This is a genomic window from Microbacterium sp. NPDC055903 (genome assembly GCF_053615555.1).
Genome location: NZ_JBSHCA010000002.1, coordinates 618,142 through 672,929 on the forward strand (window position 1 = coordinate 618,142; position 54,788 = coordinate 672,929).

A 54,788-nucleotide genomic window follows, 5' to 3' on the forward strand; every position below is an offset into this window, starting at 1 on the left:
CTCGCAGGCCAGCTCGACGAGCGTCACGGCGCCGTCCTGCTCGCGTGCGGCGACGAGGCCCTCGCTGGTGGAACGGTCAGCGCGCTTCGCGTTGCCCTTCGCACCCTTCAGGCGAAGGATCTCGACGGCCTTCTCGACGTTGCCGTCGGCCTCTTCGAGCGCCTTCTTCGTGTCGACCATTCCCGTGCCGAGCTGCTCACGCAGCGCCTTGATGTCGGCGATGGTGAAGTTGGCCATGTGTGGTGGCTCCTTGCTTCGTGATGTGTGTGTTCGCGGGATTTACTTGGCGTCAGCAGCCTCGGCGCCCTCGGCCGGAGCCTCGGTCGCTTCAGCAGCAGGAGCCTCGGCGGCGTCGGCAGCGGGAGCCTCGGCGGCGTCGGCAGCGGGAGCCTCGGGCACCTCAGCGGCGGGCGCCTCCTCGGCCGGGGTCTCGAGGAGCTCGCGCTCCCACTCGGCCAGGGGCTCGACCTCGCCGGACTCCGGGTTGTGCTTCTGCTGCAGGCCCTCGGCCGCTGCGTCGGCGATGATGCGCGTGAGCAGCGAGACGGAGCGGATCGCGTCGTCGTTGCCGGGGATCGGGTACTGGAAGTCGTCCGGGTCCGCGTTGGTGTCGAGGATGCCGATCACGGGGATGCCGAGCTTCTTGGCCTCGTCGATGGCGAGGTGCTCGCGCTTGGCGTCGACGACCCACAGCGCCGACGGCGTCTTCGTGAGGTTGCGGATACCGCCGAGCGACTTGTGCAGCTTGTCGAGCTCGCGCTTCTTGAGAAGGAGCTCCTTCTTGGTGAAGCCGGAGGCGGACGGGTTCTCGTAGTCGAGCTCCTCGAGCTCCTTCATGCGGGCGAGGCGCTTCGCGATGGTAGAGAAGTTGGTGAGCAGACCGCCGAGCCAGCGCTGGTTCACGAAGGGCTGGCCGACACGGGTGGCCTGCTCTGCGAGCACTTCCTGCGCCTGCTTCTTGGTGCCGACGAAGAGGATGGTGCCGCCGTGGGCGACCGTCTCCTTGACGAAGTCGTAGGCCTTATCGATGTACGACAGGGACTGCTGCAGGTCGATGATGTGGATGCCGCTGCGCTCCGTGAGGATGAAGCGCTTGACCTTCGGGTTCCACCGGCGGGTCTGGTGTCCGAAGTGAACGCCGCTGTCGAGCAGCTGGCGGATGGTGACCACAGCCATGGTCGTCTCCTTGTTCTGGCGCGGGGCGCCGTTGAGGTTGATCCCGCCGATCCGATGATCGGCGATCCTGATGCCCGGCACGCACCCGCCGCTCTGATGAGGGGACCTGTGGGTGCGGATGCCGCGACGCGAGTCGCTCTGGGCATGCGTAGTCACCCCGAAACCGAGGTGCCCGTCCAGTGTACAGGATCACGCGCGCGTGACTCGTCCTGCACACGTGCGCGCCTGACCGCTATCCGTCTCGTCGGCGTCCCGCATCGGCCGATGCGCGCACGATGGGTGTCATGTTCCATACCGCCCCGCTTGTGCACCGCATTCTCGCAGGACTCGCCCTCGCCATCCTGCTGCTCGCAGGCCAGGTCTCGGCGCATGCTGCAACGGACGAGGACGCTGCGCACGGCGAGGCGGCCGGAACGTGGCTGTGGCCCGTCGGCGGCCGGTGCACCGTGATCGAGCCGTTCCGTGCACCGTCGCACCACTACGGTCCCGGCCATCGCGGCATCGACATCGCCGTTGGGCAGACCGGCGTCGTGCGCTCCCCCGCCCCGGGCGTCGTGGCCTTCCGCGGCACCGTGGTCGACAGGCCGCTCCTCACGATCGATCACGGCGGCGGTCTCGTCTCGACGTTCGAGCCGTTGACGAGCGAGCTCTCCCCCGGTGACGTTGTCGAGGCCGGTGACGTCATCGGCATCCTGTCCTCGGGCGGACATGCGGCGGTCGGCTCGCTCCACATCGGCGTGCGACGCGATGGCATTTACGTCGATCCGCTGCTGCTGTTCGGCAGGCCTGCGCGAGCGGTCCTGCTGCCGTGCTGCGGGTGAGCGGGTCAGGCTCGCGGATGGGCGAGCTTGTACGTCGCGGTGAGGCGCTCGGCCGAGACATGCGTGTAGATCTGCGTGGTGCCGAGGCTCGCGTGACCGAGGATTTCCTGCACGGCGCGGAGGTCGGCGCCGCCGTCGAGCAGATGCGTGGCCGCGGAGTGGCGAAGCGCATGAGGCCCGATGTTCTCGGCGCCCACGATCGGACCGACGGCATCCGACACCAGCGCATAGACCGTCCGCGGTCCGATGCGTCCGCCACGGATCCCGAGGAAGACCGCGGCTCCCCCGCTCTCGGAGCGCGCGCGCAGGACGCCTCGCCCCCGGGAGAGATACGCAGCCATCGCGTCGCGCGCCGGCGCCCCGAAGGGCACGACGCGTTCCTTCGCACCCTTTCCCAGGACGCGCGCGGTCGCACGGTCCAGATCGAGATCGTCGATATCGAGACCGCAGAGCTCGGAGACGCGGATCCCCGATCCGTACAGCAGTTCGAGGAGGGCGTGATCGCGCAGCGCGACGGGATCGCCCTGCTGGGCAGCAGCCCGGAGGCCATCGAGCAGTCGCGCCATCGATTCCTGCGAAGCGATCCTCGGCAGGGTCTTGCCGCGCTTGGGAGCGACGAGACGCAGACTCGGATCCGCCGCGATGAGCTCAGCGTCCTTCGCCCAGGAGAAGAAGGAGCGCGCGGCCGCGGCCCGCCGTGCCAGCGTGCTTCGTGCCTCACCCCGCTGGGTGGCCGCCCAGAGCCAATCCCGAAGCGCATCCAGGTCGATGTCTGACAGGGACGCCGCCCCGGATGCCGCAGCGAGATCGGCGAGGTCGGCACGATAGCCGCGCACCGTCGATGCGGAGAGCCGGCGCACCGTCGACAGATGCGTCGTGAACGCGTCGACCGCTGCCCCGAATTCCATGTGATCCATCGTGGCCCTCCTCGTCGACGCAGACGAGACGCCTCGCCGGACACGACGATGCCTCCCGCTGCGAGGCAACGGGAGGCATCGTCGTGCGGAGGTCAGGACGAGGGCGCGGACGCCACGGAGGCGGGGGACGCGGGTGTCGCGGGGCTCGGCGGCGTCACGGGGCTCGGCGGGGTCACGGGGGACGGTGCGGTGACCGGTGACGGCGCGGATGCCGGCGTCGGGGCCGTGACGACCGTGGCCGCGGACGGCGCCGTGACGACGGTCACCGACGAGTTCGTCTGCTGCAGGCGCACCGTCGCGGTGTCGAGCACGGCACCGCGGTTGGTCACCGCTCCACCGGGGACGACGGTGCCTTCCGTGGTGTTCAGGTCCATCGTGCTCGCCGTCGCGGCCGCTCCGCCGGCGATGACTCCGAGACCGACCAGACCGGTCACCCCGTATACGATCCATTTCTTCGTGTTCATGTCGATCTCCAGATCTTCCGTTCTGATCGACGTACCGCCGATCTGATGTTTCAAGCTTCCCGCCGCGCTCTAAGCGCTCCCGAAAAGCATCGTGAGAGCGTTCTTAGCCGGGGCCGGCCTCGGCGTCGCCGCCATCGAGGATTCGCGCGGCGATCGAGAGGAAGTCGGCTTCGCCTTCAGGATCCGAATCGAGACGAGCGCTGAGCGCGTGGCCGATGAGGTGGATGCCGATGAACGGCCGCAGACCGGAGTGCCCGCCCCATCGGTCGATCGCCATGTCGGCGAGGCGCCAGACGCGTGGCGCGTTCTCGGGTGCGGTCCGTCGTGCGCTCGCGATCGCGTGCGCGATGAACGCTGCGGAATCCTCCGCGGCTGTGCCGACGCCGAGAGTGTCCACGTCGATGAATCCCGATACGCGATCCTCCGAGAGGAACAGCTGACCGAAGTGCAGGTCGCCGTGCACGACTTCTCGTTCCGCGCCTTCGGCCGCGGCGGCTCCCATCGCCACGCGCTCGAGCAGTGCGCGCGCAGCAGGGGCTTCCCCGATGCGTCGCCGGTACCAGTCGAGGCGATCGGTGAGCGGGCGCGACGGCTCGGACCACGGCAAGGCGCGGATGCTCTCGCGCAACCGGTCTGTCTCCTGGAGCAGCCGCGACGGCTCCCAGGCGACGTCCGCGGCCGGCTCGCCCTCGGCCGGGTCGAGGACGATCAGACCCTCCGCTGACCAGCCGCGAAGCAGCGGAATCGGAAGACCCGCGTCGGCGCATGCCTGATGGGCACGGACGACTCTGTCGATGCGGGAGGGGCGGACGGCCTTCAGCCACACGGTTCCCGTGTCGGTCGTGACCCTGAGCACGGCGCGACGCCCCGGCCGATACCCGATGAGCTCGGCGTCGCCGGTCGGTGCGATACCCAGGCGCTCGAGCACGAGCTCCAGCGCATGGGGGAAGGCGATCGTGGCGAGCGTCGGGAGATGCGGATCGGCGGGATGCAGCCAGATGCGTGCCGTCACGCTCCCCTCGTCGTCGGCGAGCACGAGGCCCGTCTCCGTCGTGACAGCGAGACCGGAGGTGTCGACGTAGTAGATCTGTGCGGGCTGCTCGGCGCCGACGGCGAATCCGGCGACGGCGCCGTCTCCGAGCGGCTCTGAGCCGATCGCCCGCGCCCCGTCGATGTCGAGGGCGTCCCGAAGCAGCGCGAGTTCCCCGTCGACGACGTGCTGGGACGCGTCGGCGGCCTCGGCGTGGATGCTGCGCATCCCTCGATTCGATCATGTTCCGCGCCGACGCGGGGTGAGATCTCTCTTAGATTCGCTTCGCCGGGGCGGCGCTCTCGCGATACTTGACACATGACCGAGAACGCTCCTGAGCCGCCGCGCCGCGCGCGATGGGCCGTCTCGGTACGCACGCGGATCGTCGCGGCGATCACGGCGGTGACCGCGCTCGGGCTGCTCGCGGTGGGCGCTGCGGTGTTTCTCGTCGAACGTCAGGCGAATCTCGAGCAGGTCGACGCCCGCTTGCACGCGAACCTCGACTCGGCCCGATTCATCGTGGCCGAGGGGGACGCGACCGTCGCCGGAAGCGCTCAGCGCCAGCCGTGGGCATCCTCGACGGATGCCCTGCGCGCCGTCGTCGAGCGGATGAGCCCCGATGACAACACCGGTGCGATGGGCATGCTGGACGGCCGGATCAGCATGGTGCCGGGGGTCCATCTGGACCTCGATCTCAGTCAGGCGGTGGATTTCGCCGACCACGTCCACGCCCAGATGAGCGCCGGCGAGCCGATCATCGGAACCTGGGCCGAGCAGGGCGTCGCGTGGCGCTATCTGGCCGCTCCCATCGAGGTGGCGCAGTCCTCGGCTCCGACGGATGCCGTGTTCGTCCTCGTGTACGACCTCGATGCCGAACTCAGTGAGTTCGACGGCGCCGCGCGCGTGTTCGCGCTGGCGTCCGTGCTCGTGCTGCTCGTCGTCGCGGCGACCGGCATCATCGTCGCGAGCCGGCTGTTGCGGCCATTGCGTCACATGAGGGAGACGGCGCTTCGCGTCTCCGCGCAGTCCTTGGATGAGAGGATCCCGATCGTCGGCAACGACGACGTCGCCGAGCTCGCATCCACGATGAACGACATGCTCGACCGGCTCGATGACGCCGTGGAGTCTCAGCGCAGGCTGCTCAGCGATGTCGGGCACGAGCTGAAGACCCCGATCACGATCGTTCGCGGGCACATCGAGGTCATGGACCCGGACGATGCCGACGACACCCGGTCGACGAGCGCTCTCGTCCTGGATGAGCTCGACAGGATGGGCCGGCTCGTGCAGGACCTCGCCAATGCTGCCGCCCTCCACGGCCCGAGCCCGGTGCGCCCCGCACCGGTCGATCTCGAGGATCTCGTCGCGCAGATCGCCAGGAAGGCGCAGGGCATCGTCGGCGCGGAGGTCACCGTCGTCGCCGCTGCGCCGACGGTCGCCCTGTTGGATTCCTCCCGGATCACCCAGGCGATGCTGCAGCTCGCGCAGAACGCGACCACCCACGGCGGTGGAAGATTCGAGATCGGCGGACGCGCCGATGCGTCGCACGTCCACCTCTGGGTGCGGGACTTCGGGCCCGGCGTCCCCGACGAGATGAAGGAGCGCGTCTTCGATCGCTTCCACCGCGGCCCAGGGGCGGAGACCAGCGTCGGCAGCGGGCTCGGACTCAACATCGTCCAGGTGATCGCCAAGGCCCACCATGGGATCGCCTCCGTCGCAGATGCCGAAGGCGGTGGAGCGGTGTTCACGCTCCACCTCCCCCGCGGTGTCGTGGACGTCCCCGATCGCACCGATGTCCTCATCGTCCCTCCCCGCCCACCGCTTCCCGACGAGAGGAGCTGACGGATGGCCTCCATCCTCATCGCCGACGACGAGACCAGGATCTCCGGATTCATCGAGAAGGGTCTGCGCGCAGCGGGCTTCGCCACCCGCGTCGCCGGCACCGGTCCCGAGGCGCTGGCCCTGGCGCTGAGCGATGAGTTCGATCTCATGGTGCTCGACGTGAATCTGCCAGGGTTCGATGGTTTCCACGTTCTCGACCAGCTCCGCGGATCGGGATCGAGGCTCCCCGTGATCATGCTCACGGCCCGTGTGGAGCTGCACGACACGATCGCCGGCCTGGAGGGCGGGGCGGATGACTACCTGGGCAAGCCGTTCCGCTTCGACGAACTGCTCGCACGCATCCGTCTTCGGATGCGCAGGGACGAGCCGGGCGCGAGCAACGACCTCGTCCACGGCGACCTGCACCTGGACATCCGGAGCAGGCGCGCGCGGATCGGCGAGCACGCCGTGGAGCTCTCGGCCAGGGAGTTCGCCCTCGCCGAGGAGCTCGTGCGGCATGCCGGGCAGGTCCTCAGCCGAGAGCAGCTGCTGAGCCGGGTCTGGGGATACGACTTCGATCCCGGTTCGAACGTCGCGGACGTGTACATCGGCTACCTCCGCCAGAAGCTGGGCTCGGGCCGCATCGAGACCGTGCGCGGCGTGGGCTACCGTCTGGTCTGAGCGCACCGCACCCACCCGCTTTGCATCCGACGGACGGCCTCGTCGAGTTCGAGCATCCCGAGCACCGAACGCACCTCCGCCTGCGACATCCCCGCGCGACGCGCGATCTCGTGCACGTCGAGGCCCGTTCGAGAGCTCAGGGCGTCGAGCACGCGGATCGATGCCGCGTCCCGCGGCGGCGCGCTGCGCACGTCGACGCCGGAGGAATCGCCCCAGAGCTCGCGCACCTCGGACGCCGAGGTCACACAACGGGCGTCGTACTCCCTGAGCAGTCGATGACAGCCCGCTGAAGCCGGCGATGAGACAGGGCCGGGCACCGCGCCGAGCGGTCGTCCGATCGCAGCGGCATGACCTGCCGTGTTCAGGGAGCCGCTTCTGATGCCGGCCTCGACGACAACCGTGGCATCTCCGAGCGCGGCGATCAGGCGGTTGCGCGAGAGGAACCGCCATTTCGTCGGGGCTGTTCCGCAGGGGACCTCGGCGACGACCGCCCCGGAGACGGCGATCCGCTCGAACAGCTGGTGATGGCCCATCGGATACGGCCGATCCACGCCTCCCGCCAGAACCGCGACGGTTCCGCCCCCCGCGCTCAACGCAGCGCGATGCGCTGCTCCGTCGATGCCGTACGCGCCGCCGGAGACGATGACCACGCCGCCTCCCGCGAGATCACCGGCGATCTCCCCCGTCGTCTGGTCGCCGTAGCTGCTGGACGCCCTCGCCCCGACGATCGATGCCAGCTTCGCGCCGCGCAGCCGTCCGGGATCGCCGCGTACCCAGAGGACGGTCGGCGCATGGGCGCCGAGGTCATCGAGCGGGGTCGGCCATTCGGGGTCTCCGGGGAGCAGGAGACGCACGCCGGCCTCCGAGGCGGTCGCGAGGGCAGACCGCACCGCCGTCGCATCGGCCCTCGGCTGCCAGCGGGCACGCGCCTCGCGCAGCATCCGTTCTCCGCCGGCTCCCCCCAGCGCCGAGACGGCTTCTTCGATCTCGCGGGGAGCAGGCGCTTGCGCCATCCCCACGAACAGCGCGCGTCTGGCCCCCAGCCCGGCGACCAGCCCGCCCGCCACTCCGTCGCCCGGCTCCGCGACGACCGACCACGCTGCTCGCGCGACGACCTCATCGGGGTCGCCGTCCGGATGCACGCGCGCTGCCAGCCGCTCGAGGCCTGGATCACGCAACAGGTCCTTGATCATGCGCTCGCTCCCTTCTTCAAGAACAGGGCTCTGCCCAGCTCACCGTGCCCGGGCGCATCTCTTCCCGCGAGATCCGCGAGCGTCCAGGCCAATCGCAGCGTGCGGTCGTAGCCGCGGAGGGTGAGCGCACCACGCTCCAGCGCCCGGTCCAGGGGCGCCCTCACATCAGACGCGAGCCGAAGATCGCCTTGCCTCAGCCAAGTGCCCGAGACCTCGGCGTTGACCCTCCATGGCGTCTCGCGCAGCCTGTGCGCGGCTCTCGCCCGCGCCTCCTCGACGCGTGCCTTGGCCTGGGCGGAACTCACGGACCCGCCCTCCATGGATGTCGCCCTGGCGGCAGACACTCTGGCGATCCTGAGCTCGACGTCCACCCGGTCCCGCAGCGGTCCCGAGAGACGCATGGCGTATCGACGGATCGCGATCGACGGGCATGCGCACTCGGCACCACGGACTCCGTAGTTGCCGCAGGGGCACGGGTTCATCGCCAGGACGAGCTGGAAACGCGCAGGGAATCGTGCGGTGAAGCCCGCCCTGTGGATGTCGATCACCCCGGATTCGAGCGGTTGCCTCAGGGCATCCAGCGCGCTGCGCGCGAACTCCGTCGCCTCGTCGAGGAACAGCAGGCCCCTGTGCGCACGGACGATCGCCCCGGGGCGGACTGCCCGCGATCCGCCCCCGACCAGCGCCGCGGCGGAGGCGGTGTGGTGCGGCGCCTCGATCGGCGGCACCGTGTTCAGCGCGGAGACGGGCATCCCGGACAGCGATCGGATCGACGCGACCTCGAGCGCCTCCTGCTCGGTCAACTCGGGAAGGATCCCTGGAATCCGCTGGGCGAGCATCGTCTTGCCTGCTCCCGGAGGTCCGCTCATGAGCACATGGTGTCCGCCTGCCGCCGCCGTGATGAGAGCCTCCACCGAGTCCTCCTGACCGATCACCTCGGACAGATCGAGCACCGGCCGTTCCGGCTCCGGGCGCTCCGAGGAGGCGAACGGCTCGACGTCCGGCACGTCCACATCGGCGCCGTGCCACGCGGCCACCTGCGCCAGGGAGACGGCCGGGCGCACGTCGATACCGCTCACGAGACGCCCCTCGGCGAGATTGGCGTGCGGCACCACGACGCGGGAGAAGCCCGCTCGCCGGGCGGCGAAGACCGCCGGAAGGATGCCGGGAACCGGACGGACTCGTCCGTCGAGGCCCAGCTCCCCGATGTGCACGGTGTCGGCGATCGATGCCGCGTTGAGGGCGCCGCTCGTCGCGAGCGCCGCCGTCGCAACGCCGAGGTCGAAACCCGAGCCCTGTTTCGGGAGGCTCGCCGGGGAGAGGTTGACCGTCAGTCGACGAGCGGGCAGCTCGAGGCCGGCGTTCTTGCACGCGTTGTGCACGCGCTGGGTCGCCTCCCCCAACGACTTGTCCGGCAGGCCGATGATGTGGAAGTCCGGCCTCTGATTCGAGAGATCCGCCTCCACCTCGACGAGGTGTCCCTCCACACCTGTCAGGGCGACCGCCCAGGTCCGCACGGCGCTCATCGCAGATCGACCAGGTGCTCGAGCGCGGCCGAGGAGACATCGGCGCCGATGATCCCGATCGCCTCCAACCGAAGGCGGGTGTAGCGCGTCTGCACGGGGTGCGCCAGCACCCACGAATGACCGAGCCGCCACAGGCGGCGGAGCTTGCGGTCGTCGAGCGCCTCGAAGGGATGCCCGTAGCGGGTGCTGGTCCTCGTCTTCACCTCGACGATGCAGAGGCATCCGCCTTCGCGGGCCACGATGTCGATCTCGCCATCGGGGCACCGCCAGTTGCGATCGAGGATCTCGTATCCGATCGATTCGAGATGCCGGACCGCTCGTCGCTCACCCGCTCTGCCGAGGTCGTCTTTCGCTGCCATGAGCACAGCATGCGATCACGACGAGAAACGTCACCCCGGGCGATCCGCCGGATCTACGGCACGCGGGAAGAACAGGCCGCGCGGAATCGTCTGTGCAGAGCGGGTCACTTGCCGTCGAGCGAGAGTTCCTCAGGCAGTTCGAACTCCCGGCGCTGCAGCTCCTCGACGTTGACGTCCTTGAACGTCAGGACGCGCACGGCCTTCACGAAGCGGTCGGCACGGTAGATATCCCACACCCAGACGTCGCTCATGGAGATCTCGAAATAGAAATCGTGCTCCGTGTCGCGACGCACGACGTTGACCTCGTTGGCCAGATAGAAGCGGCGTTCCGTCTCGACGACGTACTGGAACTGCTGTACGACATCGCGGTACTCGCGGAACAGCGCGAGCTCGAGTTCGCGGTCGTAGTCGTCGAAGGCTTCCTCATCCATGATTCCTCCATCCTACGAGGCGCACCGCACCTCGTACGCCGCCGAGATCAGAACAGCGTCGGCGCCGCATCGCCGATCGCCCAGGACGCCCGGTGGAACGGCGAGAGGCCGGACGCGCGGATGGCGGCCCGATGCTCAGCGCTCGCGTATCCCTTGTTCCGATTCCACTGGTACGGGGGATGCTCCTCATGCAGCCGGGTCATCAGATCGTCCCTGGCCACCTTGGCGATCACCGAGGCCACCGACACCGATGCGCAGTCGCGGTCGGCCTTGATGATCGGCCGCACACGCAGCGGATCGGGGTGCACGGCCGAGACGTAGTCGTGGTTGCCGTCGAGGAGCACGAGCGCGCCTTCCAGAGCCACTCCTTGGGCCGCGACGGCGAGCACGGCTCGCGATGCTGCGAGCCCCAGCGCGCGCATGATCCCGACCTCGTCGACCTCGGAGGCGCTCGCCCAGCCGACGGCGGACGCCGGGACCCAGGCCGCCGCACGGGATGCCACATCGGGCCGGCGCTTCTCGCTGACGAGCTTCGAGTCCCGCAATCCCTCCGGAACCCGTCTGCGGGCCCCCGCGGCATCCATCACCGCAGCGCCGACGGCGACCGGTCCGGCAAGCGCTCCCCTGCCCACCTCATCGAGCCCGATGACGAGCGCATGGTCCTTCAGCAGCGACCGCTCCAGGCGCAGCGTGGGGACGGCGACGGACATCACGGCTCGGGCACCCCGTTGAAGACGTCGTGATGACCGTCGATCGCACCGAGTCTGTTCAGCGGCCACGTGGTCACGAATGCCTTGCCCACGACGTTCTCCAGCGGCACGAACCCCCCGCCGGGGAGATCCTGGTGGGCGCGCGCGTCCTGGGAGCGGTTGCGGTTGTCGCCGAGGAGCCAGAGCATCCCCTCCGGCACCGTGACGTCGAACGGCTGCTCGGAGGCCAGTGTGCTCCCCTCCGGAAGGTTCAGATAGGAGGACTCGTCGATCGGAGCCCCGTTGATCGTGACCTGGCCGAGCTCGTTGCAGCAGACGACATGGTCGCCGGGCAGACCGATGATCCGCTTGACGAGATGATCCTGGGAGTCGGAGGCGGAGAGGCCGATGAAGGTCAGCACGGCGTCGACGGCGGCGATCAGCGGGGGCTGAGCCGGCTCCTGCACCGCGGCGGGCAGCCATCCGCCCGGATCCTGGAAGACGACCACATCGCCGCGCTCGTATCCCGTCCATCGGGGAGTCAGCTCGTCCACGAGGATCCGGTCGTTCACGAGCAGAGTGCGCTCCATCGAACCGGACGGGATGTAGAACGAGCGGACCACGAAGGTCTTGACCAGGAACGACACCAGAGCCGCGATCAGCACGATGACGAGGATGTCGCGCAGGAAGATCAGGAAGCCACGCCGCTTCTTCAGCACCGGTGCGGGGGTGGGCTCAGACGTCATCGCATTCCTTCACGGGGATACACGCCGCACGGGCGGCACACTCAAGGTTCGCATACTCGGGCTGAAAGAAAGCACCCCGGGACGAGGACGTCCCGGGGTGCTTCGAGGAAGCGGCGCTGATCAGCGGTCGCGCTTCTCCTTGATCTTCGCCTTCTTGCCGCGCAGCTGACGCAGGTAGTAGAGCTTCGCACGGCGGACGTCACCGCGGGTGACGACCTCGATGTGGTCGATCACCGGCGAGTGCACGGGGAAGGTGCGCTCCACGCCGACCTGGAAGCTGATCTTGCGGACGGTGAACGTCTCGCGCACGCCGTCGCCGGAGCGGCCGATGACGACGCCCTGGAAGACCTGGATACGGGAGCGGTTGCCCTCGGTGATGTTCACGTGCACCTTGACGGTGTCACCGGGGAAGAACTCGGGGATGTCCGAGCGGAGCGAAGCCGCGTCGACGGCATCGAGGATCTGCATGATCGTCTACTCTCTGCATCCGCCACAGGTCGGGTGCAAGCTGGAAGGAATACGTTGGTGGTGTGCCGTACGGCGCTGGATGCGTCCGCGGGCTCCCCTGAGGCAGAGCCGGTCACGGCACAAGGAACTATTCTGCCATGGATCCCACGGCCCACCAAACGCGGCTCAGCGTTCGGAGGACGGCTTCTCCTGGATGATGAAGACCTCGCTGGCACCGCTGCGCTCCGGCTGAGCCTCCTCATCGATACGGGTGTTCCACGCCGCGGTCTCGACACGGATGCCGCCGGCGCCCCGCGCCTCGCTCCACAGCTGCCAGAGCGAGAGCCAGAACAGGGCGAGCGCTGCGATGATCGCGCCGGTGAGGGCGAGGCCGAACCATGCCTGGGGATAGAAGCCGACCGTGATCGTCAGAGCATGCCAGAGGCCGAAGCCGGCGACGTCCCACCAGGAAACCGCCCTGCTCACGCGCACGGACGGCCGCGAGCGGACGAGGAGGGTGAGCACGAGCTGACCGAGGAAGACAGAGGGGATCGCGATGAAGATGGTGCCGAGGAACGCCCAGCCGCCGGCGTTGAAGACGCCCCAGCCGATCAGCAGCCACAGCGGCAGCACGAATGCGGCCGGGAAGAGCCACCGGAAGAACGCCTGTCGCACCCACATGCTCCGATCGTACGTCGCCGTACGCTCGCGTATCGAGGTGTTCGCTGAGAGCGGGCGGAGGAGCACACCGGATGATCGGGGAGAATGGAGAGGACGAGAGGAACACCATGATCGAACTGCGCACTCCAGCCGAGATCGATGAGATGCGCGCAGCAGGGCGATTCGTCGCCGAGACGCTCGCAGCGCTGAGGAACGACACGAAGGTCGGGACGAACCTGTTGTCGATCGACCGGCGCGCGCACGAGCTGATCCGCAAGGCGGGCGCGGAATCCTGCTACATCGACTACGCGCCCTCCTTCGGTCGTGGCCCCTTCGGCAAGGTCATCTGCACCTCCGTCAACGACGCCGTGCTCCATGGGCTGCCTTTCGACTACACGCTGCGCGACGGCGACCTCGTCACCCTCGACTTCGCGGTCTCCGTGGACGGGTGGGTCGCCGACTCCGCGGTCTCCTTCGTCGTCGGCACGGCCCGCGAGGAGGATCTCCGACTCATCGAGACGACCGAGCGCGCTCTCGATGCCGCGATCTCCGCCGCCGTGGTCGGCAACCGCATCGGCGACATCTCGGCATCCATCGCCCAGATCGCGCACGGCGAGGGCTACTCGATCAACACGGACTTCGGCGGTCACGGCGTCGGCCGCACGATGCACGGCGACCCTCACGTCGCGAACGACGGCAGGGCCGGTCGCGGTTTCCCCCTGCGCGACGGTCTCGTCCTGGCCCTCGAGCCCTGGTTCCTCGCGACGACGGACGAACTGATCACGGACCCGGACGGCTGGACACTGCGCAGCGCCGATGGATCCCGCGGAGCGCATTCCGAGCACACGGTCGCGATCACCGCGGACGGGCCGATCATCCTCACCGACCGCTCGTTCCTCGGCGTCGACTGACACGACCACGCGGCGGGCCGGCGGCGGAACAGCGTGCGCGCGGCGACGGCAACCCGCACATCGCCGTCGATCACGCGTCGCGGACGCCGGTCCGATCGTCCTCGGCGAGCAGATCGGGACGCCGCGATCGGGTGCGCTCGATCTGCTGTTCGCGTCGCCAGGTCGCAATCGCCCCGTGGTTCCCGCTCAACAGGATCTCGGGCACGCCTCTGTCCCGCCAGATCGAGGGCTTGGTGTACGAGGGGTACTCGAGCAGGCCGTCCTCATGCGATTCCTCGACGAGGCTCTCAGGGTTGCCGACCACACCGGGGATGAGCCTGCCGATGGCCTCGATCATCGCCATCACCGCCACCTCTCCCCCGTTCAGGACGTAATCGCCGAGGCTGACCAGTCGCACCTCGCCGAGGTCGGCCGCGTACTCGAAGACGCGCTCATCGATGCCCTCGTAGCGGCCGCAGCCGAAGACGAGGTGCTCGCGCGTGGCGAGATCGCGTGCGGTCGCCTGCGTGAAGACCTCCCCGGCCGGCGAAGGGAAGATGATGGTCGGCGGCGAATCGGAGGCGCCCGCGAGCTCGTCCAGCGCGAGCCCCCAGGGCTCGGGCTTCATCACCATGCCGGCGCCGCCCCCGTAGGGGGTGTCGTCGACGGTGCGATGCCGATCGCTCGTCCAGTCGCGCAGGTCGCGCACGTTCAGCTCGATGATTCCGGCATCCTGTGCCTTGCCGAGCAGCGAGAGGGTCAGCGCATCGAAATACGACGGGAAGATCGAGACGACGTCGAAGCGCACGGGTTCAGGATAGCCGGGTCAGGACTCGACGGCAGGCTGCTCGTCGACGTCGGGAAGCTCTTCGAAGAGCCCGGCAGGAGGCGTGACGACGACACGTCCGGCCGCGATGTCGACGGTGGGGACGATGGCCTCCACGAAAGGCACCATGATCTCCGCATCACCGTCGGATGCCGAGACAGGTCGCACGATGAGGAGATCCTGCGCGGGGAGATGCTCGACGCGCACGACGCGGCCCACGATCTGCTCGTCACGGACGACGTCGAGTCCCGTGAGCTGGTGGTCGTACCAGGCGTTCTCCTCGGGCTCCGCGTCCTCGTGGTCGATCCAGAGGATCGCCCTGACGAGGCCCTCGGCTGCCGTGCGGTCGTCGATGTCCTCGAAGAACACGACCGAGTTGCCGTTCATCACCCGGTACTCGCGGACCGTGATGGTCTTGCCGTGCCACGGAGATGCCTCTGGCACCTGCAACGTGAACTCCGCCCCCGGGACGAAGCGTCCTTCGGGATCGTCGGTGTACAGTTCGAGCTTGAGGGCGCCCTTCAGACCATGCGCCTTGACCAGGCGACCGACGCGCAGCTGGTTCTTGCCCTGGTTCCGGTCCTTCGCCACCACGTCAGTCGTCCGCGACGTCGACGCGGACGCGACGCCCGTCGGCGAGGGCCGTGATGAGTGCGCGAAGGGCCTTCGCGGTGCGACCGCCGCGCCCGATCACGCGTCCACGATCGTCGGGGTGCACACGCACCTCGAGGAGATCGCCTCGCGGCGACGTGGATTCGGTGATGCGGACGTCGTCAGGATGATCGACGATCCCCTTGACGACGTGCTCGAGCGCGGCGGCCAGCACGACGGATTACTCTGCGTCCGCGGCGGGAGCCTCAGCGGCCTCCGCGTCGGCGGCGGGAGCCTCCTCAGCGGGAGCCTCCTCCTTCTTCTCCGCCTTGGGCTTGATGACCGACTTCTTGGCGGAGTCCGCCTCGAAGGCGACCTTGTCGTCGGCGACCTTGAGGGTGGACTTCGCGTCCTTGTCGCCCTTGAACCGACCCCAGTCGCCGGTGATCTTGAGGATCGCCGCGACCTGCTCGGTCGGCTGCGCGCCGACGGACAGCCAGTACTGCGCGCGCTCGGAGTCGACCTCGATGAACGAGGGCTCCTCGGTGGGGTGGTACTTGCCGATCTCCTCGATCACGCGACCATCGCGCTTGGTGCGCGAGTCGGCGACGACGATGCGGTAGTAGGGCGCACGGATCTTGCCCAGGCGCTTGAGACGAATCTTGACAGCCACGATTCTCCTGAATGGTGTGGAAGGAAGTATGAACCGATCGCCTGGAGAGTGGGGTGCACTCCCGGCGGAAGCTCTGCGGGAGGACATGCGCGCTGGATAGAGGGTCGAGCGAGCCGTCCGACCCTCTATTCTGCCAGATGGGACGGCGGTGCGCGAAACGCGGTGTGTCCCTGCGCGTCGGCCTGCGCCCGCGTGCGTGCGAGACTTTGGTCGTGACCATCGAGTTCGCCGATTCCGCCCGCTCCACGGTGGGCATCGAGTGGGAGATCATGCTCGCCGATCCGCAGACCGGCGACCTCGTCGGCCGTGCGCCGGAGATGCTCGCCGACCTGGAGGAGGCGAGCGCCCCCGAGCGCCACACCGTCACCGGTGAACTGCTCACGAACACCATCGAGGTGACGAGTGGCATCGGGGAGACGGTCGCGCACGCGATCGGCGACATCTCGGCGGCCATCGCCGCGGTTCGATCGGCGACAGATCCGGCGGGGATCGCATTGCTCTCCGCCGGGAGCCATCCCTTCGCGCAGTGGTTCGACCAGCAGATCACAGACAAGACGCGCTACCACAAGCTCATCGAGCGCACCCAGTGGTGGGGCCGCAACATGATGATCTGGGGCATCCATGTGCACGTCGGCGTGGAGGATCGCGAGAAGGTCCTCCCGCTCATCGCCGCGCTGTCCTGCTATCTCCCCCATCTCCAGGCGCTGTCGGCGTCGAGCCCGTTCTGGGCCGGCGAGCGGACCGGATACGCGTCGAACCGCGCGCTCGTCTTCCAGCAGCTGCCGACGGCCGGCCTGCCGTGGCCGCTGCCCGATTGGGCGTCCTTCGAGCGCTATCTCGACGACATGATCCGCACCGGTGTGATGGCCGACGCCTCCGAAGTCCGCTGGGACATCAGGCCCGCCCCCCGGTGGGGGACGATCGAGGTGCGCGCCTGCGACGGGATGTCGACGCTCCGCGAGCTCGCCTCGGTCGCGGCGCTCGTGCAGGTGCTCGTCGAGGACTTCTCGCGCCGGCTCGACGCCGGCGAAGCATTGCCGACGATGCCGCCCTGGTTCCATCGCGAGAACAAGTGGAGAGCCGCCCGCTACGGCATGGATGCGCGACTCATCGTGGATGGCACCGGCGCCCAGGCGCCGGTGCGCGAGCATCTGGCCGAGCTGGTGTCGCGGCTCGCGCCGGTGGCGCGCGATCTGGGATGCGACGCGGAGCTCGCGAGCATCGGAAGCATCCTGGCATCCGGGGCGAGCTATGAGCGCCAGCTCGCCGTGGCCGATGCCGCCGGTGGAGACCTGCGCGGCATCGTCCACCATCTGATCCGCGAGTTCCGATCGGGGCCCTCCGCCCCGACGACGCCGTGACGGAGGCTCTCAGCCGTCGTGATCCTCCACGAGGCGCCGCGCGAGGCCCTCGTCCAGAACGACGTCCGTGACCAGTCCGGCGCGCAGCGCGGCCGTCAGCCCTGAGAGCTTCGCCGGATCCGACACGACGCACAGCCGGCGGGGAACCCGGCGCAACCTGTCCAGGCCAGGACCGGTAGCCCTGGCATTGAGCCTGATGTCCTCCCAGGAGCCGTCTGCGCGGTAGAAGACAGTGGCGATGTCGCCCACCGCCCGATCCTCGCGAAGACTCCGATAGTCCTCACGTCCGAGATAGCCGCCGACATACACACGGCTCGGCACGGATGCGGTGGGCGAGCCGAGCCCGAACACGGCGACGTCCATCTTGGACTGCAGGTTCAGGACGCGCCGCGTGCTGCGCTCGCGCCACATGGCCTCCTTCGTGAGCGGGTCGTCGAAGAATGCCGGTACCGGGAACTGATGGACCTGTGCGCCGAAGGCGGAGCCGAACCGCTGCAGGATGTCGCTGGCGTACTCGACGCCGCTCGTCTGCGTGTTCCCCGCGCCGTTGAGCTGCACGAAGTGCGTGTTCCCGGTCTCCTTCTGAGTGAGCGCCCTGCTGACGGCGCTGATCGTCGACCCCCATGCGACGCCGATGATCATGTTCGACTCGACGAGCTGCGAGAGCACGTGGCCTGCGGTGCGTGCGACCCTGTCCAGCCGCTCCACCTCGCTGACGATGTCGGCCATCGGCACGATGTGGGCCACCACCTTGAACCGTTCCCGCACCCGGTGCTCGAGGCTGCCGAGACGTTCGAACGGCGAGACGATCCTGATGTCGACGAGACCCGCTTCGCGGGCGAGATCGAGCAGGCGGGAGACCGTCGACCTGGACGTGCCGAGTTCCGCGGCGATGACCTCCATCGTCTTGTCCTGCATGTAGTACAGCTGCGCAGCCGTGAGCGCGGCGTGCAGCCGCGCGTCACCGGACCGTGCGGAATCCTGGCTCATGGGCGTCCTCCTCCGGAATTCTTGCACATACGTGCAATCGGCTTGCGCCTCCTGTTCATCGGGTCGAGGCTGGAGCAGAATCGCAGGAAGCAGGGGAAGGACCGGGATGACCGAGGCGGCAGACGACGCACCTGAGCGCGCAGAAGTCCGAAGCGTCAGGACGGCTGGTCGCACGACCGTGCTGCTGATCGGTGGAGGCATCAACGGGATCTCCGCCTTCCGCGACCTCGCGCTGCAGGGCGTCGACGTGCTCCTGGTCGAGCGCGGCGATTTCGCCTCTGGCGCGTCCGCGGCGTCCAGCCACATGATCCACGGAGGCATCCGCTACCTCGAGAACGGCGAGTTCCGCCTCGTGCGCGAGTCCGTCCAGGAGCGCAACGGGCTGCTACGGATCGCTCCGCACTACGTGAAGCCCCTGCAGACGACCATCCCGATCTACTCGACGTTCTCCGGAATCCTCGCCGCTCCGCTCCGTTTCCTCACGCACCGCAGCGGCAAACCGCAGGAGCGCGGCGCGTTCCTGATCAAGATCGGGCTCACCCTCTACGACCTGTTCTCGCGCGACGGCGGAACGGTCCCCCGTCACCGCTTCCTCGGCAGAACGAAGTCGCTCCAGGAGCTGCCCGCGCTCGACCCCGCGGTCAAGTACACCGCCACGTACTTCGACGCATCCATGCACGACCCGGAACGGCTTGCGCTGGACGTGCTGCAGGATGCTCGTGCCGCGCACCCCGGCGCACGCGCCCTCAACTACGTCGAGGCCGTCGCACGGACGGCTGAGGGGATCGTGCTGCGCGACCGCGAGAGCGGCACGGAGTTCACCGTGTCCGCCGACGTCGTCGTGAACACCTCCGGGCCCTGGACCGATCTGACCAACGAAGCGCTCGGCGCCGCCACGCGGTTCATGGGAGGCACCAAGGGCTCTCATATCGTGCTCGATCATCCCGAGCTCCTCGAGGCGACGGCCGGGCGGGAGATCTTCTTCGAGCACTCCGACGGCCGGATCGTGCTCATCTACCCGCTGAAGGGCCGTGTGCTCGTCGGGACCACCGACATCGACGCCGATCCCCGCGAGACGCCGGTGTGCACGGAGGAGGAGATCGACTACTTCTTCGATCTCATCCACCATGTCTTCCCGCAGATCGCCGTATCGCGCGAGCAGATCGTGTTCAGCTTCTCGGGCATCCGCCCGCTCCCCCGTCACGAGGACACGGCCCCGGGCTTCGTCTCCCGGGATTACCGCATCGAGGTGGATGCCTCGGGCCCCGTTCCGCTCGTGAGCCTCATCGGCGGGAAGTGGACCACGTTCCGCGCCCTGGGCGAGTCGGTCGGCGACGTGGTGCTCGAACTGCTGGGACGCGAGCGATCCGTCTCGACGCTCGGCATGCAGATCGGCGGCGGCAGGGAATATCCCCGCACGCCTCGCGCGCGTCTTTCCTGGATCCGCGAGCGCCTCGCCGGAGCGGGCGAGCGCGGAGAGCAGCTCCTCGTGCGCTACGGAACCCGCGCGGCGGATGTCTGGGAACGCATCGCTCGGTCTGACGACGAAGGACTCGCCTCGGGGGCCCTCTCGACCGGTGAGCTGGCGTGGATGGTCGAGAACGAGATGGTGACACGGCTCGAGGACGTGGTCCTGCGCCGGACGAGCATCGCGTTCACCGGGGACGCCGACGCGGCAGCACTGGATGAGATCGGCGTCGCGCTCGCCGGACTGCTCGGCTGGGACGAGGAACGCCGCCGCCAGGAGGTCGAGTCGACCAGAGTCCTGCTCAACACGCGCCACGGCCTTTCGATCCCCGCCGTCAGCACACGCTGATCGGACGATAACCGGCCGCCCCGGGCAGGGGCATAATCGAACACGTTCAGAGGAGAACCACAGATGGCCGACCACATCCTCGCGATCGATCAGGGCACGACGTCGAGCCGCGCGATCATCTTCGACAAGAGCGGCACCATCGTCGCCGCTGGCCAGAAGGAGCACGAGCAGATCCTGCCCAGAGCAGGCTGGGTCGAGCACGACGCCGCCGAGATCTGGCGGAACGTGCAGGAGGTCATCGGGCTCGCGCTCACCCGCGCGCACCTCACTCGTCACGACATCGCATCCGTTGGCATCACGAATCAGCGCGAGACCGCCGTCGTGTGGGACCGCACGACGGGCGAGCCGGTGTACAACGCGATCGTGTGGCAGGACACCCGCACCCAGGAGATCGTCGACCGGCTCGCATCCGATGGCGGGCTCGACCGCTTCAAATCGATCGCCGGTCTTCCCCTCGCGACCTACTTCTCGGGCACGAAGATCGCCTGGATCCTGGAGAACGTCGACGGCGCGAGGCAGAAGGCCGAGTCCGGCGACCTGATCTTCGGCACGACCGACAGCTGGGTGCTGTGGAACCTGACCGGAGGCGTCGACGGAGGCGTCCACGCGACGGATGTCACGAACGCCTCACGCACGCTCTTCATGGATCTGGAGACCCTCGAGTGGCGCGACGACATCCTCGAGGCTTTCGGGGTTCCCCGCTCGATGATGCCGGAGATCCGCTCCTCCTCCGAGATCTACGGCCACGCGGAGAGCTCCTCCCTGCTGCGGGAGACGCCCATCGCCGGCATCCTCGGCGACCAGCAGGCGGCCACGTTCGGACAGGCCGCCTTCGCCGCCGGGGAGAGCAAGAACACGTACGGCACGGGGTGCTTCCTGATCTTCAACACCGGCGAGGAGATGGTGCACTCGAAGAACGGGCTGTTGACCACCGTCGCCTACAAGCTCGGCGACCAGGCCCCGCACTATGCGCTCGAGGGTTCCATCGCGGTGACCGGTTCGCTGATCCAGTGGTTGCGCGACCAATTGGGGATCATCGAGACCGCCCCGCAGGTCGAGGAGCTCGCCGAGCAAGTCGACGACAACGGGGGCGTGTACATCGTCCCCGCCTTCTCCGGGCTCTATGCGCCGTACTGGCGTTCGGACGCCCGCGGCGCGATCGTCGGTCTCACCCGCTACGCGAACAAGAGCCACATCGCCCGCGCCGCGCTGGAAGCGGTCGCGTATCAGACGCGCGACGTGCTGGACGCGGTCAACGCCGATGCCGGGGTGGATCTCACCGAGCTCAAGGTGGACGGTGGCATGGTCGCCAACGATGCGCTCATGCAGTTCCAGGCGGATGTGCTCGGAGTGCCCGTCGTGCGTCCCGTGGTCGCCGAGACGACCGCGCTCGGTGCCGCGTACGCCGCGGGCCTCGCCGTCGGTTTCTGGAAGGACCTGGGAGAGCTCAGCGCGAACTGGCAGGAGGATCGCCGATGGGAGCCGAACCTCGAGGCGGCCGAGCGCGACCGCCTGCTTCGCCTCTGGCGCAAGGCGGTCACCAAGTCCATGGACTGGGTCGACGACGACGTGCGGTGACGCCCGCATGAGAAAGGACCGACCGAGTTTCTCCCGGTCGGCCCTTCGCGTTCTCAGCTCTTACCGAAGAGCTTCTGGATCTCCGCGAGATCGGCTTCGCTCGGGGCGGCCTGTCCTCCGCCGAGCCCGAAGCCCGAGCCGGTGGGCGCCGCGTTCGCGACACGACCGGCGTTCTCCGCTGCGCGCTTGGCCGGGTTGCCCGAGCGCGAGCCGCCGGAGGACTTGCCCTTCTTGCCCCGCTTGGACGAGGCACCAGGGCGACCCATGCCCGGCACGGGACCCATGCCGGGGATGTTCGGGGTGCCCCCGCGCGCGACGGTCTTCATCATCTTGGCGGCCTGCTCGAAACGCTGCACGAGCTGATTGACATCGGTCACCGTCATGCCGGAACCACGCGCGATGCGCAGGCGCCGCGAGCCGTTCAGCACCTTCGGGTTGCGACGCTCGCCGGGCGTCATCGAACGGATGATCGCCTCGGTGCGGTCGATCTCCCGCTCGTCGAAGTCCTCCAGCTGCTGCTTCATCTGGCCCATGCCGGGGAGCATGCCCAGCATCTTCTTCATCGAGCCCATCTTCTTCATCTGCTGAAGCTGGTCGAGGAAGTCTTCGAGCGTGAAGGCCTCGTTGGCGAGCTTCTCGGCGACCTTTCGCGCCTCCTCCTCGTCGAAGGCCTGCTGCGCCTGCTCGATGAGGGTGAGGATGTCGCCGAGGTCGAGGATGCGGCTCGCCATGCGGTCGGGGTGGAAGGGCTCGAGGTCGTCGAGATTCTCGCCGGTGGAGGCGAAGATGATGGGGCGGCCGGTCACCGAGGCCACCGACAGCGCCGCACCGCCTCGCGCGTCGCCGTCGAGCTTCGAGAGGACGACGCCGGTGAAGTCCACGCCCTCCTGGAACGCCTTGGCCGTGTTGACGGCATCCTGACCGATCATGGCGTCGATGACGAAGAGCACCTCGTCGGGCTGAACGGCCTTGCGGATGTCGGCGGCCTGCTTCATGAGCTCCGCATCGACGCCGAGTCGGCCGGCGGTGTCGATGATGACCACGTCGTGCTGCTGACGACGAGCGTGCTCGACGCCGTCACGGGATACCTTGACCGGATCGCCGACGCCGTTGCCCGGTTCCGGAGCATAGATCGTCGCTCCGGCCTGCTGCGCGACGACCTGCAGCTGGTTCACGGCGTTGGGACGCTGGAGGTCGGCCGCGACGAGCAGCGGCGTGTGACCGTCCTTCTCGAGCTGCTTGGCGAGCTTGCCGGCGAAGGTGGTCTTACCCGAACCCTGGAGGCCGGCGAGCATGATCACCGTCGGCGGCGTCTTGGCGAACTCGAGCCGGCGCTGCTCGCCGCCGAGGATGCCGACGAGTTCCTCGTTGACGATCTGCACGACCTGCTGCGCAGGATTGAGCGCCTTGTTCACCTCATCGCCGAGCGCGCGCTCGCGCACCTTGGCGGTGAAGTCCTTGACCACCTGCAGCGCGACGTCGGCGTCGAGCAGCGCCCGCCGGATCTCGCGGACGGTGCCGTCGACGTCGGCCGCAGTGAGCTTTCCCTTCGTGCGAAGGTTGCGGAAGGTCTCGGTGAGCCGATCGGAGAGCGTGCCAAAGGTAGCCATGGTGCTCTCGATTCTACGCGAGCGGCGCCTCCACGCTCAGCGCGGCCCTGAGCTGCTCTCGCGCGCGCTGGTACCGCCCCCGCGCGGTCGAGTCGGGGATGCCGAGGAGCTCCGCCGCATCGGCGATGCTCAGCCGCTCCCAGTGCACCAGGCGCACGAGCTCGGCGAGCTCCGGACCGAGGCGCTCGATGGCGTCGCGCACCTCGGCGCCCTCGTCCGCCGGTGGGGCCGTACCCGCGCCTGCGTTGTGACCGCGTATGCGATCCGCCAGCGCCCATCGACGCCGCTGGCCCCTGGCGTGGTTCTGGAGTGTCCCCCTGGCGATGCCGAACAGCCACATCCTGGCCCGCTCGGGGTCGGAAGGGAGCTCGCGCACGCGCCGCCAGGCGATGACCATGGTCTCGCCGAGGAGGTCCGGCGCTTCGTCGGCGTCCGTGCGACGCTGCAGGTAGGCGAGCAGATCGGCGGCGGATGCTTCGAGCACCATCGTCAGCGGCTCGTCGCGGCGGCTCACTCCTCGCCGCCCTCTCCGCCCCAGTCCTCGTTCTCGCAGTGGAGCTGGCTGTGCGCCTCGCTTCCGGCCAGAGCCTCGCTGTCGTAGCCGTGGGCGACGAGCTCGGCATGCAATGCCTCGCCCAGCGCCTGTTCGTGCGCCGTCCAGGCGTTGAGGTCTGGAAGACGCGGATCGGTCGGCTCGCCGGAGGCGATCTGCTCCGTCTGGCTCGCCTCCAGGACGTCGAGGTGATGATCGATGAAGGGCGCAGCGGCGGCCTCGACGTCCGTCGTCGCGAACCACTCGTCGATGATCCGGTTCACGTCGGCCTGGATGAAGACGTCGGGGGTCTCGTAACCACTGAATCGGATCTCGCACTGGCCCCATGTGGGAGCCGTATAGGTGTAGCTGCGGTCCGGGTTGTTCAGGCCCTCGCCCCAGAGCCAATCTCCGGATGCCGTCGCGACTCCCGCCCCGCCGAGCATCAGCAGCGCGAGCACACCGGTGGCCAGCGCGGTCTTCTTCGCGCAAGGTCGATCCGGCACGACCTCCGCTCGCGCATCCGTGATCATCGCGCGGAACTCCGCCTGCGCGACCTCGGCCGCCGCCGGTGCCGATGCATCCAGGAGCTGATCCAGTCGATCCCCGTTCATGAGTTCCTCCTCCGTGGTGGGTTCACTCATGACATGTCCGGCATCCGCGTTTTCGTCCGCGGAGCGCTCAGATCCGCCAGGGAAGATCGTGGATCGTGGCGAGGGCCTCCAGGAGAACAGCCTCTGGGGAGCTCAGACCTGCGCCCTGCTCCGCCCAGACGCGCAACGAGGAGAGTACGGCGGCCGCGTGCGCAGCGCCGAGGATGTCCGCCTTGATCTCATCGATTCCTGCGAAGGCGGCGGCAGAGGAGACCGCACCCGCCAGCCTCGCGTGCCGCAATCCCGTATCTCGGACGAGCTCCTCCGTGAGCCCCATGGCCTGCGCGTTGCGCAGCGCGAGCGCCAGCGGATCGGGCGCGAAATCTCGCACCACGAGCAGCAGGATCGCACGCACGGCATCGCCCGTCGCGCCGCTGCCGAGGACGTCGAGGGAGCGGATGGCGTGGTCGAGGCGTTCGTCGATCCCGGACCACAGCACGTCGGATTTCGAGGAGAAGTAGTTGAAGAAGCTGGAGCGGCTCACACCCGCCCTGCGGGTGATGTCCGCGACCGACGTCGCCTCATAGCCCTGCTCGAGGAAGAGCTCGCAGGCCGCCTCGGCGAGCGTCTCGCGGGATGAGGCGCGGGGACGGCCTGCTCTGGAGTCGGAGGTCACCCTCCCACCGTACCGCCGAGGTATTGTTAGACCGCATCCAATAATTCACGGAAGGATGATCGTGCTCGATATCGTCACGGCCGGGCTCGCACCGGCATACGTCCCCTATCTGGACGGCTGGGACCTGCAGCGCCGCATCCACGCGGATGTCGTGGACGGCACCCGCGCAGACACACTGATCCTCCTCGAGCACGAGGCGGTGTACACGGCGGGCAAGCGCACCGAACCGCAGGAGCGTCCGACCGACGGCACACCCGTGATCGATGTGGACCGGGGAGGGAAGATCACCTGGCACGGGCCGGGACAGCTCGTCGGCTATCCGATCGTGCGCCTGCCCGAGCCCATGGATGTCGTCGCGCACGTGCGCCGCCTGGAGCGTCTGCTCATCGAGATCCTCCGTCCGCTCGGAGTGGACGGCTATCAGGTCGAAGGTCGCAGCGGCGTCTGGGTTCGGCGCCCCCTCGGCGAGGACAAGGTCGCCGCCATCGGCGTGCGCGTCCAGCAGGGCGTGACGATGCACGGATTCGCGATCAACTGCGACAACACCCTGGCCGGGTTCCGCGGGATCGTCCCCTGCGGCATCACGGATGCCGGAGTGACGACCGTCAGCGAGGTGGTCGGGGCCAACGTCTCCCCCGCGCACATCTTCGCGGCGGTCGCGGATGCCTTCACCGCCGAGTACGCGGGCGTCGTCGCGTGAGCGCCGCAGCGCCGGAGGGCCGTAAGCTCCTTCGTCTGGAGATCCGCAACGCCGAGACCCCCATCGAGCGCAAGCCGGAGTGGATCAGGACCAAGGCGAAGATGGGGCCGGAGTACACCGCCCTCCAGTCGCTCGTGAAGAGCGAGGATCTGCACACCGTGTGCCAGGAAGCGGGCTGTCCGAACATCTTCGAGTGCTGGGAGGACAAGGAGGCCACGTTCCTCATCGGCGGTTCGCAGTGCACGAGAAGGTGCGACTTCTGCCAGATCGACACGGGCAAGCCGGATGCCTACGACACGGATGAGCCTCGCCGGGTCGCCGAGAGCGTCGCCAGGATGGGCCTGCGCTACGCGACGGTCACCAGTGTGGCCCGTGACGACCTCCCCGACACCGGAGCATGGCTGAATGCCGAGACGGTGCGGCGGATCCACGCCGTCAACCCGAACACCGGGGTCGAGCTGTTGGCCAACGAGCACAACGCGGACCCCGCCTTCCTCGGGCAGATCTTCGACGCCCGCCCCGAGGTCTTCGCGCACAACGTGGAGACCGTGCCGCGGATCTTCAAGCGCATCAGGCCGGCCTTCCGCTACGAGCGCTCACTGAACGTCCTGACGCAGGCGCGGGATGCCGGGCTCATCACGAAGTCCAACCTGATCCTCGGCATGGGCGAAGAGCCGGAGGAGGTCGTCCAGGCGTTGCAGGACCTGCATGACGCCGGCTGCGACATCATCACCATCACGCAGTACCTGCGTCCCTCCCCCCGGCACCTGCCCGTCTCGCGGTGGGTGAAGCCCGACGAGTTCGTCGCGTTCAAGGCGGAGGCGGAGCGGATCGGGTTCCTGGGAGTGCTCGCGGGCCCGCTCGTGCGCTCCTCGTATCGGGCGGGGAGGCTCTGGGCGCAGTCGATGATCTCCAAGGGCAGGGAGATCCCCGCCCATCTCGCGCACATCGCCGTCGACGTCGAACGGGGATTCGCGCAGGCGGTGTGAGGCGCCGCCCTCAGTCCGCGCTCATGACGGACTGCACGGACCCGTCGGAGGAGAGATTCACGAGGAGCACATCGTCCGTGTCATCGGCGTCCAGCGCGTATTCGAGCACCGCGAACGGCTCGGAGCCGCCGTGCTCGTCGGCGAGGATGGTCATGCTCATCAGGCGGAGCGAACGGATGATGTCGACCGCAGCATCGCCGGAGAAATCCACCAGCACATCGGCGAGATCGTCACCGTAGGTCTCCTGCTGCTGGAGGATGTACTCGGTCACCTCGCTGGTGCGATCGTCGACCTCGGCGAGCATCCCCCGCCGCGCTGTCGCATCGACGTCCTCGAGTCCGGAGATGAGCGCCGCGGCGATGTCGAGTGCGTCTTGAGACACGTCGTCCTGATCGGGGGCCGTGAGGTCCACCGTCACGGACTGATCGCCGAGATCCACCGTCTCCGACCAGAAGATCGAGCCGTCCGGTCCGGAGGAGAGGAGCCCGAAGTAGTCGTGTTCGATCGCCATACCGCTATGAAACCAGTCTCGGAGCACTCACGATAGCCCCGATCACCGGCCGACCAGCGCCTGGACGAAGGCATGGGGGGTGAAGCCGGTCAAGTCGTCGATGCCCTCTCCCTGACCGAGGAGCTTGACGGGGATGCCCGTGCGCTCCTGCACCGCGAGGATGAAGCCGCCCTTGGCCGATCCGTCCAGCTTCGTGATGACGAGGCCGGTGACACCCGCATGCTGCAGGAAGGACTCCGCCTGCATCACGCCGTTCTGCCCCGTGGTGGCGTCCAGGACGAGCAGGACCTCGCTGATGGGGGCCTGCTTCTCGACCACGCGGCGGATCTTCGACAGCTCGTCCATGAGACCACCCTTGGTGTGCAGACGTCCCGCGGTGTCGATGATCGCGATCTCGATGCCCTGGTTCTTCGCGTACTCGACGGTCTGGAACGCGACGGATGCCGGGTCCTGGCCCTCCTGCTGCGGACGCACGATCGCCGCGCCGGCGCGCTGGGCCCAGGTGGCGAGCTGATCGACGGCCGCGGCCCGGAAGGTGTCCGCTGCGCCGACGACGACGGAGCGCTGGTAGCCCCGCAGGAACTTCGTGAACTTCCCGATCGTGGTGGTCTTGCCGACACCGTTGACGCCGACGACGAGGACGACCGCCGGCCGCTCGGAGAGTTTGAGAGTGGTGTCGAAGGCGGCGAAATGCTCCTCCAGCGTCTCTTGAAGCATGCGCTGGAGGTCCCGAGGATCCGTCGTCCGGTAGCGCTCGACCTTCTCGCGCAGCTCCTCCACGATGCGATCGGAGATGTCCGGGCCGAAATCGGCGGTGATCAGCGCGGTCTCCAGGTCCTCCCAGGTGGTCTCATCGATCGTGGGCTTGACGAACATGCCGCGCAGCGCACGACCGAGGGACCAGGACTTCTCCGCCATGCGTCCAGCCTACGGCCCGGGTAGCATCGCGGCATGCAGACAGGCCTCCGGAGGGTGTTCGTCCATGGGTCGGGCCGGGCGGGCTCCGCCGCGTGGCCGATGCGGAGCACAGGTGACGGCGAGTTCCTCGCCCTCTCCCCCGGCTCGACCATCGCCGCGCAATCGCAGCGGATGATCGAGTCGGGCGCCGACGCCGTGGTGTTCGCGCACTCGATCGGAGCCGTTCCGACGGCGATCGCGGCGCGCGCGTGCAGCCCCCGCGGCGTCGTGCTCGTCGAGCCGGCGCTCTACGACATCGCGCGGGGAGAACACGCGATCGAACGGCACATCGCGATCGTCACCGAGGCCAGGTCGCAGGCTGAAGTCGGCGACCTCCGCGCCTTCTGGACGATCCTGCGTCCCCTCATGTTCGGCGGCCCCTTCGATGCCGAGGTCTGGGAACAGGAGCGCCCCGTCGCGGAACGCTGGGCGACGACGAACCTGCCGTGGGGTCATGGCGTGCGCGCGGACATGCTCGACGGCGTCCCGACGCTCGTCGTGACCGGCGGCTGGAACGCCGAGTACGAGCTCATCGCCGCTGCACTCGCCGCGCGCGGCGCACGACACGAAGTGCTCCAGGGTGCGCAGCACCGACCGCAGGACCTTCCCGGCTTCCGTGGGGTGGTCGAGCAGTTCGAGCATTCCCTCCGCCCGCGCTGAGCACCCTGGCGCCTCAGCTCGCCGCGGCGGCCCTGTCTCCGACCCTCTGGCCGACCACCGCGGACACGCCGTCCTGACGCATCGAGACGCCGTACAGCGCGTCAGCGATCTCCATCGTCCGCTTCTGGTGCGTGATCACGAGAAGCTGCGAACTCTCCCGCAGTTGCTCGAACACGGTCAGCAGTCGACCGAGGTTCGCGTCGTCGAGAGCGGCCTCCACCTCGTCGAGGATGTAGAACGGGCTGGGTCGCGCCTTGAAGATCGCCACGAGCAGGGCGACGGCCGCCAACGACCTCTCGCCACCGGAGAGCAGCGAGAGCCGCTCGATCTTCTTTCCCACCGGGCGCACAGCGACCTCGATGCCGGTCGTGAGCATGTTGTCCGGGTCCGTGAGCGAGATGCTGCCTGTGCCGCCAGGGAAGAGCAGAGGGAAGACCTCGCCGAAAGCCTGCTTGGTGTCCTCGAAGGCCGCCGCGAAGATCGTCTGCATCCGCTCGTCGAGGTCGGCGATGATCGTGAGCAGATCCTGTCTCGTGCTGGTGAGGTCGGCGAGCTGCTCGGTGAGGAACGCGTGCCGCTGCTCCAGGGCGGCGAACTCCTCGAGCGCCAGTGGATTGACGCGGCCGAGCTGAGCGAGCTTCCGCTCCGCCTCGGCGAGGCGGCGCTGCTGCACACGGCGGTCATAGGGGACGCCGTTCTCCTCGTTCTCCTCCGCTGTCGCATCCCGCGGCACGAGCTGATCCGGGCCGTATTCCGCAAGGAGAATATCTTCGTCGAGCGCGAGCTCGCTCGAGACGCGCTCGAGCAGACTGGTCAGATGCAGCTTCTTCTCGTGGATCTGCAGCTCGAGGCCGTGCACGCTCTCGGTGAGCCCGGCGAGGCGCTCGCGCAGTGCCGTCTCCTGGGCACGGAGGGCGACCAGCTCCTGATTCTGCGCCGATCGTGCGGCCTCGGCCTCCGCGAGGGCGAGCCTTGCCTCTGCGACCGATCGGTCCAGCGAGTCGAGGATGCGCGGCAGTTCTCCCGCGACGCCGGCCGCGGCCTCGCGCTGCGCGCGTCGGATCACCGCACGCCGTGCCGCCTCGGCGGCCGCCGCGCGCTCCTGCTCCCGCTGGCGCTCGAGACTCACGACCCTCGCCTGCGCGGCGCGCACGCGCTCGCGGAGCGTCTCGATCTCGAGCCGTGCACTGACCTCACCCTCGCGGGCCGCCTCCAGCGCCTCCAGGAGGCCATCGCGCGCCGAGGCGTCGAGCACGGGTCGCGGAGCCGACTCGGCGTCTGCGAGCTCGGTCTTCGCCGTCTCTGCCGCCGCCTCGGCGTCGCTCACGGCTGCCTGCGCCTGTGCGAGGCCGGACTCCAGACGCTCGCACTCGGCCACCGCCGATTCGTGCTGGACCGTCACCCTGTTCATCTGCTCGGCGAAGGCGGCGAGGGCGGCGTCGTGCTCGCGGAGCGCGCGCAGCGCCTCCTTGGCCTGGCGACGAGCGAGCTCGACCTGCTCATCGGCGTCCGCGCGCGCCTCTCTCAGCGAATCGACGATGACCCGCACCTCGTCGAGGCGGTCCCTGGCGGCGTCGCGCTCTGCGGCGAGCTCGAGCCTCGAGCGTTCACCCCCGGATCCGGAGCGCAGCGTGTGCGCGGTCATGACCTCGCCGCCCACGGTGACGATCGTCGACGTCGTGTCGCCCAGGGCGGCGAGGGCCGCTCGCGCACCCTGCGCTGCACGGAGATCATCGGCGACGAGAACGTGTGCGAGGATGCCGAGCACGCCGTCAGGGGCGGTGACCACCTCGACGGCGGCCGTCGTCCCTGGGACGTCGGGGAGCGTCGCCTCGGCTCGCGAAGAGTCGGCGATGACGAAGTCCACGACGCCGCGCGTCGCATCACCCGCCGCGAGCGCGAAGGCGTGCTCCGGCGTGTCGACGAGCACACCCTCCGCAAGCGGACCGAGGACGGCGGCGATCGCCGCCTCATACCCCTGCGTGACCTGCACGGAGTCTCCGACGAGGCCGCGGATGCCCAGCCCGCCGGCGGCTACGATCTCCGCGGCGCCGCCGGAGATCGACAGCGCGCTGCTCAGGGCCGCGGCCTTGGCGGTGAGGGCGTCCACCTCGCGCTCCGCCACATGCAGGCGCTCACGCAGTGCCTCACGCTCGGCTTCGGCCGACGATGACGCGGCTTGCGCGGTCTCGTAGTCGGCGGCGTGCTCGGCCGCCGTTCCCTGCGGAGCCTCGGCGTCCTCGATGGCTTCGAGGGCCTCGGCCGCCTCGCGCCGTCGGACGTGCGCCGCCTCGAGCGCGTTCTCCTGCCGCAGCACCGCGCCCCGCACCGCAGCGAGAGCGGATGCCGCCGCATCGGCGTTGCCGCGAAGGGTGTTCACGCGCATGTCGTACTCGGAGACCAGCGCGCTCTGCTCGGCGATGTCGACGTCGAGGGTGTCCAGCTCGGCGCGTGCGGCCACGACCTCGCGACTCGCGGCCAGCGCGGCATCCTGCGCGTCGCCGAGTCCCTCGGAGATCGCGGTGATCTCGTCCTTGGCCTCGTCGATCGTGGCCTGCGTCACCGTCACCGCCGAGACAGCGGCATCGTCGTCCTCGGAGCCGAGCAGCGCGAGACGCTGGTTGGCGAGGGTGTAGAGGCCCCGCATGCGCTCCTGGACCTGCTCCAGGCCGAAGGCGATGCTGCGTGCGGCATCCACGGCCGCGGAGTTCTGCGATGCCTCGAGACGGGCGATCTCGGCGCGCACCGTGTCCGCTTGATCGGTGAGCACGAGACGCTCGGTATGCCGCTCCTGCTCGGTGCGGGTGTGATCCGCGAGCGCGGTGCGCAGCGCGACCACATCGTCGGCGAAGATCCGCGCCTTCGCGTCGCGGACTACCGCGGCGATCGTCTGGGCCTCTCTGGCGATCTCCGCCTGACGCCCCAAGGGCTTGAGCTGACGACGGATCTCGCCGGCGAGATCGCTGAGGCGCGTGAGGTTGGTCTCCATCGCGTCGAGCTTGCGGAGGGTCTTCTCCTTGCGCCGTCGGTGCTTGAGGATCCCCGCCGCCTCCTCGATGAAGCCCCTGCGGTCCTCCGGCGACGCCTGCAGGACGGTATCGAGGCGACCCTGGCCGACGATGACGTGCATCTCGCGGCCCAGCCCGGAATCGCTCAGCAGCTCCTGCACGTCGAGCAGACGGCAGCTGGACCCGTTGATGGCGTACTCGCTCGAGCCATTGCGGAACAGCGTCCGACTGATCGTGACCTCGGCGTACTCGATGGGAAGCGCTCCGTCGGCGTTGTCGATCGTCAGCTGCACCTCCGCCCTGCCGAGCGGCCCTCGGGTGGACGTGCCGGCGAAGATGACGTCCTCCATCTTTCCGCCGCGCAGGGTCTTCGCACCCTGCTCCCCCATCACCCAGGCGAGCGCATCGACGACATTGGACTTGCCTGAGCCGTTCGGCCCGACGATGCAGGTCACCCCGGGCTCGAAGACGAAAGAGGTCGGCTGCGCGAACGATTTGAAGCCTTTGAGCGTCAGGCTCTTCAGATGCATGGGCGCACCGTTCGTCCGCGGAGAATCACGCCGATCACGCTACCGGAATCCCGCGGATCGACAGGCATCCCACACGGTGCAGCAGACGATTCCCGCCGACGCGACACGCCGGGAGCGATGGAGGATGCTTGACGCGATGCGCCCGGGTTCGCTACGGTTGCACACCGGATCACGACACGAAAGGAGGTCACCGATGATGATTCAGCTCAACGCCACGCTCGCAGGCTTCTCTGCCGCGCGCCTCGCGCATTCGGTGACCGATACCTTCGTGTCGCGACGCAACGCGATCTCCTAGAACCGCAGCCGGAGGACTCCGCCCTCTTCAGGGCATCCGTCCTCGCTCCGTTCTTCCGCGCTCCCACCCGCCGCTCCCCTCTCGGAGCACGGGTTCCCTCCCCTCCGCAGGGCGCCGTCTCCGGCATCGCCGGGTCCCGCGCCCGCAGTCCGTCCTCTCGCCCTGGCGGACTCGCATGCACGCGCAGGTGGACCCCACCGGCTCACAACCATCCGCACCATCTCACTGAAACGAGTACATCGTGACCATCGCACAGCTGCACCGCAGCACCGCACATCCCCCGTGTCCCCAGGAAATCGACGTCCTGGAGATCCCCGTCCCCGTCGACCGGTCCGAGCTCGCTCTGACCGATCGGCTCTCGCTGCGGATCGGCCTCTGGCTGCTCCTGCGTGCACGGCGCGCCAGGCGTCGCTCCGCCGCCGCACCGATCGACGTGCCCTCGCACTTCCCTGGCGCTCCGCTGCTCTCGCAGCGCGAGGCGCTCGCCATCCTCACCAACGACCTGCAGCGTCAGCTGCGCTGACCAGGAGGTCCCTGATGAGCATTCCCCTCACCGATACCGCGACGCTGCGTCCGCTCGTGCTCCCGGCACGGGCGGACGCAGCCCCCTCGCCCGAGGTGCGCGCCTACGCCGATGTCAGAAACGCTTGTCTCCTGGAGATCTCCGGCCGCGATGACGACGTGCTCACGGCGGAGGCGCTCCTTCCCGTCCTGTTCTCCGACGCCGACATGGACAAGCGCCAGTGGAGCATTCACGACGCCGACGAGATGATCGGCGTCGCCGTGCTCAACATCTTCGCCGATGAGGGCGGGCGAACGGCGTTCACCACCGTGAACCTGCTGCGGCGCGCATGGACCCGCGGCATCGGCACGGCGGCGCTCGCCCATGTGGAGGAGGCGGCGAAGGAGGCCGGCGTGCGCCGGCTGCTCGTGTGGGCCGAGCACCATGACGGCGGCGAGCCGTCGCTGGCGTCTCCCACCGGGTTCGGCAGCGTCCCGCGCGACCACGTCGCACGCTTCCTGCTCCGACACGGCTATGCCCTCGAGCAGGTAGAGCGGGTGAGCGCGCTCGTCTGGTCATCGGCGACGGCGACGCGGCTGCGCGAACTGCTGTCGGATGCCGAGCAGCACGCCGTGGGATATCGGGTGGTGCAGTGGATGCTTCCCACACCGCCCGAACGCGTCGACGGCTACGCGTGGATGAAGCATCACATGTCCACCGACGCGCCAGACGCAGACCTCGACATGCCTGCGGAGGTCTGGGACGCCGAGCGCGTGAGCCGCCATGACACCCGCTACCTGCAGAAGGGCGACACCGTCCTCGTCACCGCGGCGGAGCACATCGCCACCGGCGAGCTGTGCGCCTACAACGAGCTCGCCATCGGCACTGACCCCGCATCGACGACGCATCAGGAGGACACGCTGGTGCTGTCCAGCCACAGGGGCCACCGGCTGGGCACGCTCGTGAAGGCCGCAGGGCTGCTCGCCTGGCGCGGCATCCGCCCCGCCTCCGAACGGGTCATCACCTACAACGCGGAGGAGAACCGGCCCATGCTCGACATCAACGAAGCCCTCGGATTCGTGCCGATCGGCTACGAGGGCGCGTGGAAGAAGGACCTCGCATGAACATCAGGGCCGCTGAGCTCACGATCACCGAGATGGTCGTGCCGGCGTCCGTCGACGCACCGGATGCCGGAGAGTTCCACGTCATGGTGGACCTCAACAACGCGCTGTGTCTGCAGGAGACCGGGATCCCCGACCTCTCTCGCACACCGGAGGACATGCTGCCCGCCTGGCTCGACCAGACGGACCGCACGTATCTGACCTTCGTCGCCAGGCGGGGGACGAAGATCGTCGGCATGGTGATGTTCATCTGCGCGAACGACGAGGACGCCCAGAGCGCGGAGCTCGACCTCATGGTCCCCTCCGAGCACTGGGGCGATGGCGTGGAAGACGCCCTCCTCGCCAGAGTGGAGGAGGAGGCTCAGCGCAGGAACCGGACATCGCTGCAGATCTGGACGCTCCATCGCGCCCAGCAGACGGAGCGCATGCTCGTGCCTCCGACGGGCTGGGGATCGGTGCCGGCCTCCGCGCTGTCGGACTTCCTCACATCGTCCGGGTTCGTCCTCGAACAGGTCGAGCGCAACAGCGCGCTGGCGCTGAACGGCCCGCTCCCTCTCGTCGAGGAGATGCTCGCCGCCTCGCTGGCGCATGCCGGCTCGGAGTATCGAGTGGTCGAATGGACCCTTCCCACACCGGAGCACCTGCGCTCCGGCTATGCCGATGTCATCGCGCGCATGGCGACCGACGTCCCCAGCGGGGACCTCGAGATCGATGAGGAGACCTGGGACGAGGACCGCATCGCACGACGCGATCAACGATTCGCGGACGGAGGTCAGACGGTCTCCGTGGCGGCCGTGGAGCACGTACCGACAGGACGCCTGGTCGCCTACAACGAACTGGTCATCGGCGCCGACCTCACCGGGGTCACCCACCAGTTCGGCACCCTCGTGGTGAAGGAGCACCGAGGACGTCGCCTGGGCACCGTCGTGAAATGCGCCAATCTGCTGCGCTGGAGGACGATCGCACCGCTCTCGCCCAAGGTGTCCACGTTCAACGCCGAGGAGAACCGGCCGATGCTCGACATCAACGAGGCCATCGGCTTCGTTCCCGTCTCGTACGGTGCCGCATGGCAGAAGCGGTTGTGAAGCTCATCCGCCCGATGTAGTCGGATCATCCCCGTGGCCGATGAAGCCCGCTGCGCGGGCGACGAGGCTGGAGTCATGATCACTCCTGTCCTCGTCGCCCGCGCCCTGCACAAGTCCTTCGGCCCCACCAGGGCCGTCGCCGGAATCGAGCTCGATATCCAGCGCGGCGAGTCCGTCGCGATCATGGGCTCCTCCGGCTCAGGCAAGACGACACTGCTGCACATGCTCGCCGGCATCACCACGCCGGATGCCGGTACCGTCGCCTTCCACCCCTCCGCCGGTTCGGCGGTGGACGTGTCAGGGCTCGGCGAGGGCGGGCGCTCGCGACTGCGCAGGGAGTCCTTCGGATTCGTCTTCCAGCAGGGCCTTCTGATCCCTGAGCTCACCGCGGTGGAGAACGTCGCGCTCGCGCTGATGATCACGGGGACGCCGCGGCGAGACGCCGTCGACAGGGCCTCCGGCTGGCTCGCCGCCCTCGGGCTCGCCGGCATGGAGGAGCGCCGCATCGGCGAGCTCTCCGGCGGGCAGGCGCAGCGCGTCGCCATCGCGCGTGCGCAGGTGACCGGCGCTGAGCTCGTCTTCGCCGACGAGCCCACCGGAGCGCTCGACTCTCACACGTCCGTCGAGGTGATGAACGCCCTGCTCTGGTCGACCACGGGTCAGGGACGCAGTCTCGTCGTGGTCACGCACGATCAGGACGTCGCCGCCCGCTGCTCACGCACCGTTCACGTTCGTGACGGCGTCGTCGTCGGCGAGGAGGTGGCCGCGTGAGTCCCGCTGTCCTCCGGCTGCTGCTCAGGCCCGGCAACGGAGAGAACATCGCACTGGCGCTGCCGATCATCGCGTTCGGATCGGTGACTGCACTCGTGCTCACCGTGCTCGGCGGCGCGCAGACGTTCTGGAGCTGGACGGATCCGGAAGCCGGTATCTATCACATCCTCGCCGCAATCGCCCTGGTACTGCTGGTGGTGCCGTTGGCGACGCTCGGCGGGGCAGCCGCACGACTCGCCGCACGCCGACGCGACGAGAGGCTCTCGACGCTCCGGCTGCTCGGCGTCACCCCGGCCGGGGTCATCGTCGCGACGACGATCGAGTCGGTCACCCTGGCGTCCGTCGGTGCGATCTGCGGCATGCTCGGCTATCTCGCCCTCTCACCCGCGGTTTCCCTGATCGCCTTCCGCGGCGAACCGCTCGGCCTCGACGGGGTGCTGCTGCCGCCGTCCGCCATCGTGCTCGTCGTCGCGGGTGTCGTGGCCATCGCCGCGATGAGCGCCGTGCTGGGCCTGCGTCGAGTGATCATCTCGCCTCTCGGGGTGCGCCTGCGCACAGACACCCCGCGCATGCACTGGGTTCGGGCCGTGATCGCGGTCGCGGTCGTCGGCGTAGCTCTGCTCGGTATGCAGATCATCCCCGGCGCTGCGGGCCTGATCGTCACCATCGTGATCATCGCCGCGTTGTTCGCTGCCGCCCTCGGAGTACTGAACCTCATCGGCCCGTGGGCCGTCTCCGTACAGGCGCGCAGGCAGGTGAGGCGGGCCCAGCGGCCTGAGCAGTTGCTTTCCGCCCGCCTCGTTCTGGAATCGCCGAAGGCGATCTGGCGGCAGCTGAGCGGCGTGGCGATGGCGGGCTTCATCGCCGTGTTCGCGGGTACGGGCGCGTCACTCCTCGACACCATGAGCGCGTCGGAGAATCCCGCGGACATCATGCTCGCCGCGGACATCCGGACGGGACTCGTCATCACTCTGGCCGGAACCTTCGTGTCCGTCGCGGCATCGATCGGCATCAGCCAGGCGTCCGACGTGCTCGATCACGAGGACCTGCACCGGAGCCTGCACCGATTGGGGATGCCGTTGTCGACGGTCGATCGCGCACGACGCCGGGCGATCATGTCACCGCTGCTTCTCGCCACGATCGGATCCGCACTCTGCGCGGGCGTGCTCGTCTTCCCGCTGATCGGACTCGCGCTCATCGTGACTCCGATCTCCCTGGCCACGATCGCCGTCGTCGTCGCGGTCGGAATCGGGATGGTCTGGCTCGGCACTCGGGTGACGAGGCCGGCGCTGGCTCGTGCCTTCAGCGGCTGAGCGGTCTGCCCGCGCACTCGCGGAGTTCATCCGCGGGGTCTGGTGGTGGCATCCTGACGTCATGTACGAAGAACGACGTCCTGACTCGCCGGTGGTGGAGTGCCTCTGGCAGGCGCGAGCGGTGAAGGACGAACGTTATCTCGTCGCGGCGGTCGAGTACTGGGATCTGTGGTTCGCTCGCTCTGCCCTCGGAGAGATGAGCGCGGGCATGGCGGGCCCGACTCTTGGACATCGATGGATTCGGTCGACGGTCGGCGAGCACAGTTGGGGCGTTCAGCTGAGGGCCCATGTTTCGGTGCCGGGCGTGCGCAAGCAGCTCCTGCTGGGCGGGGAAGAGCATCTCGCTGTCGAGAACGGGCGCGTCGTGATCGCAGGGCACGACGTGCCGTTCCCGGAGTTCGCGGACCTCGAGGTCTTCGTCGATCGCCTTCTGGAGCTCGACGTGCTGCGCAGCGACGACGACGTCCGTCGCATGCTCACCGGCGATGAAGCGGGCTACTCCGAGCGCCACCGTCAGCGTCGGGTCCGTGCGGTGACGGGGCTGACGCGCAAGCAGATCGAGCAGCTCTCCCGCGCGCGCGATGCATTCGAACTGCTGCTGCAGGGGGTAGCGCCGAGCGAGTGCGCCGCGCGATGCGGATTCGCGGATCAGGCCCATCTGACCCGCTCGCTGAGCGCGTTTCACGGACAGACGCCGGCCCAGGTGCTGTCCGCTCGGTGACGGCGGAAACGTTCAATACCGGATCGGTCGCGTGTGATGGTCTGAGACCATCGCATCCACCATCACGAGGAGCAACCATGCCGGTACCCACCGCCCCCGAGGGCTACGCCACCGTCAACCCGTTCATCATCACGACCGACGCCGATGAGCTGACCAGGTTCGTGATCGAGGTCTTCGACGGTCAGGAACGCGCAGAGGCCCGCACGATCGATGAGGACGGTCTTCTGCTCCAGGCCGAAGTTCGCGTCGGCACGACGACGATCATGCTCGCCGAGCGCAAGCCGAACTGGCCCTTCACACCGAGCCTGCTCCAGGTCTATGTCGACGATCTCGACGCCGTGCTGGAACGCGCGCTCTCGCGCGGGGCTCGTCTGGTCACGAGGCCGACCGACTTCTTCGGCACGACGTTCGCGCGTGTGCAGGACGCGAGTGCGAATCTGTGGTGGATCTGGCAGCACGGCGAGGCGGATTGGTCCTCCGAGGGCGGCGCTGACGAATGGTCGGCTGAGGACAGCGGTGAAGGCTGGGGTGAGGTGTCGCCTGAGCTCGCCTACATCCACGACTCGCTGCTGGAAGCGATGACTTCGCTGCGCGACCCGAAGTCCCCGCAGCAGTGACCGAGCGGGATCAGCGCCTCCGCTGACACCGCGGGCAGAAGTGACTCGATCGGTTCATGAACGCCTCGCGGCGGATCTCCGCGCCGCACCTCGGACAGGGCTTTCCCGTCTGCCCGTACGCGTTCAGAGAATGGGCGAAGTAGCCGGCCTGCCCGTTGACGTTCACGTACTGGGCGTCGAAGCTCGTCCCGCCCTCGGCCAGGGCCTTCTCGAGCACAAGGCGCACCTCACCGAGCAAGCGGCGAACAGCCTGTGCGGAGAGCATCCTGCCTTGCGTCTCTGGGTGGATCCGCGCGGCCCACAGGGATTCGTCCGCATAGATGTTGCCGATGCCGCTCACGAGGGTCTGATCGAGCAGGATGCGCTTGATCGCGCTCGCGCGCCGGCGGACCGCGCTGACGAAGGCATCGTCGTCGAAAGCGGCGTCGAGCGGGTCCCGCGCGATGTGCAGCACCTGCGAGGGAACGAGGTCGGGCCCGTCGTGCACGAGCCCGTCGACGGCGAGGGACCCGAAGGTGCGCTGATCGGCGAAGACGACGGCCAACTCGCCGTGCTGCGGATGCTCGATGCTCAGCCTGATCCGCTCATGGCGCTCCGCCACGGCATCGGGCGCCCGCAGCAGCATCTGGCCGCTCATACCGAGATGCGCCGTCAGCGCGGCATCCCGATCGCGAAGAGGCATCCAGAGGAACTTGCCCCGACGGCAGGCATCCGCGATCGACGCACCCTCCAGAAGCCGGACGAAATCGGCTGCACCCGTCGGATGCCTGGTCAGCGCCCGCTCATCGAGCACCGCCACGGCGGTCACCGTCGATCCGATCACGGCAGGGGCGAGACCGGAGCGGACGACCTCGACCTCCGGCAGCTCAGGCATGCTCGCTGATGGTGCGCCACGCGGTCAGCGCGGCTGCCATCTCAGCGCTCTTCTTGCTCGTGCCCTCGCCCGTCGTTGCGACATCGCCGACCACCACGGTCGCGACGAACCTGCGATCGTGATCCGGACCGCTGGATTCCACAGAATACTGCGGTGGGGTCGAACCGATACGCGCGGCGAGCTCCTGCAGGCTGGTCTTCGGATCCATCGCAGCGCCGTAGCGCTCGGGATCCGCGAGCAGCGGCTCCGTGAGCCGGAGGACGAGCTCGGTGGCCGGCTGCTGCCCGGCAGACAGGTACGTCGCTCCGATCACGGCCTCCATGGTGTCGGCCAGGATCGAGTCCTTGTCCCTTCCACCGGTCTGCTCCTCGCCGCGTCCCAGCAGCAGGAAGTCGCCGAGGCCGATGCCCCGTGCCACCTCCGCCAGCGCGACGGTCGACACGACACTGGCGCGCCGCTTGGCGAGCTGGCCCTCATCGAGCTCGGGATGCGTCGTGAACAGCATCACCGTCACGGCCTGGCCCAGCACCGAATCGCCGAGGAACTCGAGCCGCTCGTTGTGCGGGATGCCGCCGTGCTCGTAGGCGTAGGAACGATGGGTCAGCGCCAACGCCAAGAGCTCAGGGTCGATATCGACCCTGAGCTTGGCAATGAGGGGCGCGGTCCCGCTGAGGGGCTGCGTCACGATCGCGAAGTCGCGATTCAGACGTCTGCGACCTTGCGGCCCTTGTACTCGAGGAACAGCTCGGTGCCCTGCGAGTCGGTGACGACCTTGGCCTGGTGAGGACGGCTGTACACGACCTTGCCGTTCTCGACGGTCTTGACGAGGGCGGGAGCCTCCGCCTTCCACTGCGAACGACGCGAGCGGGTGTTGGAACGGGAAACCTTGCGCTTCGGGGGGTTACCAGCCATGGCTAACTCTCTTCTGTGTTCTCGGGCGCGCGGGTGTCTTCCGCACTCCCCTGGTCTGCGATCTTCTGGAGCGCGCTCCATCGAGGATCGATGGGAGCGGCATTCTCCGCCCCGGTGCTCTCGGTCAGCCGCTCGCCCGTGATCGGGTCAAGACCCAGGCAATCCGGCTGACACACCGGCTGAAATGGAAGCGCCAATACGGTCGCATCCCTGACAAGAGTTTCAAGATCCACGTGGTCGTCTTGAACCTCGAAGTCAGTTTCTTCCTCACCAGGATACGCGAAAAGCTCCTGGAACTCGACTTCGACAGGCGCAGAGATGTCTGTGAGGCATCTTCCGCACACTCCGACATAGGAAGCATCGGCCGATCCGGACACCAGAATCCCCTCGTGGACGGACTCGAGACGCACGTCCAGGTCGAGTTCGGAACCGGCGGGGAAGGCCACGATCCCCTCTCCCCACTGCTCTGCGAGCGGAACGGAGAAGGCGTGCTCGCGCATCTCACCGGGGTGGTGGACGATGTCGCGCACAGGCAGGACGAAGGGTCCGTTAAGTCGGGATCTCACCCTGCGATCCTACCGGCGTCAGATGCCGCGAGCCCCGGTGTCCAGGAACTCGGCGACGGCCGGCGGCACGAACGGCGATACATCTCCCCCGAGACCCGCGACCTGCCGCACGAGAGAGCTGGATACCAGCGCATGCGCGGGGTCTGGCAGCAGGAACACCGTCTCGATGTCTGCCAGGTGCCGGTTGACGATGGCCATCGGCGATTCGTACGCGACGTCGATCTGCGAGCGAATGCCCTTGACGAGGACGCCTGCCCCGACCTCGCGCGCATAGTCGACGAGCAATCCCATGCTCCAGGACCCGACGACGATCTTCCCCGGCATCCCGTCGTCGGCGATCGATCGCTCGAGGAGCGAGAGCCTCTGGGCGATGGGAAGCATCGCCTCCTTGCCCGGGTTGTGCACGACCAGGACGTGCAGCTCGTCGTACAGCGCCGCAGCACGGCGGATGACGTCGAGGTGACCGAGTGTCGGCGGGTCGAAGGAGCCAGGAACGACAGCGATGCGGCTGCTCATGTCTCCAGCCTAGGGCACGGTCTGCTCAGTTCTTCGCGAGCGCCGCGCGATCCTCCGCGCTCACCCGGCGCTCGATGGCCGCGCGGAGACCGGGGTGGCGATCCAGGAGCGGATCGGCGTCGAGGATGCCCTCGGCGAGGCCGCGCGCACGCGCGATCAGCCCGGTGTCCTTCACCACGCGCAGCAGCTTGAGCGACGACCGCACACCCGACTGCTGGGCACCGAGGACGTCCCCCTCGCCTCGCAGTTCGAGATCGACCTCTGCGAGCGCGAACCCGTCGAGCGTCGCGGCGATGGCCTCGACGCGCTCTCGGGCGAGGGAGCCCTCCTCCGCCTCCGTCACGAGCAGGCAGAGGCCTGGCACTCCGCCTCGCCCGACACGACCTCGCAACTGATGCAGCTGGGAGACGCCGAATCGATCGGCGTCCAGGATGATCATGGTCGATGCGTTGGGAACGTCCACGCCGACTTCGATCACCGTCGTCGCCACGAGCACGTCGATCTCGCCCCTCGCGAAGGCCTGCATCACGGCATCCTTCTCGTCGGCCGGCATACGGCCGTGCAGCACGGCGCGCCGGAGACCTCCGATGCGCGGGTGCGTCGACAGCGCCTCGTTCAGCTGCACCACGCCCCATCGGGGACCAGGGGCGCCCTCGGGAGCGGGCGGCTGGTCTCCGGTCTCCGATGTCTTCGCCGTCGTGTCGATCGCCGCGCACACCGCGAAGACCTGCCTGCCCTGCGCCACCTCCTCCGCCGCGCGTTCGAAGACGCGGGCGAACCAGCCGGGGTGCTCGGCCAGCGGGGCGACGAAGGTCTCGATGCCCGCACGCCCTGCGGGCATCGTCCGGATGATCGAGGTGTCCAGGTCGCCGAAGACCGTCATGGCGACGGTTCGGGGAATCGGCGTCGCGGTGAGGACGAGCGCATGCGGGCTCGACCCCTTGGCGCGCAGCGCCTCGCGCTGCTCCACTCCGAACCTGTGCTGCTCATCGACCACCACGAGACCGAGATCGGCGAAGGTGGTCTTCTCGCCGAGCAGAGCGTGCGTGCCGACGACGATGAGCGCCTGCCCAGAGGCGACGCGCAGCGCGGCCTTGCGGCGTTCGGGCGCGGACATCTGCCCCGTGAGCAGGGTCGGCATCACGAGCGGCGCGAGCTGTGGCCCGAGCATCTTGGTGATCGAGCGAAGGTGCTGTCCGGCCAGCACCTCCGTGGGCGCGATGAGCGCGGCTTGACCGCCCGATTCGGCGACCTGCAGCATCGCTCTGAGCGCGACCAAGGTCTTGCCTGAGCCCACTTCGCCCTGGACAAGCCTGTTCATCGGCCACTCAGCGACGAGGTCCTTCGCCACCTGGTCGCCGACGACCTGCTGGTCCGCCGTGAGTTCGTATGGCAGCGCTGCGTCGAAACGCTCGAGCAGACCTCCAGGCGCGGCTGGACGCGGGGTGGCGCTCATCATCCGCACGAAGGCGCGCTGCTGCAGCAGCGCGGCCTGCAGCACGATCGCCTCGTGCATGCGCAGCGTCCTGACAGCCGGATCGATGTCGTTGCGCGTCTCAGGGCGGTGGATCTGCGTGAGGGCCGTGCGCGCGTCGAGCAGCCCTTCCTCGCGCCGGATGCTGTCGGACAGCGGGTCTGGCACATCGTCGACGAGCGGGAGCAGCCGCTCGATATGCCGCTGGATCACCATGCTGGGGACGGCGGCCGTTGCGGGGTAGATCGGGATCGGCCTGGTCGAACGCGCATCCGCGCGCCTGCGCGCTTCGTCCTCGTCATCGAAGAGCTCCACCTGGGGATTGGCCAGCTGCATCTGCCCGCGGTACTCGCCGACCTTGCCGGAGAAGATCCCGCGCCGCCCGACGCGCAGCTCCTGCGCACGCCATTCCGCCTGCCCCTTGTTCTTCGCGAAGAAGGTCAGCGACATCTGCCCTGCGCCATCGCTGATCGTGAGCTCGAGCATCGCACCTGGCCGATTGCGCATGACGCGCACCGCGGCAGTGCGGATCTCCGCGACGATCGTGACCATCTCCCCCAGCGGCAGGTCGAGGATGGGGGTGAGCTCCCCCGGATCGGCGTAGCGCCTCGGGTAATGAGTGAGGAGATCGCCGACGGTCTGCATGCCGAACGCCTTCTCCAGGGGCTTGGCCGCCTTGTCGCCGAGCCCCTCGCTGAGCGGCGTATCGAGACCCAGGGACATGCACACGAGTCTAGAGAACGCCTCCGACCTTCTCCGACCGCGGACATCGTTGTCCTGACCGCCGCTGTCCTAGGCTGAACGGGTGACGAGGATCATCGCGGGAGACGCCGGCGGCCTGCGCCTGACGGTGCCGACCAGCGGCACGCGGCCCACGAGCGACCGCGTCAGGGAGTCCCTGTTCGGCGCACTGGAGTCGGCGGACGCCGTGCACGGCGCCCGGGTTCTCGATCTCTACGCGGGATCCGGGGCGCTCGGACTCGAAGCACTGAGTCGCGGCGCCGCATCTGCCGAGCTCGTGGAATCCGCACGCGCAGCGGCGGGCGTCGCCGGACGCAACGCCCGCGCAGTGTCCTCCGCGACGGGGCGCACGGCCACGGTGCACACCGCAGCCGTCATCGCCTTCCTCCGCCGAGGGCACGGAATGTTCGACCTCGTCTTCTCCGACCCGCCGTACGATCTCGATGACACCGCGATGACGGCGGACCTGATCGCGCTGGCGCCTCTGCTCTCGCCGGACGCCGTCGTGGTCGTCGAGCGGGCCGCGCGCTCGACGAGACCGGACTTCGAGGCAGCAGGCCTCGAGCAGGCCCGAGAGAAGCGCTACGGGGACACGGCCGTCTGGTGGGCTCAGCCCGCCGCCGAGTCCCAATCCCGATAGGGGTCCCAGCCGAGGGCATCGACCGGCTCCTCGTCGCAGAGGACGGCAGCGACTCCCCTGTCTCTCACCTCGCCGATCACCCTGAACCCTGGCGCGAGCCGGTCCGGCGGGAATGTCGCGAGCAGCGCGTGATCCTCACCCCCCGCCAACGCGCGGGCGGGGTCTGAGCCGAGAGCGTCCGCGCGGAGCGCGAGAGTCGCCCCCGAGGCGTCGGCCATGCGGCCCGCATCCAGCGCGAGCCCGTCGGACAGGTCCATCATCGCCGTCGCGCCCGCCATCGCAGCGACGGCGCCGAGGCCGATGGGAGGCCGAGGTCGCAGCTGGGCTGCAACGGCATCCGCCTCCCCCTCGGCGAGCAGCGCCGCATCGACCGGCACGGGTTCACCGTCGCGTCTGAATCGTCCGAACAGCACAGCAAGGCCGCGTGCCGCGTGCCCCAGCTCCCCCGCGACAGCGACGACGTCACCGGTGCGAGCGCCTCCGCGGGTGACGGGAGAACGGCCGTCGAGGTCACCGAGCGCCGTGACCGCGATGGTGAGAACATCGGAGACGGTCAGGTCGCCGCCGACGACGGCGCAGCCGGGCGCGAGCGCCTCGCAGGCCTCGCGGAACCCGTCCGCCATCCGCTCGACGAAGGAGAGCCGGAGGTGCCGTGGCACGGCCAGCGCGACCAGCAGCGCAGTAGGTCGCGCTCCCATCGCGGCGACGTCGGCGAGGTTCACCGCTGCAGCCTTCCACCCCAGGTCGTAGCCGTCGGACCAGGCCAGGCGGAAGTCCGGCCCGTGCACGAGCGTGTCCGTGGTGGCGACGACGGAGCCGGAGGGCGCCGCGACCACCGCGGCGTCATCGCCGGGGCCGAGAAGTGTGTGGCTGCCAGGACTCGTCCTGGCCAGGATGGCGCGCAGCACGCGCCCCTCGGAGATCTCCTCGAGGCGCGGATCATCGTCGGCTGAACGGGAGGGCATGCTCCCAAAGGTAGCCTGGAAGCATGCGTTCCCGTCTCGCCATGGCCAGCGTGCTGCTGCTCGGAGCCGGCCTTCTCGCCGGCTGTTCGACGACCGTGCACCTCGAGCCGGCACCGGACGCGAACAACCCGCTGTGCGCGGAGGTGACCGTCGGGCTGCGCAACCTCACGAGCCTCGCCGGACAGGACCGGCTCTGGACCGATGCGCAGGCCACCGGCGCCTGGGGCTCGTCAGGCTCGGCCATCCTGCTCACGTGCGGGCTCGAGAAGCCGGCGCCCACGAGCGAGCTGCAATGCGTCACGCTCGAAGGCGTCGACTGGCTCGTCGATGCCTCGGAGACCCCGTATCTGCGCCTCACCACCTACGGGCGAGAGCCGGCGATCCAGCTCTACGTCGACACGACGGTGGTCAGCTCCAACGATGTGATCAGTGACCGCAACCTCGTCGGCGCGGTCACCGCCATCCCCGCAGAGGGCGGGTGCACGGCACCTGACGAACTGCCTGAGGACTACGACCCAGACGCCGCCGGCTGAGCGTTCTCAGCGGGTGAGCCCGCCCTCGATGAGCTCCGTGATCAGCTCGCCGTAGCCGAGGCCCGACGCGATCCAGCACTTGGGGAACATCGAGATCGGTGTGAACCCCGGCATCGTGTTCAGCTCGTTGACGATCAGATCGCCGTCCGGGGTGACGAAGAAGTCGACACGGGCGAGCCCCTTGCCGTCCACGGCCTCGAAAGCACGCACGGCGGTCTCCCTGAGCTGCTCGATGAGCGACTCGTCGACCTCCGCGGGGCAGACGATCTCCACGCCGTCGCCACCGAGGTACTTCCCCTCGAAGTCGTAGAAGCTCCGCGTCGTCAGCACGACCTCGCCGGGCAGCGACGCGCGCGCCCTGCCGCCGTCCTTGCCCGCGAGCACGCCGACCTCGATCTCGCGTCCTGTGACCTGCGCCTCGACGAGCACCTTCTCGTCCTCGGCGAAGGCGAGCTCCAGCGCGGCATCCAGCCCCTCGCCTCCTTCGACCCTCGAGACCCCGACGCTGGACCCGGCGCTCGCCGGCTTCACGAAGACGACCGACCCGAGACCATCGATCGTGGCGCGGAGTCGATCCGCATCGCGATCCCACTCGGCGCGGCGCACGGTGATCCCCGGTGACACGGCGATTCCCGCCGCCGTGAGCGCGAGCTTCGTGAAGTGCTTGTCCAGGCAGATGGCGGAATCCAGGATGCCGCAGCCGGCATACGGGACTTCGAGCACGTCGAAGAAGCCCTGGATCGCACCGTCCTCGCCGTGCAGGCCGTGCAGCAACGGCAGGACGACATCGATCTCGCCGAGGTCCTCGGTCTCGCCGCCCGCACGGACCACACGGAGGGCACGATTGCCGCCCGGCTCCGGCCAGAGCATCCGAGTGCCGTTGTCGGCGACCTCGGGAAGGCGTGCGGCGTCCAGTGCGAACTTGGCCGGGTCGTCGTCCTCGAGCACGAACGCGCCCTCGCGGGTGATGCCGACGGGGATCACCCGGAAGCGGTCACGATCGATCGCCCGAAGCACCCCTCCCGCCGTGGCGGAACTGATCGAATGCTCGCTGGAGCGCCCGCCGAAGAGGACCACCACCGTCTGCTTGCCCATGATTGGTCCTCTCCCCCTGCGGGGTGTCGTCGTCCGTCGTCAAGTGCGGTGCGATGTCGCGGGGATCCATCGCCCCGTCGAGCACCATCTTCACCTGCTGCACGATGGGCATGTCCACATCGGCTTCGTGCGCGAGCTGCAGGATGGGCGCGACCGACGCCAGCCCCTCCGCGGTCTGCTGCATCTGCTTGACGACGTCCTGGTAGCTGTATCCCTGGCCGAGCAGGCGCCCGGCGGTGTTGTTGCGGCTGAGCGGCGACTGGCAGGTCGCGATGAGATCACCGAGCCCGGCAAGGCCCTGGAGGGTCTCCGGCTGCGCGCCGTTCGCGACGGCGAAGTCCGTCATCTCGACGAGACCGCGGGTGATGATCGATGCCTTGGTGTTCTCCCCGTACCCCACTCCGTCGACGATGCCGATCGCCACCGCGATGAGATTCTTGAGCACCGCACCGAACTCTGTTCCGATCACGTCGGTGTTGACGAAGGTGCGGAAATACCCGTTGCGCGCCGCGCGTGCGACGACCTCGGCCGTCTCCTGGCTGCGGGAGGCGATCACGGCTGCCGTCGGCTGCTCGCGGGCGATCTCGAGCGCGAGGTTGGGGCCGGATGCGACCGCGACGAGAGCCGGATCGCAGCGCAGCTCCTGCTCGATGACCTGGCTCATGCGCAGGCCGCTCGACTTCTCGACGCCCTTCATCAGACTCACGATCGGGACTTCGCGGCCTGCGAGCAGCGGGCGGATCGCCTTGAGGTTCTCCCGCAGGGTCTGACTGGGCACCGACAGGTACACCTGTTCGGCGCCGTCGAGAGCGAGGGCGAGCTCGTGCGTGGCATCCATCGTGCGAGGCAGGTTGATGCCGGGAAGGTAGCGGGAGTTCCGCTTCGCCTCGGCGATCTCGTGCGCGAGCTCGGCACGACGGGCCCACATGGTGACCTGGGATCCGCCGTCGGCCAGGATCTTGCCGAACGTCGTCCCCCAGCTGCCGGCTCCGACCACGGCCACCCGTGGCCCAGCCGCCTGGCTTCGTCTAGGAGTCAAGGCGACCGGTCTCCTTCTGTCCGTGCGCGGCGGGGTTCCACCGCTCAGCCGGGGCCTTCTCGCCACGAGCCTGCTCGAGCAGCGCGGTGATGGCGTCCATGAGCCTCTTCGTCGCCTCGTTGAGGGCGGCGGGGTCGCCGGCGCGCCCGCGGAGATCCGAGAGGTCGATCGGGTCCCCGAAGACGATCTGCACGGGCTTGCGCAGCGGCCAGAGGCTGAGGCCCTTCTGGTACCGGCCCATGATCTCCTGGGTGCCCCACTGCGCCATCGGGATGAGCGGGATGTCACCGGCGAGAGCCAGGCGCACCGCGCCAGACTTGCCCCGCATCGGCCATAGATCGGGATCGCGCGTGAGCGTCCCCTCGGGGTACACGATGACGCCGCGCTCGTGCTCCACGAGCTCTCGGGCCTGGGCCATGGTCTGCTTTGCCGAGGCGGCGGAGGACGCCCTGGCGACCGGGATCATGCCTGTCGCTCGCAGCGCGGCACCGACCACCGGGATCCGGAACAGACTCTCCTTCGCCATGAACCGGGGGGCGCGGCCGAGCCGCCACACGGCGACCGCCACGATGAGCGGGTCGAACTCCGAGTAGTGGTTCGGCGCGAGGACGAAGGCGCCGTCGCGCGGAAGCTTCTCCCGACCGACGAATCGCAGCTTCGCGAGGAGGGAGACGATGGGGACGACGACGATCGCGAGCGGCCAGAACAGACTCGGCCTGGACTTCTCGGGAGACCGGGAGCCCATGCCGCTCACCGGACGACGTCGAAGTCGGCGCCGAGCGCGTCGAGCTTGGCGAGGAACTTCTCGTATCCGCGGCTCAGGATGTCGACGCCGGAGACCTGGGACTCCCCTGATGCCGTGAGCGCCGCGATGACGTGGCTGTACCCGCCCCGGAGGTCGGGCACGACGATGTCCGCGCCGTGCAGCGGGGTGGGGCCGGTGATGACCGCGGCCTGCTCCAGTTCCCGACGGGGGACGCGACGCGGTCCGTCCTGCAGGCCGTGCGGGTGCACGACGATGTCCGCGCCCATCTTCACGAGGGCCTGGGTGAAGCCGAACCGGTTCTCGTAGACCGTCTCGTGGACGATCGAGCGGCCCTTCGCCTGGGTGAGCGCGACGATGAGCGGCTGCTGCCAGTCCGTCATGAATCCGGGGTGCACGTCGGTCTCGACGACCACGGGCTGCAGCTCACCGCCACGGCGGAACAGGATGCCGTCTTCCTGGATGTCGAACCATCCGCCCGCCTTGCGGAAGACATTGAGGAAGGTGAGCATCTCCTGCTGCTTGGCCCCGCCGACGAAGATCTCTCCATCGGTGGCCAGTGCGGCGGATGCCCAGGACGCGGCCTCGTTGCGGTCGAAGATCGAGCGGTGATCGTAGCCGCGCAGCGTCTCGACGCCCTCGATGAGGATCACCCGGTTGGGCTCGTAGGAGATGATCGCGCCCATCTTCTGCAGGACGGCGATCAGATCCATGATCTCCGGCTCGATGGCCGCATTGCGCAGCTCCGTGGTCCCCTCAGCCCGCACGGCCGTGAGCAGCACCTGCTCGGTCGCACCGACGCTCGGATACGGGAGGTGGATGTTGGCGCCATGCAGGCGGCGCGGAGCGGAGAGCCGGATGCCGCTGGGCAGCTTCTCGACGACGGCGCCGAACTTGCGCAGCGCATCAAGGTGGAAGTCGATCGGACGGTCGCCGATGCGGCATCCGCCGAGATCCGGGATGAACGCCTGCCCGAGGCGGTGCAGCAGCGGTCCGCAGAACAGGATCGGGATGCGCGACGCTCCGGCGTGCGCGTCGATCTCCTCCATGTGGGCGGACTCGACCCCGCTGGGGTCGAACACGAGCGACCCTGGCTCATCACCGACCTCGACGCGCACGCCGTGCACCTCGAGGAGCGAGCGCACGACCGCGACGTCGCTCAGATCGGGTACGTCACGCAGCGTGCTGGCCGTCTCGCCGAGCAGGGTCGCGACCATCGCCTTGGTGGCGAGGTTCTTCGCGCCCTTGACGTCGACGCGGCCCCGCAGCGGGTGTCCTCCTCGAATGGCGATGACGTCCCCGGTCATCGAAGGGATTCCATCCTGGAGCACGTCGCGCAGGGGTGTCGTCATTCGAGGGGCCTCACTTCATTCACTGATCACGGCCGCGGCCGGTGGGGCGGATGCCCCCGGCTCGCGTCCCCCGCGCTCTCAGAGAACGGGAAGGGTCCGCGGCCGCCACGATTCGCGACGGGCCTCGAACTGCGCGATCTTGTCTTCGTTGCGCAGCGTGAGCCCGATGTCATCGAGCCCTTCGAGGAGCCGCCATCTAGTGTAATCGTCCACACCGATACCGGCCTGGAAGACGGGCTCCAGCCCCGATCCTCCCGGCGCGTCGACCGACACGGTACGGGCCTCGAGGTCGACGGTGAGGGTGCGACCGGGCTCCTCGTCGATCAGCGCCCAGATCGTCTCGAGCTCGTCCTCGGTGATCGTCGCGGCCAGCAGACCCTGCTTGCCCGAGTTGCCGCGGAAGATATCCGCGAAGCGCGGGCTCAGCACGACGGTGAACCCGTAGTCTCGCAGCGCCCACACGGCGTGCTCGCGGCTCGATCCGGTTCCGAAGTCGGGGCCGGCGACGAGGATGGACGCGCCCTGGAATTCCGGTTGGTTGAGGACGAACGAGGGATCCTGCCGCCACCCGTGGAACAGGGCGTCATCGAAACCGGTCTTGGTGACGCGCTTGAGGAAGACCGCGGGGATGATCTGGTCGGTGTCGACGTTCGAGCGCTTCAGCGGAGCGGCGATGCCGGTGTGCGTGGTGAACTTCTCCATGATCAGGCTCCGATCGCTTCGACGGGCTCAGCGATCGGCTGAACCGGATCCAGGTCACCGGGGCTGGACAGCGTGCCGCGGATCGCGGTCGCCGCCGCGACGAGCGGCGAGACGAGGTGCGTCCTGCCCCCCTTGCCCTGGCGGCCTTCGAAGTTGCGGTTCGAGGTCGAGGCGCAGCGCTCGCCCGGGGCGAGCTGGTCCGGATTCATCCCGAGGCACATCGAGCAGCCGGCGAAGCGCCACTCCGCACCGAAGTCCGTGAACACCTTGTCCAGGCCCTCGGCCTCGGCCTCCAGACGGACCCTCGCGGATCCGGGGACGACCATGACGCGCACGCCCTCTGCCTTCTTGCGCCCCTTGACGATCGAGGCGAAGGCTCGGAGGTCCTCGATGCGGCTGTTCGTGCACGAGCCCATGAACACCGCGTCCACGTGCACGTCCTTCAGCGGCGTGCCCGGCGCGAGGTCCATGTACTCCAGAGCGCGCTCGGCTGCGGCGCGCTCGTTGGGGTCCGCGATGTCTTCCGGATTCGGCACGGACGCCGACAGCGAACTGCCCTGCCCTGGGTTGGTGCCCCAGGTGACGAACGGCTCGAGCTCGTCGGCGTCGATGAAGACCTCGGCGTCGAAGACCGCTCCTTCATCGGTGGGGAGCGTGCGCCAGTAGGCGACCGCATCGTCCCAATCCCGCCCCTTCGGAGCGTGCGGCTTGTCCTTGACGTAGGCGAAGGTCGTCTCGTCCGGCGCCACCATGCCTGCGCGGGCACCCGCCTCGATCGACATGTTGCAGATCGTCATGCGCCCCTCCATCGAGAGGGCGCGGATGGCGCTGCCGCGGAACTCCAGGACGTAACCCTGTCCGCCGCCCGTCCCGATCTTCGCGATGACGGCGAGGATGATGTCCTTCGCGCTCACGCCGGGCCGGAGGGTCCCCTCCACGGTGATCGCCATGGTCTTGAACGGCTTCAGCGGCAGGGTCTGCGTCGCCATGACGTGCTCGACCTCGCTCGTTCCGATGCCGAAGGCCATCGCCCCGAACGCGCCGTGGGTGGACGTGTGCGAGTCCCCGCAGACGACGGTGATGCCCGGCATCGTCAGACCGAGCTGAGGGCCGACGACGTGCACGATCCCCTGCTCCGCGTCGCCGAGCGAGTGGATGCGGACGCCGAACTCCTCGGCGTTGCGACGCAGCGTCTCGATCTGCGTGCGGCTGGTGAGGTCGGCGATCGGCTTGTCGATGTCGAGCGTCGGCGTGTTGTGGTCCTCGGTCGCGATCGTGAGGTCCAGGCGACGCAACGGCCGCCCCTCCGTGCGCAACCCGTCGAATGCCTGAGGGCTCGTGACCTCGTGGACCAGATGGAGGTCGATGTAGATGAGGTCTGGTTCGCCGTTCTCGCCCTTGACCACGAGGTGGTCATCCCAGACCTTCTCGGCCAGGGTGCGCGGATGGCGCGGAATGTCGGTCACATCAGTGCTCATGCGTGTTCTCTGTCTCCTGTGATGGCGGTTCGGCCCACGCTGGACTCCGCGACGAGAAAGGCCTAGATCGAGGTCTCGTCGCGGCCGCTAAGAAGGAGAACCACCCGCCGCATGTCGGTCAGTTTACACCGCTGCGACGGGTGGTCCGGCCCGCGGGGTCACTCCGTGACGGAGGCCTGCTTCTTCTCCCGCGAGGACGAGATGAGGCTCGCGATGGTCGCGACGGCCATGGAGCCGAAGATGACGCCGAGCGAGACCCAGTTGTTGATGTCCGGCGCCCACTCGATGGGGTGCCCGCCATTGATGAAGGGAAGCTCGTTCTCGTGCATCGCGTGCAGGATCAGCTTCACCCCGATGAAGCCGAGGATAAACGCCACACCGTAGTGCAGGTACCTCAGCTTCTCCAGGAGGTCGCCGAGCAGGAAGTAGAGCTGTCGAAGGCCCATCAGTGCGAACAGGTTCGCGGTGAACACGATGAAGGGGTTCTGAGTGACGCCGTAGATCGCGGGGATCGAGTCGACGGCGAACATGAGGTCGGTCACCCCGATCGAGACGAACACGATCAGCATCGGCGTCCAGATCTTCTTGCCGTTCACGACCGTGCGCAGCTTCGCCCCGTCGTAGTCCTCGCTGATGTCGATGCCGCGGCGCAGCATCCGGATGATGAAGTTCTCCGTCTGCGCGTCGTCCTCGTGCTTCTCCGGCAGCGCCTGGCGGATCGCCGTGAAGATGAGGAAGGCGCCGAAGAGGTAGAAGATCGGGCTGAGGTGCTCGACCGCCGCCCCCACGATGAGGATGAAGATCGCCCGGAGCACGAGGGCGATGATGATGCCGACCATGAGCACTTCCTGCTGGTACCGACGCGGTACCGAGAACTGGGTCATGATCAGCACGAAGACGAAGAGGTTGTCGATGGAGAGGCTGTACTCCATCGCCCAGCCGGTGAGGAAGTCGATCGAGTCCTTCGGATCCCCGACGAGGAACAGGATGCCCGCGAAGATGAGCGCCAGGGTGACGTAGAAGACGACCCAGAGCGTGGATTCCTTCGTCGAGGGGATGTGCGGCCTCTTCAGGATGAGGAGCAGATCGCCGATGAGGATGAGGGTCAGGACCACCAGGGACGTGATCTCGAACCAGACGGGGATGTTCAAGGGCGCACGGCACCTTTCGCAAAAGGGTAGGGAAAAGGTCCGAAAGTCTCTCCCTCGCACGGTGTGCGCCGCATCCCCGGGGCAACGACGCCGGTGCCCGTGATGACGAGGATGCGATGACGGGATACTCCCTCTCGCAGCGTTGATTCTAGCCGAGGTTCGGCGCTGCCCCGTCGGCATGGTGGAATAGTCGCCGTGACTTCTTCGACCGACACGGCAACCGGCCCTCTCGCGACGCCTCCGCGCAATCCCTGGGCCCGCTCCATCGGCTCGCTCATCTTCGTGAGCCGGTGGCTGCAGGCTCCGCTGTACATCGGGCTGATCGTCGCCCAGCTGGTGTACGTCGTCGTCTTCATGGTGGAGCTCTGGCACCTCATCCATGAGGTGATCGCGCATCCGACCGAGATCAACGAGGCCGTCATCATGCTGGCCGTGCTCGGCCTCATCGATGTGGTCATGATCGCGAACCTGCTCATCATGGTGATCATCGGCGGTTACGAGACCTTCGTCTCGCGCATCGACACCGACGGCCACCCCGACCAGCCGGAATGGCTGTCGCACGTGAACGCCAACGTGCTGAAGGTCAAGCTGGCGATGGCGATCATCGGCATCTCCTCCATCCACCTGCTCAAGACCTTCATCGCCGTCGGCGACCTCGATCAGGGCGGCAGCACGTTCGAGGGCACCCGCTACACCCCCACCGGCGTGCTCTGGCAGGTCGTGATCCACATGGTCTTCATCGTCTCGGCTCTCGCCCTCGCCTGGATCGATCGGATGTCCCAGAAGACGATCGTCGCCGCGCACGCGGAAGCAGCGCACTGATCTGAGACGATGGGGCATCCCTCGACACTTCCCCGGTGAGAGACACGGAATGGAAGCGGTATGCCTCAGCGATCGCAGGACCAGATACGGGCGGCTCGAGCCGCGTCCGGTGACGAGAGCGCATTCCGCGAGCTGTACCGGGAGAACGTTCGTCCGGTCTACTGGATCGCCCACGGCATCCTCGGATCCCCCGTCGATGCCGAGGACGTGACGCAGGAGACCTTCGTCGTGGCCTGGCGGAAGCTGCCGAAGCTCGAGCTGGCCGGAGAGTCGATCCTGCCGTGGCTGGCG

General features: G+C 68.4%; 60 protein-coding genes (2 of these 60 only partly in view). 21 read left to right on the forward strand and 39 right to left on the reverse strand.

The window, feature by feature from the left end; translation table 11 throughout:
• Nucleotides 1–237, reverse strand: partial view of a translation elongation factor Ts gene (gene tsf / locus ACWGJP_RS12390; protein ID WP_452330082.1) — the beginning only. It extends 591 nt beyond the left edge of the window; the window shows 237 of its 828 coding nt (coding positions 1–237); its start codon is at nt 235–237; its stop codon lies beyond the left edge, outside the window.
• Nucleotides 238–279: 42 nt separating this feature from the next.
• Nucleotides 280–1,176, reverse strand: a complete 897-nt coding sequence (gene rpsB, locus ACWGJP_RS12395; protein ID WP_452330380.1) for a 30S ribosomal protein S2 — start codon at nt 1,174–1,176, stop codon at nt 280–282.
• Between the two features lie 284 nt (nt 1,177–1,460).
• On the opposite strand from rpsB, the gene ACWGJP_RS12400 reads away from it, so the two are divergent.
• Entirely contained in the window at nt 1,461–1,997 is a 537-nt protein-coding gene (locus ACWGJP_RS12400; protein WP_452330083.1) for a murein hydrolase activator EnvC family protein, read from the forward strand.
• 5 nt (nt 1,998–2,002) lie between these two features.
• On the opposite strand, the gene ACWGJP_RS12405 is transcribed toward ACWGJP_RS12400, so the two are convergent.
• The 3 genes from ACWGJP_RS12405 to ACWGJP_RS12415 form a co-directional block, all read right to left on the reverse strand.
• Nucleotides 2,003–2,905 (reverse strand): tyrosine-type recombinase/integrase, encoded by a 903-nt coding sequence (locus ACWGJP_RS12405; protein ID WP_452330381.1) that lies wholly within the window; start codon nt 2,903–2,905, stop codon nt 2,003–2,005.
• A 101-nt stretch (nt 2,906–3,006) separates the two neighbouring features.
• The gene (locus ACWGJP_RS12410) at nt 3,007–3,378 is read right to left on the reverse strand and encodes a hypothetical protein (protein WP_452330084.1); all 372 of its coding nucleotides are present in this window, start codon (nt 3,376–3,378) and stop codon (nt 3,007–3,009) included.
• Between the two features lie 103 nt (nt 3,379–3,481).
• Nucleotides 3,482–4,636 (reverse strand): phosphotransferase, encoded by a 1,155-nt coding sequence (locus tag ACWGJP_RS12415; protein ID WP_452330085.1) that lies wholly within the window; start codon nt 4,634–4,636, stop codon nt 3,482–3,484.
• Between the two features lie 90 nt (nt 4,637–4,726).
• Between ACWGJP_RS12415 and ACWGJP_RS12420 the strand changes: the two genes are divergently transcribed.
• Together ACWGJP_RS12420 and ACWGJP_RS12425 are read left to right on the forward strand one after the other, a co-directional pair.
• Nucleotides 4,727–6,247 (forward strand): sensor histidine kinase, encoded by a 1,521-nt coding sequence (locus ACWGJP_RS12420; RefSeq protein WP_452330086.1) that lies wholly within the window; start codon nt 4,727–4,729, stop codon nt 6,245–6,247.
• 3 nt (nt 6,248–6,250) lie between these two features.
• Nucleotides 6,251–6,907, forward strand: coding sequence for a response regulator transcription factor (locus tag ACWGJP_RS12425; protein ID WP_452330087.1), 657 nt, complete (start codon nt 6,251–6,253; stop codon nt 6,905–6,907).
• Here the strand turns inward: ACWGJP_RS12425 and dprA are convergent.
• The 8 genes from dprA to ACWGJP_RS12465 all read right to left on the reverse strand — a co-directional run bounded on the left by dprA (nt 6,892) and on the right by ACWGJP_RS12465 (nt 12,979).
• Entirely contained in the window at nt 6,892–8,100 is a 1,209-nt protein-coding gene (dprA, locus tag ACWGJP_RS12430; protein ID WP_452330088.1) for a DNA-processing protein DprA, read from the reverse strand. The two genes, ACWGJP_RS12425 and dprA, sit on opposite strands and share 16 nt — an antisense overlap.
• Nucleotides 8,097–9,626, reverse strand: coding sequence for a YifB family Mg chelatase-like AAA ATPase (locus ACWGJP_RS12435; protein WP_452330089.1), 1,530 nt, complete (start codon nt 9,624–9,626; stop codon nt 8,097–8,099). The genes dprA and ACWGJP_RS12435 overlap by 4 nt, the downstream gene beginning before the upstream one ends.
• Complete coding sequence (locus ACWGJP_RS12440; RefSeq protein WP_452330090.1) at nt 9,623–9,985, reverse strand: YraN family protein; 363 nt, start codon at nt 9,983–9,985, stop codon at nt 9,623–9,625. Before ACWGJP_RS12440 ends, ACWGJP_RS12435 begins: the two co-directional genes overlap by 4 nt.
• A gap of 104 nt (nt 9,986–10,089) precedes the next feature.
• The gene (locus ACWGJP_RS12445; RefSeq protein ID WP_452330091.1) at nt 10,090–10,416 is read right to left on the reverse strand and encodes a DUF2469 family protein; all 327 of its coding nucleotides are present in this window, start codon (nt 10,414–10,416) and stop codon (nt 10,090–10,092) included.
• A gap of 47 nt (nt 10,417–10,463) precedes the next feature.
• Nucleotides 10,464–11,126, reverse strand: coding sequence for a ribonuclease HII (locus ACWGJP_RS12450; RefSeq protein WP_452330092.1), 663 nt, complete (start codon nt 11,124–11,126; stop codon nt 10,464–10,466).
• Nucleotides 11,126–11,851, reverse strand: a complete 726-nt coding sequence (gene lepB / locus ACWGJP_RS12455; protein ID WP_452330093.1) for a signal peptidase I — start codon at nt 11,849–11,851, stop codon at nt 11,126–11,128. The genes ACWGJP_RS12450 and lepB overlap by 1 nt, the downstream gene beginning before the upstream one ends.
• A gap of 120 nt (nt 11,852–11,971) precedes the next feature.
• Nucleotides 11,972–12,319 carry a 50S ribosomal protein L19 gene (gene rplS / locus ACWGJP_RS12460; protein WP_452330094.1) on the reverse strand — a complete coding sequence of 116 codons (348 nt, stop codon included), beginning with the start codon at nt 12,317–12,319 and terminating at the stop codon, nt 11,972–11,974.
• Nucleotides 12,320–12,484: 165 nt separating this feature from the next.
• Nucleotides 12,485–12,979 (reverse strand): MFS transporter permease, encoded by a 495-nt coding sequence (locus tag ACWGJP_RS12465; RefSeq protein ID WP_452330095.1) that lies wholly within the window; start codon nt 12,977–12,979, stop codon nt 12,485–12,487.
• Nucleotides 12,980–13,086: 107 nt separating this feature from the next.
• On the opposite strand from ACWGJP_RS12465, the gene map reads away from it, so the two are divergent.
• A complete protein-coding gene (gene map / locus ACWGJP_RS12470) occupies nt 13,087–13,869 on the forward strand; it encodes a type I methionyl aminopeptidase (RefSeq protein WP_452330096.1) in 783 nt (260 codons plus the stop codon).
• Nucleotides 13,870–13,939: 70 nt separating this feature from the next.
• On the opposite strand, the gene trmD is transcribed toward map, so the two are convergent.
• The 4 genes from trmD to rpsP are packed head-to-tail and all read right to left on the reverse strand — an operon-like array spanning nt 13,940 to nt 15,938.
• Nucleotides 13,940–14,656: a tRNA (guanosine(37)-N1)-methyltransferase TrmD gene (gene trmD / locus ACWGJP_RS12475; protein WP_452330097.1), complete on the reverse strand. Its 717-nt coding sequence runs from the start codon at nt 14,654–14,656 to the stop codon at nt 13,940–13,942.
• A gap of 18 nt (nt 14,657–14,674) precedes the next feature.
• Nucleotides 14,675–15,268 (reverse strand): ribosome maturation factor RimM, encoded by a 594-nt coding sequence (gene rimM / locus ACWGJP_RS12480; RefSeq protein ID WP_452330098.1) that lies wholly within the window; start codon nt 15,266–15,268, stop codon nt 14,675–14,677.
• Nucleotide 15,269: 1 nt separating this feature from the next.
• A complete protein-coding gene (locus ACWGJP_RS12485) occupies nt 15,270–15,500 on the reverse strand; it encodes an RNA-binding protein (protein ID WP_452330099.1) in 231 nt (76 codons plus the stop codon).
• 6 nt (nt 15,501–15,506) lie between these two features.
• Nucleotides 15,507–15,938 (reverse strand): 30S ribosomal protein S16, encoded by a 432-nt coding sequence (gene rpsP / locus ACWGJP_RS12490; protein ID WP_452330100.1) that lies wholly within the window; start codon nt 15,936–15,938, stop codon nt 15,507–15,509.
• A 212-nt stretch (nt 15,939–16,150) separates the two neighbouring features.
• On the opposite strand from rpsP, the gene ACWGJP_RS12495 reads away from it, so the two are divergent.
• On the forward strand, nt 16,151–17,299 hold the full coding sequence (locus ACWGJP_RS12495) for a glutamate--cysteine ligase (RefSeq protein WP_452330101.1): 1,149 nt from the start codon (nt 16,151–16,153) through the stop codon (nt 17,297–17,299).
• Between the two features lie 9 nt (nt 17,300–17,308).
• On the opposite strand, the gene ACWGJP_RS12500 is transcribed toward ACWGJP_RS12495, so the two are convergent.
• Nucleotides 17,309–18,289, reverse strand: a complete 981-nt coding sequence (locus tag ACWGJP_RS12500; protein WP_452330102.1) for a sugar-binding transcriptional regulator — start codon at nt 18,287–18,289, stop codon at nt 17,309–17,311.
• Between the two features lie 106 nt (nt 18,290–18,395).
• Between ACWGJP_RS12500 and ACWGJP_RS12505 the strand changes: the two genes are divergently transcribed.
• Together ACWGJP_RS12505 and glpK are read left to right on the forward strand one after the other, a co-directional pair.
• Complete coding sequence (locus ACWGJP_RS12505; protein WP_452330103.1) at nt 18,396–20,105, forward strand: glycerol-3-phosphate dehydrogenase/oxidase; 1,710 nt, start codon at nt 18,396–18,398, stop codon at nt 20,103–20,105.
• Between the two features lie 63 nt (nt 20,106–20,168).
• Nucleotides 20,169–21,683 carry a glycerol kinase GlpK gene (gene glpK, locus ACWGJP_RS12510; RefSeq protein WP_452330104.1) on the forward strand — a complete coding sequence of 505 codons (1,515 nt, stop codon included), beginning with the start codon at nt 20,169–20,171 and terminating at the stop codon, nt 21,681–21,683.
• Between the two features lie 53 nt (nt 21,684–21,736).
• On the opposite strand, the gene ffh is transcribed toward glpK, so the two are convergent.
• The 4 genes from ffh to ACWGJP_RS12530 form a co-directional block, all read right to left on the reverse strand.
• Nucleotides 21,737–23,293: a signal recognition particle protein gene (gene ffh, locus ACWGJP_RS12515; RefSeq protein WP_452330105.1), complete on the reverse strand. Its 1,557-nt coding sequence runs from the start codon at nt 23,291–23,293 to the stop codon at nt 21,737–21,739.
• A 13-nt stretch (nt 23,294–23,306) separates the two neighbouring features.
• On the reverse strand, nt 23,307–23,807 hold the full coding sequence (locus ACWGJP_RS12520) for an RNA polymerase sigma factor (RefSeq protein WP_452330106.1): 501 nt from the start codon (nt 23,805–23,807) through the stop codon (nt 23,307–23,309).
• Complete coding sequence (locus tag ACWGJP_RS12525) at nt 23,804–24,439, reverse strand: hypothetical protein (RefSeq protein ID WP_452330107.1); 636 nt, start codon at nt 24,437–24,439, stop codon at nt 23,804–23,806. The genes ACWGJP_RS12520 and ACWGJP_RS12525 overlap by 4 nt, the downstream gene beginning before the upstream one ends.
• Nucleotides 24,440–24,506: 67 nt before the next feature.
• Complete coding sequence (locus tag ACWGJP_RS12530) at nt 24,507–25,094, reverse strand: TetR/AcrR family transcriptional regulator (RefSeq protein WP_452330108.1); 588 nt, start codon at nt 25,092–25,094, stop codon at nt 24,507–24,509.
• A gap of 61 nt (nt 25,095–25,155) precedes the next feature.
• Here ACWGJP_RS12530 and lipB point away from each other — a divergent pair, with 61 nt between their 5' ends.
• Nucleotides 25,156–25,794 (forward strand): lipoyl(octanoyl) transferase LipB, encoded by a 639-nt coding sequence (gene lipB / locus ACWGJP_RS12535; protein WP_452330109.1) that lies wholly within the window; start codon nt 25,156–25,158, stop codon nt 25,792–25,794.
• Complete coding sequence (gene lipA, locus ACWGJP_RS12540) at nt 25,791–26,783, forward strand: lipoyl synthase (RefSeq protein ID WP_452330110.1); 993 nt, start codon at nt 25,791–25,793, stop codon at nt 26,781–26,783. Before lipB ends, lipA begins: the two co-directional genes overlap by 4 nt.
• A gap of 10 nt (nt 26,784–26,793) precedes the next feature.
• On the opposite strand, the gene ACWGJP_RS12545 is transcribed toward lipA, so the two are convergent.
• Together ACWGJP_RS12545 and ftsY are read right to left on the reverse strand one after the other, a co-directional pair.
• A complete protein-coding gene (locus tag ACWGJP_RS12545) occupies nt 26,794–27,294 on the reverse strand; it encodes a DUF2004 domain-containing protein (RefSeq protein ID WP_452330111.1) in 501 nt (166 codons plus the stop codon).
• A gap of 42 nt (nt 27,295–27,336) precedes the next feature.
• Nucleotides 27,337–28,212 (reverse strand): signal recognition particle-docking protein FtsY, encoded by an 876-nt coding sequence (ftsY, locus tag ACWGJP_RS12550; RefSeq protein ID WP_452330112.1) that lies wholly within the window; start codon nt 28,210–28,212, stop codon nt 27,337–27,339.
• 33 nt (nt 28,213–28,245) lie between these two features.
• Between ftsY and ACWGJP_RS12555 the strand changes: the two genes are divergently transcribed.
• Nucleotides 28,246–28,911, forward strand: a complete 666-nt coding sequence (locus ACWGJP_RS12555) for a hypothetical protein (protein ID WP_452330113.1) — start codon at nt 28,246–28,248, stop codon at nt 28,909–28,911.
• Between the two features lie 13 nt (nt 28,912–28,924).
• Here ACWGJP_RS12555 and smc read toward each other — a convergent pair whose 3' ends face one another.
• Complete coding sequence (smc, locus tag ACWGJP_RS12560) at nt 28,925–32,449, reverse strand: chromosome segregation protein SMC (protein ID WP_452330114.1); 3,525 nt, start codon at nt 32,447–32,449, stop codon at nt 28,925–28,927.
• 536 nt (nt 32,450–32,985) lie between these two features.
• Between smc and ACWGJP_RS12565 the strand changes: the two genes are divergently transcribed.
• The 7 genes from ACWGJP_RS12565 (at nt 32,986) to ACWGJP_RS12595 (ending at nt 38,874) form a co-directional block, all read left to right on the forward strand.
• Nucleotides 32,986–33,267: a hypothetical protein gene (locus ACWGJP_RS12565; protein ID WP_452330115.1), complete on the forward strand. Its 282-nt coding sequence runs from the start codon at nt 32,986–32,988 to the stop codon at nt 33,265–33,267.
• 14 nt (nt 33,268–33,281) lie between these two features.
• Nucleotides 33,282–34,370, forward strand: coding sequence for a GNAT family N-acetyltransferase (locus ACWGJP_RS12570; RefSeq protein ID WP_452330116.1), 1,089 nt, complete (start codon nt 33,282–33,284; stop codon nt 34,368–34,370).
• The gene (locus ACWGJP_RS12575) at nt 34,367–35,452 is read left to right on the forward strand and encodes an N-acetyltransferase family protein (RefSeq protein WP_452330117.1); all 1,086 of its coding nucleotides are present in this window, start codon (nt 34,367–34,369) and stop codon (nt 35,450–35,452) included. The genes ACWGJP_RS12570 and ACWGJP_RS12575 overlap by 4 nt, the downstream gene beginning before the upstream one ends.
• Nucleotides 35,453–35,527: 75 nt before the next feature.
• Nucleotides 35,528–36,223: an ABC transporter ATP-binding protein gene (locus ACWGJP_RS12580; RefSeq protein ID WP_452330118.1), complete on the forward strand. Its 696-nt coding sequence runs from the start codon at nt 35,528–35,530 to the stop codon at nt 36,221–36,223.
• On the forward strand, nt 36,220–37,536 hold the full coding sequence (locus ACWGJP_RS12585; protein ID WP_452330119.1) for a permease: 1,317 nt from the start codon (nt 36,220–36,222) through the stop codon (nt 37,534–37,536). The genes ACWGJP_RS12580 and ACWGJP_RS12585 overlap by 4 nt, the downstream gene beginning before the upstream one ends.
• A gap of 61 nt (nt 37,537–37,597) precedes the next feature.
• Nucleotides 37,598–38,257 carry a helix-turn-helix domain-containing protein gene (locus ACWGJP_RS12590; protein ID WP_452330120.1) on the forward strand — a complete coding sequence of 220 codons (660 nt, stop codon included), beginning with the start codon at nt 37,598–37,600 and terminating at the stop codon, nt 38,255–38,257.
• 77 nt (nt 38,258–38,334) lie between these two features.
• A complete protein-coding gene (locus tag ACWGJP_RS12595; RefSeq protein WP_452330121.1) occupies nt 38,335–38,874 on the forward strand; it encodes a VOC family protein in 540 nt (179 codons plus the stop codon).
• 10 nt (nt 38,875–38,884) lie between these two features.
• Here the strand turns inward: ACWGJP_RS12595 and mutM are convergent, their stop codons facing one another.
• From mutM to ACWGJP_RS12625, 6 genes are all read right to left on the reverse strand, one after another.
• Nucleotides 38,885–39,748, reverse strand: a complete 864-nt coding sequence (gene mutM / locus ACWGJP_RS12600) for a bifunctional DNA-formamidopyrimidine glycosylase/DNA-(apurinic or apyrimidinic site) lyase (protein WP_452330122.1) — start codon at nt 39,746–39,748, stop codon at nt 38,885–38,887.
• Nucleotides 39,741–40,433 (reverse strand): ribonuclease III, encoded by a 693-nt coding sequence (gene rnc, locus ACWGJP_RS12605; protein ID WP_452330123.1) that lies wholly within the window; start codon nt 40,431–40,433, stop codon nt 39,741–39,743. Before rnc ends, mutM begins: the two co-directional genes overlap by 8 nt.
• Before the next feature lie 17 nt (nt 40,434–40,450).
• Entirely contained in the window at nt 40,451–40,660 is a 210-nt protein-coding gene (gene rpmF / locus ACWGJP_RS12610; RefSeq protein ID WP_452330124.1) for a 50S ribosomal protein L32, read from the reverse strand.
• A gap of 2 nt (nt 40,661–40,662) precedes the next feature.
• Entirely contained in the window at nt 40,663–41,160 is a 498-nt protein-coding gene (locus ACWGJP_RS12615) for a YceD family protein (RefSeq protein ID WP_452330382.1), read from the reverse strand.
• 84 nt (nt 41,161–41,244) lie between these two features.
• Entirely contained in the window at nt 41,245–41,742 is a 498-nt protein-coding gene (coaD, locus tag ACWGJP_RS12620) for a pantetheine-phosphate adenylyltransferase (protein WP_452330125.1), read from the reverse strand.
• 25 nt (nt 41,743–41,767) lie between these two features.
• Nucleotides 41,768–43,939, reverse strand: a complete 2,172-nt coding sequence (locus ACWGJP_RS12625; protein ID WP_452330126.1) for an ATP-dependent DNA helicase RecG — start codon at nt 43,937–43,939, stop codon at nt 41,768–41,770.
• Between the two features lie 82 nt (nt 43,940–44,021).
• On the opposite strand from ACWGJP_RS12625, the gene rsmD reads away from it, so the two are divergent.
• A complete protein-coding gene (rsmD, locus tag ACWGJP_RS12630) occupies nt 44,022–44,597 on the forward strand; it encodes a 16S rRNA (guanine(966)-N(2))-methyltransferase RsmD (protein ID WP_452330127.1) in 576 nt (191 codons plus the stop codon).
• Here the strand turns inward: rsmD and thiL are convergent.
• Nucleotides 44,567–45,562, reverse strand: coding sequence for a thiamine-phosphate kinase (gene thiL / locus ACWGJP_RS12635; protein ID WP_452330128.1), 996 nt, complete (start codon nt 45,560–45,562; stop codon nt 44,567–44,569). The genes rsmD and thiL overlap by 31 nt on opposite strands.
• A 23-nt stretch (nt 45,563–45,585) precedes the next feature.
• Between thiL and ACWGJP_RS12640 the strand changes: the two genes are divergently transcribed.
• Entirely contained in the window at nt 45,586–46,095 is a 510-nt protein-coding gene (locus ACWGJP_RS12640) for a DUF3515 family protein (protein WP_452330129.1), read from the forward strand.
• Between the two features lie 6 nt (nt 46,096–46,101).
• Here the strand turns inward: ACWGJP_RS12640 and ACWGJP_RS12645 are convergent, their stop codons facing one another.
• The 7 genes from ACWGJP_RS12645 to ACWGJP_RS12675 form a co-directional block, all read right to left on the reverse strand.
• The gene (locus ACWGJP_RS12645) at nt 46,102–47,190 is read right to left on the reverse strand and encodes a D-alanine--D-alanine ligase family protein (protein WP_452330130.1); all 1,089 of its coding nucleotides are present in this window, start codon (nt 47,188–47,190) and stop codon (nt 46,102–46,104) included.
• On the reverse strand, nt 47,090–48,187 hold the full coding sequence (locus ACWGJP_RS12650) for an NAD(P)H-dependent glycerol-3-phosphate dehydrogenase (protein WP_452330383.1): 1,098 nt from the start codon (nt 48,185–48,187) through the stop codon (nt 47,090–47,092). Before ACWGJP_RS12650 ends, ACWGJP_RS12645 begins: the two co-directional genes overlap by 101 nt.
• A gap of 31 nt (nt 48,188–48,218) precedes the next feature.
• Nucleotides 48,219–48,974, reverse strand: coding sequence for a lysophospholipid acyltransferase family protein (locus ACWGJP_RS12655; RefSeq protein ID WP_452330131.1), 756 nt, complete (start codon nt 48,972–48,974; stop codon nt 48,219–48,221).
• Between the two features lie 5 nt (nt 48,975–48,979).
• Nucleotides 48,980–50,344 carry a UDP-N-acetylglucosamine 1-carboxyvinyltransferase gene (murA, locus tag ACWGJP_RS12660; protein ID WP_452330132.1) on the reverse strand — a complete coding sequence of 455 codons (1,365 nt, stop codon included), beginning with the start codon at nt 50,342–50,344 and terminating at the stop codon, nt 48,980–48,982.
• Between the two features lie 78 nt (nt 50,345–50,422).
• Nucleotides 50,423–51,046: a 3-isopropylmalate dehydratase small subunit gene (gene leuD / locus ACWGJP_RS12665; RefSeq protein ID WP_452330133.1), complete on the reverse strand. Its 624-nt coding sequence runs from the start codon at nt 51,044–51,046 to the stop codon at nt 50,423–50,425.
• A gap of 2 nt (nt 51,047–51,048) precedes the next feature.
• On the reverse strand, nt 51,049–52,524 hold the full coding sequence (leuC, locus tag ACWGJP_RS12670; protein WP_452330134.1) for a 3-isopropylmalate dehydratase large subunit: 1,476 nt from the start codon (nt 52,522–52,524) through the stop codon (nt 51,049–51,051).
• A gap of 158 nt (nt 52,525–52,682) precedes the next feature.
• Entirely contained in the window at nt 52,683–53,675 is a 993-nt protein-coding gene (locus ACWGJP_RS12675; RefSeq protein WP_452330135.1) for a TerC family protein, read from the reverse strand.
• 195 nt (nt 53,676–53,870) lie between these two features.
• Between ACWGJP_RS12675 and ACWGJP_RS12680 the strand changes: the two genes are divergently transcribed.
• Both ACWGJP_RS12680 and ACWGJP_RS12685 read left to right on the forward strand, forming a co-directional pair.
• Entirely contained in the window at nt 53,871–54,497 is a 627-nt protein-coding gene (locus tag ACWGJP_RS12680) for a TIGR00645 family protein (RefSeq protein ID WP_452330136.1), read from the forward strand.
• Between the two features lie 60 nt (nt 54,498–54,557).
• Nucleotides 54,558–54,788, forward strand: partial view of an RNA polymerase sigma factor gene (locus tag ACWGJP_RS12685; protein ID WP_452330137.1) — the 5' portion only. Its footprint extends 327 nt past the window's final position; the window shows 231 of its 558 coding nt (coding positions 1–231); it begins with the start codon at nt 54,558–54,560; its stop codon lies beyond the right edge, outside the window.

Excerpts from the sequence above, each read along its gene's own strand:
- rpsB (WP_452330380.1), bottom strand. The coding sequence starts at position 1,176 with ATGGCTGTGGTCACCATCCGCCAGCTGCTCGACAGCGGCGTTCACTTC.
- ACWGJP_RS12400 (WP_452330083.1), top strand. The coding sequence starts at position 1,461 with ATGTTCCATACCGCCCCGCTTGTGCACCGCATTCTCGCAGGACTCGCC.
- ACWGJP_RS12405 (WP_452330381.1), bottom strand. The coding sequence starts at position 2,905 with ATGGAATTCGGGGCAGCGGTCGACGCGTTCACGACGCATCTGTCGACG.
- ACWGJP_RS12410 (WP_452330084.1), bottom strand. The coding sequence starts at position 3,378 with ATGAACACGAAGAAATGGATCGTATACGGGGTGACCGGTCTGGTCGGT.
- ACWGJP_RS12415 (WP_452330085.1), bottom strand. The coding sequence starts at position 4,636 with ATGCGCAGCATCCACGCCGAGGCCGCCGACGCGTCCCAGCACGTCGTC.
- ACWGJP_RS12420 (WP_452330086.1), top strand. The coding sequence starts at position 4,727 with ATGACCGAGAACGCTCCTGAGCCGCCGCGCCGCGCGCGATGGGCCGTC.
- ACWGJP_RS12425 (WP_452330087.1), top strand. The coding sequence starts at position 6,251 with ATGGCCTCCATCCTCATCGCCGACGACGAGACCAGGATCTCCGGATTC.
- dprA (WP_452330088.1), bottom strand. The coding sequence starts at position 8,100 with ATGATCAAGGACCTGTTGCGTGATCCAGGCCTCGAGCGGCTGGCAGCG.
- ACWGJP_RS12435 (WP_452330089.1), bottom strand. The coding sequence starts at position 9,626 with ATGAGCGCCGTGCGGACCTGGGCGGTCGCCCTGACAGGTGTGGAGGGA.
- ACWGJP_RS12440 (WP_452330090.1), bottom strand. The coding sequence starts at position 9,985 with ATGGCAGCGAAAGACGACCTCGGCAGAGCGGGTGAGCGACGAGCGGTC.
- ACWGJP_RS12445 (WP_452330091.1), bottom strand. The coding sequence starts at position 10,416 with ATGGATGAGGAAGCCTTCGACGACTACGACCGCGAACTCGAGCTCGCG.
- ACWGJP_RS12450 (WP_452330092.1), bottom strand. The coding sequence starts at position 11,126 with ATGTCCGTCGCCGTCCCCACGCTGCGCCTGGAGCGGTCGCTGCTGAAG.
- lepB (WP_452330093.1), bottom strand. The coding sequence starts at position 11,851 with ATGACGTCTGAGCCCACCCCCGCACCGGTGCTGAAGAAGCGGCGTGGC.
- rplS (WP_452330094.1), bottom strand. The coding sequence starts at position 12,319 with ATGCAGATCCTCGATGCCGTCGACGCGGCTTCGCTCCGCTCGGACATC.
- ACWGJP_RS12465 (WP_452330095.1), bottom strand. The coding sequence starts at position 12,979 with ATGTGGGTGCGACAGGCGTTCTTCCGGTGGCTCTTCCCGGCCGCATTC.
- map (WP_452330096.1), top strand. The coding sequence starts at position 13,087 with ATGATCGAACTGCGCACTCCAGCCGAGATCGATGAGATGCGCGCAGCA.
- ACWGJP_RS12500 (WP_452330102.1), bottom strand. The coding sequence starts at position 18,289 with ATGAGCCAGGATTCCGCACGGTCCGGTGACGCGCGGCTGCACGCCGCG.
- ACWGJP_RS12505 (WP_452330103.1), top strand. The coding sequence starts at position 18,396 with ATGACCGAGGCGGCAGACGACGCACCTGAGCGCGCAGAAGTCCGAAGC.
- glpK (WP_452330104.1), top strand. The coding sequence starts at position 20,169 with ATGGCCGACCACATCCTCGCGATCGATCAGGGCACGACGTCGAGCCGC.
- ffh (WP_452330105.1), bottom strand. The coding sequence starts at position 23,293 with ATGGCTACCTTTGGCACGCTCTCCGATCGGCTCACCGAGACCTTCCGC.
- ACWGJP_RS12525 (WP_452330107.1), bottom strand. The coding sequence starts at position 24,439 with ATGAACGGGGATCGACTGGATCAGCTCCTGGATGCATCGGCACCGGCG.
- ACWGJP_RS12545 (WP_452330111.1), bottom strand. The coding sequence starts at position 27,294 with ATGGCGATCGAACACGACTACTTCGGGCTCCTCTCCTCCGGACCGGAC.
- ftsY (WP_452330112.1), bottom strand. The coding sequence starts at position 28,212 with ATGGCGGAGAAGTCCTGGTCCCTCGGTCGTGCGCTGCGCGGCATGTTC.
- ACWGJP_RS12555 (WP_452330113.1), top strand. The coding sequence starts at position 28,246 with ATGCAGACAGGCCTCCGGAGGGTGTTCGTCCATGGGTCGGGCCGGGCG.
- smc (WP_452330114.1), bottom strand. The coding sequence starts at position 32,449 with ATGCATCTGAAGAGCCTGACGCTCAAAGGCTTCAAATCGTTCGCGCAG.
- ACWGJP_RS12570 (WP_452330116.1), top strand. The coding sequence starts at position 33,282 with ATGAGCATTCCCCTCACCGATACCGCGACGCTGCGTCCGCTCGTGCTC.
- ACWGJP_RS12575 (WP_452330117.1), top strand. The coding sequence starts at position 34,367 with ATGAACATCAGGGCCGCTGAGCTCACGATCACCGAGATGGTCGTGCCG.
- ACWGJP_RS12580 (WP_452330118.1), top strand. The coding sequence starts at position 35,528 with ATGATCACTCCTGTCCTCGTCGCCCGCGCCCTGCACAAGTCCTTCGGC.
- ACWGJP_RS12590 (WP_452330120.1), top strand. The coding sequence starts at position 37,598 with ATGTACGAAGAACGACGTCCTGACTCGCCGGTGGTGGAGTGCCTCTGG.
- ACWGJP_RS12595 (WP_452330121.1), top strand. The coding sequence starts at position 38,335 with ATGCCGGTACCCACCGCCCCCGAGGGCTACGCCACCGTCAACCCGTTC.
- mutM (WP_452330122.1), bottom strand. The coding sequence starts at position 39,748 with ATGCCTGAGCTGCCGGAGGTCGAGGTCGTCCGCTCCGGTCTCGCCCCT.
- rpmF (WP_452330124.1), bottom strand. The coding sequence starts at position 40,660 with ATGGCTGGTAACCCCCCGAAGCGCAAGGTTTCCCGTTCCAACACCCGC.
- ACWGJP_RS12615 (WP_452330382.1), bottom strand. The coding sequence starts at position 41,160 with ATGCGCGAGCACGCCTTCTCCGTTCCGCTCGCAGAGCAGTGGGGAGAG.
- coaD (WP_452330125.1), bottom strand. The coding sequence starts at position 41,742 with ATGAGCAGCCGCATCGCTGTCGTTCCTGGCTCCTTCGACCCGCCGACA.
- ACWGJP_RS12625 (WP_452330126.1), bottom strand. The coding sequence starts at position 43,939 with ATGTCCCTGGGTCTCGATACGCCGCTCAGCGAGGGGCTCGGCGACAAG.
- thiL (WP_452330128.1), bottom strand. The coding sequence starts at position 45,562 with ATGCCCTCCCGTTCAGCCGACGATGATCCGCGCCTCGAGGAGATCTCC.
- ACWGJP_RS12640 (WP_452330129.1), top strand. The coding sequence starts at position 45,586 with ATGCGTTCCCGTCTCGCCATGGCCAGCGTGCTGCTGCTCGGAGCCGGC.
- ACWGJP_RS12645 (WP_452330130.1), bottom strand. The coding sequence starts at position 47,190 with ATGGGCAAGCAGACGGTGGTGGTCCTCTTCGGCGGGCGCTCCAGCGAG.
- ACWGJP_RS12655 (WP_452330131.1), bottom strand. The coding sequence starts at position 48,974 with ATGGGCTCCCGGTCTCCCGAGAAGTCCAGGCCGAGTCTGTTCTGGCCG.
- murA (WP_452330132.1), bottom strand. The coding sequence starts at position 50,344 with ATGACGACACCCCTGCGCGACGTGCTCCAGGATGGAATCCCTTCGATG.
- leuD (WP_452330133.1), bottom strand. The coding sequence starts at position 51,046 with ATGGAGAAGTTCACCACGCACACCGGCATCGCCGCTCCGCTGAAGCGC.
- leuC (WP_452330134.1), bottom strand. The coding sequence starts at position 52,524 with ATGAGCACTGATGTGACCGACATTCCGCGCCATCCGCGCACCCTGGCC.